This window comes from Streptomyces xanthochromogenes (genome assembly GCF_014650455.1).
GTDB classification, from domain to species: Bacteria; Actinomycetota; Actinomycetes; order Streptomycetales; family Streptomycetaceae; genus Streptomyces; species Streptomyces xanthochromogenes.
Genome location: NZ_BMUZ01000007.1, coordinates 109,942 through 165,975, shown reverse-complemented (window position 1 = coordinate 165,975; position 56,034 = coordinate 109,942). Strand labels below are relative to the sequence as shown.

General features: G+C 71.0%; 55 protein-coding genes and 1 pseudogene. 44 read left to right on the top strand and 12 right to left on the bottom strand.

What is annotated here, in order from left to right:
* Positions 1-35 precede the first annotated feature (35 nt).
* Complete coding sequence (gene ndgR / locus IE267_RS19755; RefSeq protein ID WP_053644579.1) at positions 36-752, bottom strand: IclR family transcriptional regulator NdgR; 717 nt, start codon at positions 750-752, stop codon at positions 36-38.
* A gap of 172 nt (positions 753-924) precedes the next feature.
* Here ndgR and leuC point away from each other — a divergent pair, with 172 nt between their 5' ends.
* The 4 genes from leuC to IE267_RS19735 all read left to right on the top strand — a co-directional run bounded on the left by leuC (position 925) and on the right by IE267_RS19735 (position 4,219).
* The gene (gene leuC / locus IE267_RS19750; protein WP_189764121.1) at positions 925-2,349 is read left to right on the top strand and encodes a 3-isopropylmalate dehydratase large subunit; all 1,425 of its coding nucleotides are present in this window, start codon (positions 925-927) and stop codon (positions 2,347-2,349) included.
* A 5-nt stretch (positions 2,350-2,354) separates the two neighbouring features.
* A complete protein-coding gene (gene leuD / locus IE267_RS19745) occupies positions 2,355-2,948 on the top strand; it encodes a 3-isopropylmalate dehydratase small subunit (protein ID WP_161244485.1) in 594 nt (197 codons plus the stop codon).
* Positions 2,949-3,187: 239 nt separating this feature from the next.
* Positions 3,188-3,415 carry an SCO5555 family protein gene (locus IE267_RS19740; protein ID WP_161244486.1) on the top strand — a complete coding sequence of 76 codons (228 nt, stop codon included), beginning with the start codon at positions 3,188-3,190 and terminating at the stop codon, positions 3,413-3,415.
* Between the two features lie 144 nt (positions 3,416-3,559).
* Positions 3,560-4,219: an HU family DNA-binding protein gene (locus IE267_RS19735; RefSeq protein ID WP_161244487.1), complete on the top strand. Its 660-nt coding sequence runs from the start codon at positions 3,560-3,562 to the stop codon at positions 4,217-4,219.
* A gap of 135 nt (positions 4,220-4,354) precedes the next feature.
* On the opposite strand, the gene IE267_RS19730 is transcribed toward IE267_RS19735, so the two are convergent.
* Positions 4,355-4,558, bottom strand: a complete 204-nt coding sequence (locus tag IE267_RS19730; protein WP_161244488.1) for a hypothetical protein — start codon at positions 4,556-4,558, stop codon at positions 4,355-4,357.
* Between the two features lie 10 nt (positions 4,559-4,568).
* On the bottom strand, positions 4,569-5,192 hold the full coding sequence (cofC, locus tag IE267_RS19725; protein WP_229861349.1) for a 2-phospho-L-lactate guanylyltransferase: 624 nt from the start codon (positions 5,190-5,192) through the stop codon (positions 4,569-4,571).
* Between the two features lie 248 nt (positions 5,193-5,440).
* Between cofC and IE267_RS19720 the strand changes: the two genes are divergently transcribed.
* From IE267_RS19720 to IE267_RS19710, 3 genes are read left to right on the top strand one after another with little or no spacing between them, the layout of a single operon-like run.
* On the top strand, positions 5,441-6,193 hold the full coding sequence (locus IE267_RS19720) for a lysophospholipid acyltransferase family protein (protein ID WP_167156594.1): 753 nt from the start codon (positions 5,441-5,443) through the stop codon (positions 6,191-6,193).
* On the top strand, positions 6,190-7,203 hold the full coding sequence (locus IE267_RS19715; protein WP_100577923.1) for an NAD(P)H-dependent glycerol-3-phosphate dehydrogenase: 1,014 nt from the start codon (positions 6,190-6,192) through the stop codon (positions 7,201-7,203). The genes IE267_RS19720 and IE267_RS19715 overlap by 4 nt, the downstream gene beginning before the upstream one ends.
* 59 nt (positions 7,204-7,262) lie before the next feature.
* Positions 7,263-8,420, top strand: coding sequence for a D-alanine--D-alanine ligase family protein (locus IE267_RS19710; RefSeq protein WP_189764120.1), 1,158 nt, complete (start codon positions 7,263-7,265; stop codon positions 8,418-8,420).
* Here IE267_RS19710 and IE267_RS19705 read toward each other — a convergent pair.
* Positions 8,417-8,893, bottom strand: a complete 477-nt coding sequence (locus IE267_RS19705; protein ID WP_161250796.1) for a DUF3515 domain-containing protein — start codon at positions 8,891-8,893, stop codon at positions 8,417-8,419. The genes IE267_RS19710 and IE267_RS19705 overlap by 4 nt on opposite strands.
* Positions 8,894-8,913: 20 nt before the next feature.
* On the bottom strand, positions 8,914-9,147 hold the full coding sequence (locus IE267_RS19700; protein WP_100577926.1) for an Lrp/AsnC family transcriptional regulator: 234 nt from the start codon (positions 9,145-9,147) through the stop codon (positions 8,914-8,916).
* 224 nt (positions 9,148-9,371) lie between these two features.
* Here IE267_RS19700 and IE267_RS19695 point away from each other — a divergent pair, with 224 nt between their 5' ends.
* Together IE267_RS19695 and thiD are read left to right on the top strand one after the other, a co-directional pair.
* On the top strand, positions 9,372-10,337 hold the full coding sequence (locus IE267_RS19695) for a thiamine-phosphate kinase (protein ID WP_161250798.1): 966 nt from the start codon (positions 9,372-9,374) through the stop codon (positions 10,335-10,337).
* Positions 10,334-11,116 carry a bifunctional hydroxymethylpyrimidine kinase/phosphomethylpyrimidine kinase gene (thiD, locus tag IE267_RS19690; protein WP_189764119.1) on the top strand — a complete coding sequence of 261 codons (783 nt, stop codon included), beginning with the start codon at positions 10,334-10,336 and terminating at the stop codon, positions 11,114-11,116. The genes IE267_RS19695 and thiD overlap by 4 nt, the downstream gene beginning before the upstream one ends.
* A gap of 168 nt (positions 11,117-11,284) precedes the next feature.
* Here the strand turns inward: thiD and rpmB are convergent, their stop codons facing one another.
* Entirely contained in the window at positions 11,285-11,470 is a 186-nt protein-coding gene (gene rpmB, locus IE267_RS19685; protein ID WP_003951095.1) for a 50S ribosomal protein L28, read from the bottom strand.
* Between the two features lie 278 nt (positions 11,471-11,748).
* Here rpmB and fakA point away from each other — a divergent pair, with 278 nt between their 5' ends.
* From fakA to mutM, 9 genes are all read left to right on the top strand, one after another.
* Entirely contained in the window at positions 11,749-13,356 is a 1,608-nt protein-coding gene (gene fakA, locus IE267_RS19680; RefSeq protein ID WP_189764118.1) for a DAK2 domain-containing protein, read from the top strand.
* 130 nt (positions 13,357-13,486) lie between these two features.
* Positions 13,487-15,700, top strand: a complete 2,214-nt coding sequence (gene recG, locus IE267_RS19675) for an ATP-dependent DNA helicase RecG (protein WP_161250804.1) — start codon at positions 13,487-13,489, stop codon at positions 15,698-15,700.
* Positions 15,701-15,861: 161 nt separating this feature from the next.
* On the top strand, positions 15,862-16,458 hold the full coding sequence (gene rsmD, locus IE267_RS19670; protein ID WP_167156589.1) for a 16S rRNA (guanine(966)-N(2))-methyltransferase RsmD: 597 nt from the start codon (positions 15,862-15,864) through the stop codon (positions 16,456-16,458).
* Positions 16,459-16,484: 26 nt separating this feature from the next.
* A complete protein-coding gene (gene coaD / locus IE267_RS19665) occupies positions 16,485-16,964 on the top strand; it encodes a pantetheine-phosphate adenylyltransferase (RefSeq protein WP_189764226.1) in 480 nt (159 codons plus the stop codon).
* 119 nt (positions 16,965-17,083) lie between these two features.
* On the top strand, positions 17,084-18,175 hold the full coding sequence (locus IE267_RS19660; RefSeq protein ID WP_167156585.1) for a F0F1 ATP synthase subunit B: 1,092 nt from the start codon (positions 17,084-17,086) through the stop codon (positions 18,173-18,175).
* A gap of 166 nt (positions 18,176-18,341) precedes the next feature.
* Complete coding sequence (locus tag IE267_RS19655) at positions 18,342-18,989, top strand: YceD family protein (protein ID WP_161250822.1); 648 nt, start codon at positions 18,342-18,344, stop codon at positions 18,987-18,989.
* Between the two features lie 2 nt (positions 18,990-18,991).
* Complete coding sequence (gene rpmF / locus IE267_RS19650) at positions 18,992-19,165, top strand: 50S ribosomal protein L32 (RefSeq protein ID WP_007493396.1); 174 nt, start codon at positions 18,992-18,994, stop codon at positions 19,163-19,165.
* 19 nt (positions 19,166-19,184) lie between these two features.
* The gene (rnc, locus tag IE267_RS19645) at positions 19,185-19,997 is read left to right on the top strand and encodes a ribonuclease III (protein WP_161250812.1); all 813 of its coding nucleotides are present in this window, start codon (positions 19,185-19,187) and stop codon (positions 19,995-19,997) included.
* 108 nt (positions 19,998-20,105) lie between these two features.
* A complete protein-coding gene (gene mutM / locus IE267_RS19640) occupies positions 20,106-20,975 on the top strand; it encodes a bifunctional DNA-formamidopyrimidine glycosylase/DNA-(apurinic or apyrimidinic site) lyase (RefSeq protein ID WP_167156583.1) in 870 nt (289 codons plus the stop codon).
* Here mutM and IE267_RS19635 read toward each other — a convergent pair.
* Positions 20,948-21,382, bottom strand: a complete 435-nt coding sequence (locus IE267_RS19635; protein ID WP_189764117.1) for a winged helix-turn-helix transcriptional regulator — start codon at positions 21,380-21,382, stop codon at positions 20,948-20,950. The two genes, mutM and IE267_RS19635, sit on opposite strands and share 28 nt — an antisense overlap.
* 179 nt (positions 21,383-21,561) lie before the next feature.
* Here IE267_RS19635 and IE267_RS19630 point away from each other — a divergent pair, with 179 nt between their 5' ends.
* Positions 21,562-22,152 (top strand): flavodoxin family protein, encoded by a 591-nt coding sequence (locus tag IE267_RS19630; protein WP_189764116.1) that lies wholly within the window; start codon positions 21,562-21,564, stop codon positions 22,150-22,152.
* A 187-nt stretch (positions 22,153-22,339) separates the two neighbouring features.
* Here the strand turns inward: IE267_RS19630 and IE267_RS19625 are convergent, their stop codons facing one another.
* The gene (locus IE267_RS19625; protein WP_189764115.1) at positions 22,340-23,248 is read right to left on the bottom strand and encodes a CAP domain-containing protein; all 909 of its coding nucleotides are present in this window, start codon (positions 23,246-23,248) and stop codon (positions 22,340-22,342) included.
* Between the two features lie 180 nt (positions 23,249-23,428).
* On the opposite strand from IE267_RS19625, the gene IE267_RS19620 reads away from it, so the two are divergent.
* From IE267_RS19620 to IE267_RS19600, 5 genes are all read left to right on the top strand, one after another.
* Positions 23,429-23,722 carry an acylphosphatase gene (locus IE267_RS19620; protein ID WP_161250749.1) on the top strand — a complete coding sequence of 98 codons (294 nt, stop codon included), beginning with the start codon at positions 23,429-23,431 and terminating at the stop codon, positions 23,720-23,722.
* A 378-nt stretch (positions 23,723-24,100) separates the two neighbouring features.
* Entirely contained in the window at positions 24,101-24,319 is a 219-nt protein-coding gene (locus IE267_RS19615) for a hypothetical protein (protein ID WP_100578044.1), read from the top strand.
* A 200-nt stretch (positions 24,320-24,519) separates the two neighbouring features.
* Positions 24,520-28,071 carry a chromosome segregation protein SMC gene (gene smc / locus IE267_RS19610; RefSeq protein WP_189764114.1) on the top strand — a complete coding sequence of 1,184 codons (3,552 nt, stop codon included), beginning with the start codon at positions 24,520-24,522 and terminating at the stop codon, positions 28,069-28,071.
* Positions 28,072-28,325: 254 nt separating this feature from the next.
* On the top strand, positions 28,326-29,744 hold the full coding sequence (locus tag IE267_RS19605) for a sugar porter family MFS transporter (RefSeq protein WP_189764113.1): 1,419 nt from the start codon (positions 28,326-28,328) through the stop codon (positions 29,742-29,744).
* Between the two features lie 110 nt (positions 29,745-29,854).
* The gene (locus IE267_RS19600) at positions 29,855-30,247 is read left to right on the top strand and encodes a phage holin family protein (RefSeq protein WP_167156570.1); all 393 of its coding nucleotides are present in this window, start codon (positions 29,855-29,857) and stop codon (positions 30,245-30,247) included.
* Here the strand turns inward: IE267_RS19600 and IE267_RS19595 are convergent.
* Both IE267_RS19595 and IE267_RS19590 read right to left on the bottom strand, forming a co-directional pair.
* Positions 30,244-31,209 (bottom strand): LLM class flavin-dependent oxidoreductase, encoded by a 966-nt coding sequence (locus IE267_RS19595; protein ID WP_167156568.1) that lies wholly within the window; start codon positions 31,207-31,209, stop codon positions 30,244-30,246. The genes IE267_RS19600 and IE267_RS19595 overlap by 4 nt on opposite strands.
* A gap of 71 nt (positions 31,210-31,280) precedes the next feature.
* On the bottom strand, positions 31,281-32,747 hold the full coding sequence (locus IE267_RS19590; protein ID WP_189764112.1) for a cytosine permease: 1,467 nt from the start codon (positions 32,745-32,747) through the stop codon (positions 31,281-31,283).
* Between the two features lie 192 nt (positions 32,748-32,939).
* Here IE267_RS19590 and ftsY point away from each other — a divergent pair, with 192 nt between their 5' ends.
* The gene (gene ftsY, locus IE267_RS19585) at positions 32,940-34,148 is read left to right on the top strand and encodes a signal recognition particle-docking protein FtsY (protein WP_167156564.1); all 1,209 of its coding nucleotides are present in this window, start codon (positions 32,940-32,942) and stop codon (positions 34,146-34,148) included.
* A 78-nt stretch (positions 34,149-34,226) separates the two neighbouring features.
* Here ftsY and IE267_RS19580 read toward each other — a convergent pair whose 3' ends face one another.
* Positions 34,227-34,892: a bifunctional DNA primase/polymerase gene (locus IE267_RS19580; protein WP_161244986.1), complete on the bottom strand. Its 666-nt coding sequence runs from the start codon at positions 34,890-34,892 to the stop codon at positions 34,227-34,229.
* 461 nt (positions 34,893-35,353) lie between these two features.
* Between IE267_RS19580 and nsdA the strand changes: the two genes are divergently transcribed.
* The 6 genes from nsdA (at position 35,354) to ftsH (ending at position 45,053) form a co-directional block, all read left to right on the top strand.
* A complete protein-coding gene (gene nsdA, locus IE267_RS19575; protein ID WP_161244989.1) occupies positions 35,354-36,829 on the top strand; it encodes a transcriptional repressor NsdA in 1,476 nt (491 codons plus the stop codon).
* A 339-nt stretch (positions 36,830-37,168) separates the two neighbouring features.
* Positions 37,169-38,509, top strand: coding sequence for an ammonium transporter (locus tag IE267_RS19570; RefSeq protein ID WP_161244990.1), 1,341 nt, complete (start codon positions 37,169-37,171; stop codon positions 38,507-38,509).
* Positions 38,506-38,844 (top strand): P-II family nitrogen regulator, encoded by a 339-nt coding sequence (locus IE267_RS19565; RefSeq protein WP_161244991.1) that lies wholly within the window; start codon positions 38,506-38,508, stop codon positions 38,842-38,844. The genes IE267_RS19570 and IE267_RS19565 overlap by 4 nt, the downstream gene beginning before the upstream one ends.
* A gap of 21 nt (positions 38,845-38,865) precedes the next feature.
* Positions 38,866-41,322, top strand: a complete 2,457-nt coding sequence (locus IE267_RS19560; RefSeq protein ID WP_189764111.1) for a [protein-PII] uridylyltransferase — start codon at positions 38,866-38,868, stop codon at positions 41,320-41,322.
* Positions 41,323-41,434: 112 nt separating this feature from the next.
* Entirely contained in the window at positions 41,435-42,976 is a 1,542-nt protein-coding gene (ffh, locus tag IE267_RS19555; RefSeq protein WP_167156559.1) for a signal recognition particle protein, read from the top strand.
* A gap of 232 nt (positions 42,977-43,208) precedes the next feature.
* Positions 43,209-45,053, top strand: a complete 1,845-nt coding sequence (gene ftsH / locus IE267_RS19550; RefSeq protein ID WP_229861347.1) for an ATP-dependent zinc metalloprotease FtsH — start codon at positions 43,209-43,211, stop codon at positions 45,051-45,053.
* Positions 45,054-45,112: 59 nt separating this feature from the next.
* On the opposite strand, the gene IE267_RS19545 is transcribed toward ftsH, so the two are convergent.
* Positions 45,113-45,976 (bottom strand): SAM-dependent methyltransferase, encoded by an 864-nt coding sequence (locus IE267_RS19545; protein WP_189764109.1) that lies wholly within the window; start codon positions 45,974-45,976, stop codon positions 45,113-45,115.
* Positions 45,977-46,175: 199 nt separating this feature from the next.
* Here IE267_RS19545 and proS point away from each other — a divergent pair, with 199 nt between their 5' ends.
* The 13 genes and pseudogenes from proS (at position 46,176) to IE267_RS19480 (ending at position 55,990) form a co-directional block, all read left to right on the top strand.
* Entirely contained in the window at positions 46,176-47,588 is a 1,413-nt protein-coding gene (gene proS, locus IE267_RS19540) for a proline--tRNA ligase (protein WP_161244999.1), read from the top strand.
* A gap of 311 nt (positions 47,589-47,899) precedes the next feature.
* Positions 47,900-48,502 carry a hypothetical protein gene (locus IE267_RS19535; protein ID WP_100577957.1) on the top strand — a complete coding sequence of 201 codons (603 nt, stop codon included), beginning with the start codon at positions 47,900-47,902 and terminating at the stop codon, positions 48,500-48,502.
* A 236-nt stretch (positions 48,503-48,738) separates the two neighbouring features.
* Entirely contained in the window at positions 48,739-49,176 is a 438-nt protein-coding gene (rpsP, locus tag IE267_RS19530; RefSeq protein WP_161245001.1) for a 30S ribosomal protein S16, read from the top strand.
* A gap of 2 nt (positions 49,177-49,178) precedes the next feature.
* A complete protein-coding gene (locus IE267_RS19525; RefSeq protein ID WP_005311361.1) occupies positions 49,179-49,418 on the top strand; it encodes an RNA-binding protein in 240 nt (79 codons plus the stop codon).
* Positions 49,419-49,562: 144 nt separating this feature from the next.
* Complete coding sequence (gene rimM / locus IE267_RS19520; protein ID WP_189764108.1) at positions 49,563-50,159, top strand: ribosome maturation factor RimM; 597 nt, start codon at positions 49,563-49,565, stop codon at positions 50,157-50,159.
* Positions 50,159-50,980 (top strand): tRNA (guanosine(37)-N1)-methyltransferase TrmD, encoded by an 822-nt coding sequence (gene trmD / locus IE267_RS19515; protein WP_167156553.1) that lies wholly within the window; start codon positions 50,159-50,161, stop codon positions 50,978-50,980. The genes rimM and trmD overlap by 1 nt, the downstream gene beginning before the upstream one ends.
* 126 nt (positions 50,981-51,106) lie before the next feature.
* Positions 51,107-51,457, top strand: a complete 351-nt coding sequence (rplS, locus tag IE267_RS19510) for a 50S ribosomal protein L19 (protein WP_100577961.1) — start codon at positions 51,107-51,109, stop codon at positions 51,455-51,457.
* A 56-nt stretch (positions 51,458-51,513) separates the two neighbouring features.
* A complete protein-coding gene (gene lepB, locus IE267_RS19505; RefSeq protein WP_167156551.1) occupies positions 51,514-52,287 on the top strand; it encodes a signal peptidase I in 774 nt (257 codons plus the stop codon).
* Positions 52,280-53,392 (top strand): annotated as a pseudogene (gene lepB, locus IE267_RS40440) (signal peptidase I); the annotation flags it as partial. The gene lepB (IE267_RS19505) and the pseudogene lepB (IE267_RS40440), both read left to right, overlap by 8 nt.
* Entirely contained in the window at positions 53,298-54,290 is a 993-nt protein-coding gene (gene lepB, locus IE267_RS19495; protein ID WP_373300272.1) for a signal peptidase I, read from the top strand. The pseudogene lepB (IE267_RS40440) and the gene lepB (IE267_RS19495), both read left to right, overlap by 95 nt.
* Before the next feature lie 104 nt (positions 54,291-54,394).
* Entirely contained in the window at positions 54,395-55,135 is a 741-nt protein-coding gene (lepB, locus tag IE267_RS19490; protein ID WP_189764106.1) for a signal peptidase I, read from the top strand.
* 5 nt (positions 55,136-55,140) lie between these two features.
* On the top strand, positions 55,141-55,626 hold the full coding sequence (locus IE267_RS19485; RefSeq protein ID WP_189764105.1) for an NUDIX hydrolase: 486 nt from the start codon (positions 55,141-55,143) through the stop codon (positions 55,624-55,626).
* 55 nt (positions 55,627-55,681) lie between these two features.
* On the top strand, positions 55,682-55,990 hold the full coding sequence (locus IE267_RS19480) for a DUF2469 domain-containing protein (protein WP_003965949.1): 309 nt from the start codon (positions 55,682-55,684) through the stop codon (positions 55,988-55,990).
* The last annotated feature ends 44 nt before the right edge of the window (positions 55,991-56,034 follow it).

The window sequence follows — 56,034 nt, the reverse complement described above, 5'->3', positions numbered from 1 at the left end:
GTTGAAGCGGTGGGCCGGAAGGGGAAGCGGGGGACTCAGCCGTTGCGGCGCAGGGCCTCGGACAGGCGGGCGGCGGCGTCGATGATGGCCTGGGCGTGCATGCGGCCCGGGTGCCGGGTGAGGCGCTCGATGGGGCCGGAGACCGAGACGGCGGCCACCACTCGGTTCGACGGGCCGCGCACCGGCGCCGACACCGAGGCCACGCCCGGCTCGCGCTCGCCGATGGACTGGGCCCAGCCCCTGCGGCGCACCCCGGAGAGCGCCGTCGCGGTGAAGCGGGCGCCCTGGAGGCCGCGGTGCAGACGCTCCGGCTCCTCCCAGGCCATCAGGATCTGCGCGGAGGACCCGGCCTTCATGGTCAGCGTGGAGCCGACCGGCACGGTGTCGCGCAGGCCCGAAAGGCGCTCGGCGGCCGCGACGCAGATCCGCATGTCGCCCTGGCGGCGATAGAGCTGCGCGCTCTCGCCCGTGACGTCACGCAGATGCGTCAGGACCGGGCCGGCCGTGGCCAGCAGGCGGTCCTCGCCGGCCGCCGCGGCGAGCTCGGCGAGACGCGGGCCGAGAATGAAACGGCCCTGCATGTCCCGAGCCACCATCCGGTGGTGTTCCAGTGCCACGGCCAGTCGGTGTGCCGTGGGTCGTGCGAGCCCTGTGGCCGCGACCAGACCTGCGAGGGTGGCCGGACCGGACTCCAGAGCGCTCAGGACAAGGGCAGCCTTGTCCAGAACGCCTACGCCGCTAGAGTTGTCCATGCAACGATATTCGCGTCTCACTCTGTGAAACGCAAGTTCAATTTTCTCCGGAAGTCGTCAAGCTGTACTGGCGATCCGTACAACGGAACGCGGCCCTTGTCCGGGGCGTGCGCACGGGCAGGGCAACGGGTCTCTAGAAGTGCCGGTGAAGCCGCCGGCCGGAGGGAAGGCGATGGGTAGGACACTCGCGGAGAAGGTCTGGGACGACCATGTCGTCAGGCGAGTCGAGGGCGAGCCGGACCTGCTCTTCATCGATCTTCACCTGCTGCACGAGGTGACCAGCCCGCAGGCGTTCGACGGGCTGCGCAAGAACGGTCGCCCGGTGCGGCGCCTCGACCTCACCATCGCCACCGAGGACCACAACACCCCGACCATCGACATCGACAAGCCGATCGCGGACCCGGTCTCGCGGGTCCAGCTGGAGACGCTGCGCAAGAACTGCGCCGAGTTCGGCGTGCGGCTGCACCCGCTCGGCGATGTCGAGCAGGGCGTCGTCCACGTGGTGGGACCGCAGCTGGGCCTGACCCAGCCGGGCACCACCGTGGTCTGCGGCGACTCGCACACCTCCACCCACGGCGCCTTCGGCGCGCTGGCGTTCGGCATCGGCACCAGCCAGGTCGAGCACGTCCTGGCCACCCAGACGCTGCCGCTGGCGCCCTTCAGGACGATGGCCATCACCGTCGACGGCGAACTGCCCGACGGCGTCACCGCCAAGGACCTGATCCTCGCCATCATCGCGAAGATCGGCACCGGCGGCGGCCAGGGCTACGTCCTGGAATACCGCGGCTCCGCCATCGAGAAGCTGTCGATGGAAGCCCGCATGACCATCTGCAACATGTCCATCGAGGCCGGTGCCCGCGCGGGCATGATCGCCCCGGACAGGACCACGTTCGACTACCTGGAAGGGCGTGCGCACGCCCCCCAGGGCGAGGACTGGGACGCGGCGGTCGCCTACTGGAAGACCCTCAAGTCCGACGAGGACGCGGTCTTCGACGCCGAGGTCGTCATCAAGGCCGACGAACTCGCCCCGTTCGTCACCTGGGGCACCAACCCCGGCCAGGGCGCGCCCCTGTCGGCCAACGTCCCCGACCCGGCTTCGTACGAGGACGCTTCGGAGCGCCTGGCCGCCGAAAAGGCGCTGGAATACATGGGGTTGACCGCGGGCCAGCCGCTGCGCGAGATCGACGTCGACACCGTCTTCGTAGGTTCGTGCACCAACGGCCGCATCGAGGACCTGCGCAACGCGGCGGCCGTCATCGAGGGCCGCAAAGTCGCCGACGGCGTACGGATGCTGGTCGTCCCCGGTTCGGTCCGGGTCGCCCTGCAGGCCATGGACGAGGGCCTGGACAAGGTGTTCACGGCCGCCGGAGCCGAATGGCGGCACGCGGGCTGCTCGATGTGCCTCGGCATGAACCCGGACCAGCTGGCCCCCGGCGAGCGCTCCGCGTCCACCTCCAACCGCAACTTCGAGGGCAGGCAGGGCAAGGGCGGCCGCACCCACCTGGTGTCGCCCCAGGTCGCCGCCGCAACCGCGGTTCTCGGCCATCTGGGCTCGCCCGCCGACCTGTCCGACGCCCGCACCCCCGTGGAGGCCTGAGAACCATGGAAGCTTTCACCACGCACACCGGCCGGGCCGTTCCGCTGCGCCGCTCCAACGTCGACACCGACCAGATCATCCCGGCCCACTGGCTGAAGAAGGTCACCCGGGACGGCTTCGAGGACGGGCTCTTCGAGGCCTGGCGCAAGGACTCCGAGTTCGTCCTGAACAAGCCCGAGCGCAAGGGCGCCACGGTTTTGGTGGCCGGTCCCGACTTCGGCACCGGCTCCTCCCGGGAGCACGCGGTGTGGGCGCTGCAGAACTTCGGCTTCAAAACCGTGATCTCGTCCCGCTTCGCCGACATCTTCCGCGGCAACTCGCTGAAGAACGGACTGCTCACCGTTGTTCTCGACCAGAAAGTCGTGGACGCGCTGTGGGAGCTGACCGAGCGCGACCCCAACGCCGAAATCACCGTTGACCTGCAGGATCGCCAAGTTCGCGCGGAAGGCGTCACGGCCGACTTCGAACTCGACGAGAACGCCCGCTGGCGGCTCCTGAACGGCCTGGACGACATCTCCATCACGCTCCAGAACGAGCCCGACATCGCCGCCTACGAGGGTCGTCGCCCCGCCTTCAAGCCGAGCACGATCCAGGCCTGAACCGCCTATTGACCCCCCTTCGGCTGCATCGCGCCCCCTGATTTCCGGATTGATTTCCGGGCAGGGGGCGCGTCGCGTTTTGGGGTCCGGGGGTGACGTCAACTAGCCTTGCGCGCAGGGCAGATGGCCGGATAGTCGCTTGCGCGATCGAGGGGACGTTCCGACGTCCCCGAGTCGCCGGATTCGCTCAGTTGCCCCCGCCGGAGGTGACAACTCGCCTCAGATGGCACAATCGACGCATGGAACGCGACAGCCAACTCGAGCTCTACGGGGTGGTGGCGGACCAACTGAAAGAAGCGCACACAAGGGTGCGCGAACTGCAAGTCCCGGAGGGCGTACGGATGGCGCTGTCCCGGAAGCTGCTGGTCATAACAGCAGCTGCCAAACACGATCTCGCCGATGCGGCAAGGCGTCTGGACCGGTTGTTGAAGGACCTCGACGAGGGCCGATTCCCCGAAGGCGACTGAGCCGTAAGGAACTAGGCGAGAGCCGACTTCGTTGCGGCACTAGGGTGATTAGCCCGTTTCGTGTTTGATTTGCGGTATATATCTGCCTAACGTGCGAAAAGGCCTGGACACTTTCGCTCAGGCAATGTCTCCGAAGGGGAAGACGTGAACAAGGCGCAGCTCGTAGAAGCGATTGCCGACAAGGTCGGCGGCCGTCAGCAGGCCGCGGACGCGGTGGACGCGGTGCTGGACGCGGTCGTCCGCGCAGTCGTCGCCGGCGACCGCGTCTCGGTCACCGGTTTCGGCTCGTTCGAGAAGGTCGACCGCCCGGCCCGTTACGCCCGCAACCCGCAGACGGGTGAGCGCGTCCGGGTCAAGAAGACCTCGGTTCCGCGCTTCCGCGCGGGTCAGGGCTTCAAGGACCTCGTCGCGGGCTCGAAGAAGCTCCCGAAGAACGACGTGGCCGTCAAGAAGGCCCCCAAGGGCAGCCTCTCGGGCGGTACTTCCACCCGGACGACCGTCAAGAAGGCCGCGGCCAAGAAGGCCACGACCGCCAAGAAGGCCACCGCGAAGAAGACCGCGGCGGTGAAGAAGACCGCTGCCGCGAAGACCACGGCGGCGAAGAAGACCACCGCCAAGAAGGCGACCGCCAAGAAGACGACGGCGACCGCCAAGAAGGCCACGCCGGCGAAGACCGCGACCGCCAAGAAGGCCACCGCGAAGAAGACCGCGCCGGCCAAGAAGACCGTCGCGAAGAAGGCGCCCGCGAAGAAGACCACGGCGCGCAAGACCACCGCCAAGAAGGCGACCGCTCGCAAGAAGTAGTCACCAGCGGCAAGGCTCAAGCGCCGGGCCGGGCTCCCCTCGGGGAGACCCGGCCCGCGGCCGTTTTCCGGCCAAGTCGCTGTGCGCGGCAGCCCCCGCACGTCCGCCTGTGGGGTCGCCCTCCGGAGGGACGGCTCAGAACGTCTGCAGCGTCACCAGCGTGATGCGGAGGTCCGCCCCCGAGCCCTCGGTCTCGATACGGACCCGCTGGCCGGCCCGCAACAGCCGCAGCCCGCCCGCGTCGAAGGCCGGCGCCCCGAAGTCCACCGGGGTGCCGTCGTCGAGCAGCACACTGCCGCTGCGGGTCTCGGAGTCGTATGTGTACGCGGTCGCCTGCATACCGGTCAGCCTAGTGCCCCTGTACGGGGTCCAGGGCGCCCAGGAGGGCCGTGGTGGACGGGCCCAGGCCCAGGGTGAGGGCGGTGCGCAGGTCGGCGCCGGTGTCCACGTCGCGGCGTACCGAGTCCACGTCGGCGAGCAGGATCTCGGTGGCGCCCGATGCCGAATGGGCCGTTCGTGAGGGCCCGCCGAAGAACGGATTCAATTCCTCGCCCGGAAGCGCCGAAAGGAAAGTCGTGCCGATTCCGGCCGCGTCCGCGAGAAATGCCCGCGGAAATGCGCCGGCCGCGGCGAGCACCCGGCCCAGTTCGGCGGGGCGCAGTGCGGGCAGGTCCGCGTTGAGGGCGGCCACCGCGAGCGCCGTCCGTCGCGCGCGCACCCGGCGCACCCCGTGCGCGAGCGCCGCGTTGAGGCCGGCGCCGGGGGAGTCGGGCACGATGCGGGCGCCGAGCGCGGCCAGTTCGGCCCCGGCCAGGCGGTCGTCCGTGACGACCGACACATCGCGCACCGCGGGGCAGCCGAGGGCGGCCGCGACGGTGTCGCGCGCGAACGCCAGGGCGAGCCGCGGCCGCAGCTCGTCGCCGACGGCGGCGGCGAGTCTGCTCTTGGCCAGCGCCAAGGGCTTGAGGGGAATGACGAGGGACCAGCGGGCAGCTGTGGCGGTGTTCGTGGCGTCCCCTCCGTCCGGACGCCGCCCCGAGTCGGCCGGGCGGCGGCGGGCTTCATTGTCACCCGCCCGGACGGCCGCCGTGCGGACCGGGGCGTACGGTGTTCTCGACAGACCAGGGGCCTGGGGCGACACTTGCCCCCAGCAGCAACCCAGTGTCAGTTCCCCCGGGTCCCGCAGCGGCCCGGCCGGGGTCCACAGAGGAAGGTGTCCGAGTGTCCCGCCGCAGAATCGGCTTCTGGTACCGCCTGGCGGCGGTCATCGCAAAACCGCCGCTGGTCGTTCTGTTCAAGCGGGACTGGCGGGGAATGGAGAACATTCCGGCCGACGGCGGATTCATCACCGCCATCAATCACAACTCGTATCTGGACATGTTCTCGTACGGACATTTCCAATACAACACCGGACGCGTACCCCGATTCCTGGCGAAGGCCGCGCTTTTCAAGGCACCCGGTGTGGGCATCCTGCTGCGCGGCACCGGCCAGATTCCGGTCTACCGCGAGTCGACCAACGCCGTGGGCGCCTTCCGGGCCGCCGTGGACGCCGTGGAGCGCGGTGAATGCGTCGCGTTCTACCCCGAGGGCACCCTCACCCGCGACCCCGGGCAGTGGCCGATGACCGCGAAGACCGGCGTCGCGCGGGCCGCCATGATGACGCGGGCCCCCGTCATCCCGGTCGCCCAGTGGGGCGCCAACTTGGCGATGCCGCCGTACGCCAAGGAGAAGAAGGTCCGCTTCTTCCCGCGCAAGACCCTTCAGGTGAAGGCCGGCCCGCCGGTCGACCTCGACCGGTACTACGACAAGGAGCCGACGCCCGAGGTCCTCAAGGAGGTCACCGAGGTCATCATGGCCGCGATCACCTCCCTGCTGGAGGAGTTGCGGGGCGAGCAGGCCCCTGAGAAGCCGTACGATCTGCGCGAAGTCCGCGCGCGCCAGCGCCGCGAGGCCGCCGGGGAGGGCACCAAGTGACACACGGCACCACCAAGGCAGCGGTGTTCGGGACCGGTTCGTGGGGCACGGCGTTCGCCATGGTCCTCGCCGACGCGGGCTGCGAGGTCACCCTGTGGGCCCGCCGGCCCGACCTCGTCGAAGCGGTCAACTCCACCCGCACCAACCCCGACTACCTGCCGGGCATCGAACTTCCCGCGTCCGTACGGGCCACCACCGACCCGGCCGAGGCCGCGGCCGGCGCCGACTTCACCGTCCTCGCCGTCCCCTCGCAGACGCTCCGCGACAACCTCGCGGCCTGGGCGCCGCTGCTGGCCCCCGACACCGTCCTCGTCTCCCTGATGAAGGGCGTCGAACTCGGTACCGCCAAGCGGATGAGCGAGGTCGTCGCCGAGGTCGCCAAGGTCTCCGAGGACCGCGTCGCCGTGGTCACCGGGCCCAACCTGGCCAAGGAGATCGCCAAGCGGATGCCGGCCGCGGCCGTCGTCGCCTGCCGCGACGAGGCCGTCGCCCAGCGCCTCCAGGCCGCCTGCCACACCCCGTACTTCCGCCCGTACACCAACACCGACGTCGTCGGCTGCGAACTGGGCGGCGCCGTCAAGAACGTCATCGGGCTCGCCGTCGGCATCGCCGACGGGATGGGGCTCGGCGACAACGCCAAGGGCTCGCTCATCACCCGGGGCCTCGCCGAAACCACCCGGCTCGGCCTCGCGATGGGCGCCGACCCGCTGACGTTCTCCGGGCTCGCGGGCCTCGGTGACCTCGTCGCCACCTGCTCCTCGCCGCTCTCGCGCAACCACACCTTCGGCACCAACCTCGGCCGGGGCATGACCCTGCAGGAGACCATCGCGGTCACCAAGCAGACCGCCGAGGGCGTCAAGTCCTGTGAATCCGTGCTGGATCTGGCCCGCCGGCACGGGGTGGACATGCCCATCACGGAGACCGTCGTCGGCATCGTCCACGAGGGCAAGCCGCCGGTCGTCGCGCTCAAGGAGCTCATGTCCCGCAGCGCCAAGGCCGAGCGGCGCTGACCGCGCCGGGCCCCTGCGGCCGTGGATCCGGCGCTTCGAACGGGTACCCTCAACGCGATATGAGCAGCGAGAACCTCCCCCAGAGCCCTGAGAAGCAGCTCCGCAAGCCGCGGGTGGCCGTAGTGTTCGGCGGCCGCAGTTCGGAACACGGCATCTCGGTCGTGACCGCCGGCGCGGTGCTGCGCGCCATCGACCGTACGAAGTACGACGTGCTGCCCATCGGCATCACTACGGACGGCCGCTGGGCGCTCACCGCCGACGACCCGGAGCGCATGGCGATCAGCGACCGGCGCACCCCCAGCGTCGAGGAGCTCGCCGAGTCCCCCGAGGGCGGCGTGGTCCTGCCCGTCGACCCGGGCAACCGCGAAGTCGTCTACAGCGAGCCCGGCTCGGTGCCCAAGGCGCTCGGCGAGGTCGACGTCGTCTTCCCCGTGCTGCACGGCCCCTACGGCGAGGACGGCACGCTTCAGGGCCTCCTGGAACTGTCCGGCATCCCGTACGTCGGCGCGGGCGTCCTCGCCTCGGCCGTCGGCCAGGACAAGGAGTACATGAAGCGCGTCTTCACCTCCTTCGGGCTGCCCGTCGGGCCCTACCTGGTGGTGCGTCCGCGCGAGTGGGAGCAGGACGAGAAGAGCGCCCGCCAGCGCATCGCGGACTTCGCCGGTGAGCACGGCTGGCCGCTGTTCATCAAGCCGTCCCGGGCCGGGTCCTCGTTCGGCATCACCAAGGTCGACTCGTTCGATGGCCTGGACGAGGCGATCGCCGAGGCCCGCCGCCACGACCCCAAGTTCCTCGTCGAATCACTGCTGCGCGGCCGTGAGATCGAGTGCGGGGTGCTTGAGTTCGAGGACGGGCCGCGGGCGAGCGTGCCCGCCGAGATCCCCCCGGTGACCGCCCACGACTTCTACGACTTCGAGGCCAAGTACATCGACTCGGCGGCCGGCATCGTCCCCGCGCCGATCGGCGAGGAGGCCACCGCCGAGGTACAGCGCCTGGCCGTCGAGGCCTTCGAGGCCACCTCCTGCGAGGGTCTGGTCCGTGCGGACTTCTTCCTGCAGGACAACGGCGAGTTCGTCATCAACGAGATCAACACGATGCCGGGCTTCACCCCGATCTCGATGTACCCGCGGATGTGGCAGGAGAGCGGCGTCGAGTACGCGGACCTGGTCGACAAGCTGATCCAGGCGGCGCTGCGCCGCCGGACCGGGCTGCGCTAGACCGTCTTGCGGAGGGTCTTCGCGATGGGGGCCGCGAACGCCTGGAGTACGGACGCGTCGTTGGCGTACCGGGTCCCCGTCAGGAGTTCCACATAGGGGTCCCGGTACTGCGTGATGAAGCGGGGGCCCTGGTCACGCTTCTCGACGGTCCAGTCGACGCCGTCCACACCCACCCCGGGGAGCGTCGGATCCGACATCTCGTCGGGGCGCGGAATCCCGCAGCGCAGTACGATCTCCGCGTCCCCGTCCCCCCATCGGGCCGTCAGCGGCGAGTCCGGGGTGGGATCGTGCCGCTGCCGGCCGGCGACGGTGTCGGGCAGCAGCTTGTCCAGCGCCTCGCACGCCCGTGCCTCCTGCGCGGGGGGCGTCGGAACCGCCACCTTGTCGGTGGCGTCGGACGAAGAACAGCCCGCGGCCGCCAGGACGGCGACCGCGGACAGGACGAGAAGCGGCCGGTGGCGGAGATGAGTCACCGGCCCAGGGTATGCGGGGGCTACAGATGGACGACCGGGCAGGTCAGGGTTCTCGTGATGCCGTCCACCTGCTGGACCTTGGCGACCACCATGCGGCCGAGTTCGTCGACCGTCTCGGCCTGGGCCCGCACGATCACGTCGTAGGGACCGGTCACGTCTTCGGCCTGGATGACCCCCGGGAGCTTTGCGATGGCCTCGGCGACGGTCGACGCCTTGCCCACCTCGGTCTGAATGAGGATGTACGCCTGTACCACGGAACCTCCAGGGCGGCCACGAGGATCATGTGGGGGAGAGAAAGAGACGCCACGGTACCGCGTCGCCCCGGGCGACGGGGAGACCCGCGCGAGCGACCGCTCATGCCGAGCAGGGAGAGCGGCCCTGAAGTTGACGTATGTGTTGACGGTACCCATGCACGTGACCGCTCGCGACCGCAAGCGCACGGGGGCAGAAGAGGTACGACGATGAGAGGTGGGACACGGTGAAAGGCACTGTGGGCGAGTTGGGGGAGTTCGGGCTCATCAGGGAGCTGACCTCCCGGCTCACCTCCACCCCCGCGGTCCGGCTGGGGCCGGGCGACGACGCCGCGGTCGTGACCGCACCCGACCGCAGGGTGGTCGCCAGCACGGACATCCTCCTGGAGGGGCGGCACTTCCGCCGGGACTGGTCGACCGCGTACGACGTGGGCCGCAAGGCCGCCGCGCAGAACTTGGCCGACATCGCCGCCATGGGCGCGGTGCCGACCGCGGTGCTGCTCGGCCTGGTCGTGCCGGCCGAACTGCCGGTGACCTGGCCCACCGAGCTGATGGACGGCATCCGCGACGAGTGCCAGGTCGCCGGCGCGGCCGTGGTCGGCGGCGACGTGGTGCGCGGGGACACCATCACCGTCGCCATCACGGCGCTCGGTGACCTGCGCAACCACGAGCCGGTGACCCGGGCCGGCGCGCAGCCCGGCGACGTCGTCGCGGTGACGGGCTGGCTCGGCTGGTCGGCGGCGGGCTACGCGGTGCTCTCGCGCGGTTTCCGCTCGCCGCGCGCCTTCGTCGAGGCCCACCGCCGCCCCGAGCCCCCGTACCACGCGGGCCCCGCCGCGGCCGGGCTCGGCGCGACCGCCATGACCGACGTCAGCGACGGCCTCGTCGCCGACCTCGGGCACATCGCCGAGTCCAGCAAGGTCCGCATCGACCTGCGGTCCGGGCTCATCGACATCCCGACGCAGATGAGCGACATCGGACAGGCCGTCGGCGTCGACCCGCTGCAGTGGGTGCTGACCGGCGGCGAGGACCACGCGATCGTCGCGACGTTCCCGCCCGACGTGAAGCTGCCCGCCCGCTGGAAGGTCATCGGCGAGGTCCTCAACCCGTCCGCGCTGCCCACCGTCACCGTGGACGGCGCCCCCTGGACCAGCAAGGGCGGCTGGGACCACTTCGGGGACGATCCCGAATGATCCCCCGCGTGCTGACCGTCGCCGGTTCCGACTCCGGCGGCGGTGCCGGAATCCAGGCCGACCTCAAGACGATGCTGGCGCTCGGCGTGCACGGCATGAGCGTGCTCACCGCCGTCACCGCGCAGAACTCGCTGGGCGTCCGGGGTGCCTGGGAGCTTCCGGAGGAGGCGGTGCGGGCCCAGTACCGGGCCATCGTCGACGACATCGGCGTCCAGGCCGTGAAGACCGGGATGCTGTCGTCGGCGGCCCTCGTCGGGACGGTCGCCGAACTGCTGGCCGGGACCGACGCCCCCGTCGTCGTGGATCCCGTGGGCGTCTCCAAGCACGGCGACCCGCTCCTCGCGGCCGAGGCGCTCGACTCCGTACGCACCGAGCTGCTGCCCACCGCGACCGTCGCCACGCCCAACCTGGACGAGGTGGCCCAGCTCACCGGCGTGCACGTCGAGGACGAGGACGGGATGCGGCGGGCGGCCGGCGCGATCTTGGAGTTCGGGCCGCGCTGGGCGCTGATCAAGGGCGGACACTTCCCCGGCGACGCGCTCGACCTGCTCAGCGACGGCACCGAGGAGCACTGGCTGCGGGCCCCGCGCCTGGACAACCGGCACACCCACGGCACCGGCTGCACGCTCGCCTCCGCCATCGCGTCCGGGCTGGCCCGGGGCCTCGCGGTGCCGGAGGCGGTCCGGGCCGCCAAGGAGTACGTCACGGGCGCGATCGCGGCGGGCTTCGCGCTGGGCTCGGGCATAGGCCCGGTCGACCACGGCTGGCGCCTGCGTTAGGAGAGGCGTGCCCCGGGTCGGCCTCCGCGCGCGGCCTCGGGCACCGCCTCGCGCCCCGTCTCGCGCACCGTCTCGAGTACGGCCTCGGGCACGGCAAAAAGCCGGCCCACCGAGGTGGACCGGCTTCTCAAGGCAACCGCAGGGGCTGCGCTACGACAGACGTCGCAATTAGCGCGAGACCTTGCCGGCCTTGATGCACGAGGTGCAGACGTTGAGCCGCTTCGGCGTCCGACCGACCACGGCACGCACACGCTGGATGTTCGGGTTCCAGCGACGAGACGTACGGCGGTGCGAGTGCGAAATGTTGTTGCCGAAGCTCGGCCCCTTGCCGCAGACGTCGCAGTTGGCAGCCACGGGTCACTCCAAAAGCTTCAGATGCATTAAATGCACTTACAGTGAATCCGGCGCACCGGAATCAGAGATCTGAAGTGGCTTGCCGGGGGAATTGGCCCGACTCTCGCCGGGCAACCGAAGCAGCATACAACGCCTGCTCCTGAGATACGAAACTACCACGGTCGCGGACGCCCCCGCCCCGGCCCCCGGCCGCCCCGGGTCTACCCTGCGCTCAGAGCCTGTGTCCGCACCCCGACACGGGCTCTCATCCGCTCCCCGCCCACAAGGAGGACCACCAGGTGCCGCAGACCTTCGATGCCGTCGCGGTACGCGGCTGGTGCGCGCTGGCGCTGGACGCACTGGGCCGGGACCGCGAGGCGATCGACGCGATCAACGTGTATCCGGTCGCGGACGGGGACACCGGCACCAACCTCTATCTGACGATGGAGTCCGCGGCCCAGGCCGTCGAGGCCGTCTTCGCCGCCTACCCCGAGCCGCCCGTGTACGACGGGGTCCCGCCCACCGCCGACGTCGTACGGGCCATGGCGCACGGCGCCCTGATCGGCGCCCGGGGCAACTCCGGGACGATCCTGGCCCAGCTCCTGCGGGGCATGGCGGAGGTCGTCGCGGCGGGCGAGGGCGACCTGGCCGCGGCCCTCGACCGGGCCGCGTCCGCCGCCTACCTGGCGGTCGCCCACCCCGTCGAGGGCACCGTCCTCACCGTCGCCACCGCCGCCGCGAAGGCCGCCGCGGGCACGGACGGCACCCCGGCGGCGGTGGCACAGGCCGCCTACGCGGGAGCCCGCGACGCCCTGGACGCCACACCGTCGCAGCTGGCCGCCCTCGGCCGCGCGGGCGTCGTCGACGCGGGCGGGCGCGGCCTGGTCACGGTGCTCGGCGCCCTCGTCCAGGCCCTCTCCGGCGAGGCCCCCGTGGTGCGCCGGGAGGCGCCGGTGCCGGTACCGGCCGACGACTGCCCGGCCGAGGCGGACGAGGCGGGCCCGGCCTTCGAGGTGATCTACCTCCTGGAGGCCGACGACGCGGCCGTGGACCGGCTGCGCGCCCGGCTCGACCGGCTCGGCGAATCGCTCGTGGTCGTCGGCGGCGACGGCCTGTGGAACGTCCATGTGCACGTCGACGACGCGGGCGCCGCCGTCGAGGCCGGGGTCGAGGCGGGCCGGCCCTACCGCATCCGGATCACGCACTTCGAGCAGCGGGCCGCGGTCGAGCCCCCCAGGGAGCAGGTCCAGCGGGCCGTCGTCGCCGTCGTACCCGGTGAGGGGCTGGCCGGGCTGTGCTCCGAGGCCGGCGCGACGACGGTGCTCGCCCGCCCGGGCGAGGCCCCGGCGAGCGGCGAACTCGTCGAGGCGATCCGGCGGGCGCACGCCCGCGAGGTGGTGCTGCTTCCCAACGACGCCGAGCTGCGCCACACCGCCGCGGCCGCCGTGGAACAGGCCCGGGCCGAGGGCATCCGGGTCGCGCTCATCCCGACCAGGGCCGCCGTCCAGGGCATCGCGGCGCTCGCCGTGCACGCCCCCGAGCGGCGCTTCGACGAGGACGTCGTCGCGATGACGTCGGCGGCCGGCGCGACCCGGCACGCCGAACTGGCCGTCGCGGAACGGCAGTCGTGGACGATGGCCGGCGTCTGCCAGGCCGGGGACGTGCTCGGCCTCATCGACGGGGACGTGGTCGTCATCGGCCAGGACCTCGCCGACACCGCCCGTACCGTCCTCGACCGGATGCTGGCGGCGGGCGGCGAGCTGGTCACCCTCGTGCTGTCCGCCGACGCCCCGCCGGAACTGGCCGCACAGCTCGAATCCCATGTCAGCAAGGGCCACTTGGCGGTCGACACCGTCGTCTACGAGGGCGGCCGCCAAGGGGTGCCGCTGCTGATCGGCGTGGAGTAGCACCCCGGTCGCCCGGGTGCACATGACGCCCGGGTGCCCATGGCGGCGGGGGTTCCCGTGGCGCCCGCGGCACGGGTTTGACCTGCGGTTGTCCACAGGCTTTGGCGGGCTGTCAGTCCGGTGGTGTGCAATGGATCGCGTGCCTGCGCTCGAAGAACCACTGAAGAAGCTGCTCGGCGGACCCACCGCGAAGGTGATGGCCGAGCACCTCGACCTGCACACGGTCGGCGACCTCCTGCACCACTACCCGCGGCGCTACGAGGAGCGCGGCCAGCTCACCAAGCTGGCCGAGCTCCCCCTGGACGAGGACGTCACCGTCGTCGCCCAGGTCGCCGACGCCCGGGTGCACACCTTCAACGGCGGGCGCGGCCAGCGCCTGGAGATCACCATCACCGACGGCAGCGGCCGGCTCCAACTGGTGTTCTTCGGGCGGGGCATCCACAAGCCGCACAAGGAACTGCTGCCCGGCAGCCGGGCGATGTTCGCCGGCAAGGTGTCGATGTTCAACCGCCGCATGCAGCTCGCCCACCCCACCTACGCCAAGCTGGGCGCGGACGCCGCCGAGGGGGACGACACGGCGGACATCGACTCGTGGGCGGGCGCCCTCATCCCGATCTACCCGGCCTGCAAGGGCCTGGAGTCCTGGAAGATCGCCAAGGCGGTCGACGCGGTGCTGCCCAGCGCCCAGGAGGCCGTCGACCCGCTGCCCGAGTCGCTGCGCGAGGGGCGCGGGTTCGTCCCCCTGCCCGAGGCCCTCCTGAAGGTCCACCGGCCGCACACCAAGGCCGACATCGAGGACGCGCGCCAGCGCCTGAAGTGGGACGAGGCCTTCGTCCTCCAGGTGGCGCTCGCCCGCCGCCGCCACGCGGACGGTCAACTCCCCGCCGTGGCAAGGCGACCGGCCCCCGGCGGCCTGCTCGACGCCTTCGACGCCAAGCTGCCCTTCACGCTCACCGAGGGCCAGGAGAAGGTCTCCGCGGAGATCTTCGACGACCTGGCGACCGAGCACCCGATGCACCGCCTGCTCCAGGGCGAGGTCGGCTCCGGAAAGACGATGGTCGCGCTGCGCGCCATGCTCGCCGTGGTCGACTCGGGCGGCCAGGCCGCGATGCTCGCCCCCACCGAGGTCCTGGCCCAGCAGCACCACCGCTCGATCACCGAGATGATGGGCGAGCTCGCCGAGGGCGGCCTGCTCGGCGGGTCCGAGCAGGGCACCAAGGTGGTACTGCTCACCGGCTCGATGGGGATGCCCGCCCGGCGCCAGGCCCTGCTCGACCTGGTCACCGGCGAAGCGGGCCTGGTCATCGGCACCCACGCCCTCATCGAGGACAAGGTGCAGTTCCACGACCTGGGCCTGGTCGTCGTCGACGAGCAGCACCGCTTCGGCGTCGAGCAGCGCGACGCCCTGCGCGGCAAGGGCAAGCAGCCCCCGCACCTGCTCGTCATGACGGCCACGCCCATCCCGCGCACGGTCGCCATGACCGTCTTCGGCGACCTGGAGACCTCCGTCCTCGACCAGCTGCCCGCCGGCCGCTCGCCCATCGCCAGCCACGTCGTGCCCGCCCAGGACAAGCCGCACTTCCTGGCCCGCGCCTGGGAGCGGGTCCGCGAGGAGGTCGACAAGGGACACCAGGCGTACGTGGTCTGCCCGCGCATCGGGGACGACGAGGAGGAGGCGAAGACCGCCAAGGGCAAGAAGAAGGCGGAGGAGGCCGAGACCGCCGACAAGCGGCCGCCGCTCGCCGTGATCGAGACCGCCGGGCAGCTGGCGAAGGGCCCGCTGCAGGGGCTGCGCGTCGAGATCCTGCACGGCAGGATGCAGCCGGACGACAAGGACGCCGTGATGCGCCGGTTCGGCGCCGGCGAGGTGGACGTCCTGGTCGCCACCACCGTCATCGAGGTCGGGGTGAACGTGCCGAACGCCACCGCGATGGTGATCATGGATGCCGACCGCTTCGGCGTCTCCCAGCTCCACCAGCTGCGCGGCCGCGTCGGCCGTGGCTCCGCGCCCGGTCTGTGCCTGCTCGTGACCGACATGCCCGAGGCGAGCCCGGCCCGGGCCCGGCTCAACGCCGTGGCCGGCACGCTCGACGGCTTCGAGCTCTCCCGCATCGACCTCGAACAGCGCCGCGAGGGAGACGTGCTGGGCCAGGCCCAGTCCGGAGTGCGCTCCTCGCTGCGGATGCTCACCGTCATCGACGACGAGGAGGTCATCGCCGCGGCCCGCGAGGAGGCCGTCACGGTCGTCGCCGCCGACCCCGAGCTCGACCGGCTGCCGGGTCTGCGCACGGCTCTGGACGCCCTGCTCGACAAGGACCGCGAGCAGTACCTCGACAAGGGCTGAGAGACTGGGGGAGCACATCCGACGCAGGAACCGCAGGGACCGCAGGGACCGCACGGACCGCGGGGACCGCACGGGCAACCGCACGGACCGCACGGACCGGACGGCCAACCCCACGAACCGCACGGCCCGCAGGGACCGCATGGACACGGACAAGGACTGAGATGACCCGCGTGATCGCCGGCCGGGCCGGTGGACGCCGCCTGGCCGTACCGCCGGGCACCGGCACCCGCCCCACCTCCGACCGGGCGCGCGAGGGCCTCTTCTCCACCTGGGAGGCGCTGCTCGGCACGCTCGACGGCATCCGGATCGCCGATCTGTACGCCGGGTCGGGAGCCGTGGGCCTGGAGGCGCTCTCCCGGGGCGCCGCCCACGCCCTGCTCGTCGAGGCCGACACCCGCGCCGCCCGCACGGTCCGCGACAACGTGGCCGCGCTCAAGCTGCCGGGCGCCGAGGTGCGTACCGGCAAAGCGGAACAGATCGTGACAGGACCGGCGCCCGCCGCTCCCTACGACGTGGTCTTCCTCGATCCTCCGTACGTCGTCACCGATGACGATCTTCGGGAGATCCTGCTCACACTCGGCCGTGGGGGCTGGCTCGCGGAGGACTGTCTCGTCACCGTGGAGCGCAGCACCAGAGGCGGGGAATTCGGCTGGCCCGAAGGATTCGAAGCGCTGCGGGCCCGTCGTTACGGCGAGGGCACGCTTTGGTACGGTCGCGCCGCCTCCACGTGCGAAAACGCACCGCGAGACACCCCATGACCGGACCGGAGAGCGAGGGACATCAGATGCGCCGCGCCGTCTGTCCGGGGTCCTTTGACCCCATCACCAACGGACACCTCGACATCATCGCCCGTGCCTCCCGGCTGTACGACGTCGTACACGTCGCGGTGATGATCAATCAGTCGAAGAAGGGCCTGTTCGCCGTCGAGGAAAGGCTCGATCTGATCCGTGAGGTGACGGCCGACCTCGGCAACGTGGAGGTCGAGTCCTTCCACGGGCTGCTCGTCGACTTCTGCAAGCAGCGGGACATCCCCGCGATCGTCAAGGGCCTCCGCGCCGTCAGCGACTTCGACTACGAGTTGCAGATGGCCCAGATGAACAACGGGCTGTCCGGCGTCGAGACCTTGTTCGTGCCGACCAACCCGACGTACAGCTTCCTGTCGTCCTCGCTGGTCAAGGAGGTGGCGACCTGGGGCGGAGACGTCTCCCACCTGCTGCCGGCCGCCGTCCACGAGGCCCTGGTCGCCCGGCTCGCCCAGAAGTGAGCCGCTGAGCGGTCGGGGGACGGATCGCTGACAGTCCGTCATCCGGTGTCGGGCGGGCGCCGACTGGCCTTACAGTCGTCCCGTCCGTCTCCAATCCGTTAGAAGAGTGGCGATCACCGGTGGACGTGCAGAAGAAGCTCGACGAGATCGTCGAGGTGGTCGGCAGCGCCCGGTCCATGCCCATGTCGGCCTCGTGCGTGGTCAACCGCGCCGACCTCCTCGCGATGCTGGAAGAGGTGCGCCAGGCCCTGCCCGGCTCGCTCGCCCAGGCACAGGAGCTGATCGGCGGCCGGGAGCAGATGGTCGAGCAGGCCCGTCAGGAGGCCGAGCGGATCATCGAGTCCGCGCACGCCCAGCGCGGCACCCTGATCTCCGACACCGCCGTCGCCCGCCAGTCCCAGGACGAGGCCGACCGCATCCTCGACGAGGCCCGCCGGGACGCCGAGGAGATCCGCGCCGAGGCCGACGACTACGTCGACTCCAAGCTCGCCAACTTCGAGGTCGTCCTCACCAAGACCATCGGTTCGGTCGACCGCGGCCGCGAGAAGCTGCTCGGCCGCGGCCCCGGCCTGGACGACCAGGGCCGCACGGACGAGGACGCCCCCGAGTACAGCTCGGACCCGGGGACCCTGATCCACCGGGCCGACGAGTACGTCGACGCCAAGCTGGGCGCCTTCGAGGCCGTGCTCGCCAAGACCCTCGAAGCGGTCGGCCGCGGCCGGCTCAAGCTGCACGGCAGGACCGCCTCCGACGAGCTCGGTGCCCACATGGCCGCCCAGGACGCGGCGAGCGGCCTGCACCAGCACACCAGCGACGCCGACTACCTGGCAGGCCTCGCCGAACTCGCCGAGCCCGAGCCGGCCGCCGCCCACGCGGCCGCCGAGGCGCACATCCCGGCCCAGCAGCAGCCCCCGGCCTACGACCCGTACGGCTACCAGCAGCCGCAGCAGGACCCGTACGCCTATCAGCCCCAGGCCCAGCAGCAGGACCAGTACGCGCAGTACGGGTACGCCCAGCAGGATCCGTACGGCTACGACCAGGGCGGGCAGCAGTACACGGCTCCGGACGCCGGGCAGTACGGGATGCCACCGCAGCCGCAGCACCAGCCGCAGCAGGCGGCGCTCGACGAGACCAGCCTCTTCGACACCAGCATGATCGACCTGGACCAGCTGCGTGCCTACGAACAGGGGCACGGACAGAACCGCTCCTAGCGGTCCGCGGACGGCCCGAACGGGGGGAACCGGACCGGATTGGGTCTATCGCGGCCGGTCCAGTATCCTGGTTCTTCGGTCGCGCGTACGTCCGCGATCCAAGCTGCCCGATTCGCTCCGCGAAGCCGGTGGCAGCCACTCCACGACCCTGAAAGCGGGAAGAACCCTGAGCACGCGCCTCGACCACCGCAATCCCCTCGTGTTCGACACACACGAGCTGGGACGGCGTCCCGGTGCGCTCCAGCGTCTGACCCGCACCGTGGAGGCCCCGAAGGAACTCGGGATTCCCGAGGTGATCCACGTGCCCGAGGGCAGGCCCGTGGACATCGAGCTCCGCCTGGAGTCGGTCATGGAAGGGGTGCTTGTCACAGGCACCGCCCGTGCATCGGCCGAGGGTGAGTGCGTAAGGTGTCTGGAGCCGCTTCAGCAGGATGTTGAAGTGGACTTCCAGGAAATGTTCTCGTACCCCGACACCGACGACCGGGGCCGCCGCAAGGCAGCCGCGGACGACGATGCCGAGGACGACGAGGACATGATTCCGCTCGAGGACGGCCTGTTCGACCTCGAGCCCTTGCTGCGTGATGCGGTAGTGCTCGCACTGCCGATGCAGCCGGTGTGCCGGGAGGACTGCCCGGGTCTGTGTTCCGAATGCGGAGCGCGCCTGGCGGACGACCCGGACCACCACCATGACGCCGTCGACATTCGTTGGGCGGCATTGCAGGGACTCGCCGGGACCATCCAGGACGGCGAGAAGGACAACATGAGCGGCACTGCGTCTGACGTGCAGGATGCCGCCGAGAAGCAGGAGAAGTAGCCGTGGCTGTTCCGAAGCGGAAGATGTCGCGCAGCAACACGCGCCACCGCCGGTCGCAGTGGAAGGCTGCGGTCCCCACCCTGGTTGCGTGCGAGCGCTGCCATGAGCCGAAGCTCCAGCACATCGCGTGCCCGAGCTGCGGCACGTACAACAAGCGCCAGGTCCTCGAGGTCTGAGCGGCTGGTGAGAGGCCCGATGTCTGAGTCCAACGCCAAAAAGGCGGACAACAACACGGCCTCGTCCCACACGCTTCTGGAAGGGCGGCTCGGGTATCAGCTCGAGTCCGCCCTTCTGGTGCGTGCGCTCACCCACCGTTCGTACGCGTACGAGAACGGCGGTCTGCCGACCAATGAGCGGCTCGAGTTCCTCGGGGACTCGGTGCTCGGTCTGGTCGTCACCGACACGCTGTACCGCACCCACCCCGACCTTCCGGAAGGCCAACTGGCCAAGCTCCGGGCCGCGGTGGTCAATTCTCGTGCGCTCGCGGAGGTGGGCCGTGGGCTCGAACTCGGCTCCTTCATCCGGCTCGGCCGGGGTGAAGAGGGCACGGGCGGCCGGGACAAGGCTTCCATCCTCGCCGACACCCTTGAAGCGGTGATCGGCGCTGTCTACCTCGACCAGGGTCTTGAGGCGGCGTCCGCGCTCGTCCACAAGCTGTTCGACCCCCTGATCGAGAAGTCCTCGAACCTCGGAGCCGGCCTGGACTGGAAGACCAGTCTCCAGGAGCTGACGGCGGCCGAAGGGCTCGGCGTCCCCGAGTACCTGGTCTCCGAAACCGGTCCCGACCACGAGAAGACCTTCACTGCTGCCGCCCGCGTCGGTGGTGTCTCGTACGGCACCGGCACCGGCCGCAGCAAGAAGGAAGCGGAGCAGCAGGCCGCGGAGTCGGCATGGCGGGCCATTCAGGCCGCCGCCGACGAGCGGGCCAAGACGGCGGCCGAGGCCTCCGTCGCCGCCCCTGCCGATGGCGGGTCGCCGACCCCCGCCGCCGGTGGCTCGGCGGCCTGACCGTCGCTTCCTCGCGAACCCCCGTCCAGCGCCCCGGCGCCGGGCGGGGGTTTCGTTCTGTACGGGCCCGCCGCGACTCGACCGGCGCCACGGGGGTAATCTGCGGCCATGCCCGAGCTGCCTGAAGTCGAAGTGGTCCGGCGCGGTCTTGAGCGCTGGGTGGCCGGGCGCACCGTGGCGGACGTCGAGGTGCTGCATCCCCGCGCGGTACGCCGTCACCTCGCGGGCGGCGACGACTTCGCGGACCGGCTCAAGGGCCACCGGATCGGAGTCGCGCGTCGGCGCGGCAAGTACCTGTGGCTGCCGCTCGCCGACACCGATGCCTCCGTGCTCGGGCACCTCGGGATGAGCGGGCAGCTCCTGGTGCAGCCCGTGGACGCCCCGGACGAGAAACACCTGCGCATCCGGGTGCGGTTCCAGGACGACGCGGGCACCGAGCTGCGCTTCGTCGACCAGCGCACCTTCGGCGGGCTCTCACTGCACGACACCGCCGCCAACAGCACGGACGGCCTCCCGGACGTCATCGCGCACATCGCCCGGGATCCGCTGGACCCCGAGTTCGACGACGAGGCCTTCTTCGTGGCGCTGCGGCTCAAGCGCACCACGGTCAAACGGGCACTGCTCGATCAATCGCTCATCAGCGGCGTCGGCAACATCTACGCCGACGAGGCGCTCTGGCGCGCCAAACTGCACTACGACCGCCCGACGGCGACCCTGAACCGTCCCAAGGCGGCCGAACTCCTGGGCCACGCACGGGACGTGATGAACGCGGCGCTCGCCGTCGGCGGCACCAGCTTCGACAGCCTCTACGTCAACGTGAACGGCGAATCCGGCTACTTCGACCGCTCGCTCGACGCGTACGGCCGCGAGGGCGAGCCGTGCCGGCGCTGCGGAACGCCCATGCGCAGGCGCGCCTGGATGAACCGGTCCAGCTACTTCTGCCCGAAGTGTCAGCGGGTCCCGCGCGCCACGTCGTAGCTCTGCTGCGCGTCCAGCACCGACGGCATCCGGTCCTCCACGAAGTGGATGAGCGCGAGGAGCCGCTCGGCCACCTCGCGCCCCAGCGGGGTCAGTTCGTAGTCCACCCGCGGCGGGTTCGTCGGCTGGGCCTCCCGGTGGACGAGCCCGTCGCGCTCCAGCGCGTGCAGCGTCTGGGAGAGCATCTTCTCGCTGACGCCGTCGACCCGGCGCCGCAGCTCGTTGAAGCGCAGGCTGCCCTCGTGCAGCGCGCCCAGTGTCAGGCTGCCCCAGCGCCCCGTGACGTCCTCCAGCGTGCGCCGCGACGGACAGGTCTTGGCGAACACGTCGAACGCGAGGTCCGCGTCCGGGTCGCCCTCGACGGCGGTCCCGCCCTTGCGGGCGGACCGGGGAGAAGTCTCATCCATACCCTCACCATACGCCCCGACAGCGCGCACGCCCAGGTTGCGCTAACCAAAAGTTAGTGCTTACCTGAGTGCAGCGCCGCGACGGTCACCGCCGCTGCACCGGCTCCGGCCGTCGCGCCGCCTGCCGTTCCACGCCTTTGTTCCATGCCCTGTCGCATGCCCTTGAGGGGATAACCGCCGTGACCACTCCTGTCGTCTCGATCGCCTACCACTCCGGCCACGGCCACACCGCGGTCCTCGCCGAAGCCGTCCGGACCGCGGCCGCCGAGGCCGGGGCCACCGTGCACTTCATCAGGATCGACACCATCACCGACGCCGAGTGGGAGCTGCTCGACGGCTCGGACGCCATCGTCTTCGGCTCGCCCACCTACATGGGCACCGCCTCCGGGGCCTTCCACCAGTTCGCCGAGGCCAGCTCGAAGCGCTGGTTCACCGACGCCTGGCAGGACAAGCTGGCCGCGGGCTTCACCAACTCCGGCTCCAAGAGCGGCGACAAGGGCCACACCCTGCAGTTCTTCCAGACCCTCGCCGCGCAGCACGGCATGCACTGGGTCAACCTCGGCCTGAAGCCCGGCTGGAACGTCTCGACGGGCTCCGAGCACGACCTCAACCGGCTCGGCTTCTTCGCCGGGGCCGCCGCCCAGACCAACAACGACGAGGGTCCCGAGGCCGTCCACAAGGCCGACATCGCGACCGCCGAGCACCTGGGCCGCCGTATCGCCGAGACGGCCCGCGTCTTCGTCTCGGGCCGGGCGGCCGTCGGCGCCTGACGGGACACCGAGCCGCGGGGCGCGTATTCCGCACCGCACGAAGGGCCCCCTCCGTTCGTGACGGAGGGGGCCCTTTCGTTGTCCCGCGGGGACTTCATGCGCGTACGGTCGAATTACGCGACCGTGGTGACGCGTGAGCGATGGAATTGATCAATTGCCCGTATGCGCGGTGCGCCCGGCCGAATGATCAAAAGCCGAAGTCCTGGGTCCACCACGGGCCTCCGGGGCCGAAGTGCACACCGACGCCCAGGGACTTGTACTCGCAGTTGAGGATGTTCGCGCGGTGGCCCGGGCTGTTCATCCAGGCGTCCATCACGGCCTTGGCGTCGGCCTGGCCGCGGGCGATGTTCTCGCCGCCGAGGCCCTGCACGCCGGCCTTCGCGGCCCGGTCCCACGGGGTGTGGCCGTCCGGGTCGGTGTGGTCGAAGAAGCCGCGGGCCGCCATGTCGTCGCTGAAGGCGGTGGCGAGCGTACCCAGCGCCGGGTCCGCGGCCACGGGGCTGCAACCCGCCTGCGCCCGCTGCTGGTTGACGAGCGACATCACGGTCGCGGCGGCCGACACCTCGGCGCTCGGCAACTGCACCTGCTGCGAGGGCGCGGCGCTGGGCGGAGCGCTCGGGGGAGCCGCGGGCCCGGACGGCGCGGGGGCCGGGGCCTCGGACTTCTTCCGCGGGGCGGGTGGCGCCGAGGGCGTGGCGGAGGCGGGCGCCGACGGTGTGGCCGAGGCGCTGGGGGAGGAGGGCGCGGCCGACGGCGTCGGCGATGCGGCGCTGCTCGACCCGGCGGGGGCGGGCGCCGTGCCGGTCGGCTTCTCCGACACGCTGCCCTGCGGCCGCACGTCGGGGGTGCGGCTCGCCTGCACCCGGGGGCCGGTCATCGTGTCGCCGCTCACCTTGTACGTACCGCCGCCGGGCAGTAGGCCCGAGGCAACGGCCACGGCGCCCACGGCGACCGCCGCGGAGACGCCGAGCAGCCCGGTGCGTACGGGCGCGGCGGCCCGCTTCCTCCGGCGCGACCCACCCCGGGGCCGGCCGTCCGGGCCCGCCGCGGGTTCGGCGGGTGCGGGGTCGGCGGCGGAGCGACGATGGCGTCCCATCTGCGGTGCCTTCCTCAATGCCGGGGCAATGGCTGACGCATTGCCGCGCGGGCCGCGGTCGGCCCGAAATGATCAAATGGCCACTAACCCATACGGGTGAGGCTGATTGCGTCGCGACTGTACGCCATGGCGCATGGGGGCGAAGTGCCGCGTGAGCAATTGGCCGGTTAGCGTGCACGTATGAACGAAGATGCGCACGGAGATGTTCGACTCACGGCCTGGGTGCGCGGGCGAGTACAGCAAGTCGGCTTCCGCTGGTTCACCAGGGCAAATGCTCTGGAGATCGGCGGCCTCCGTGGTTTCGCCCTCAATCTGGACGACGGACGCGTCCAGGTCGTCGCCGAGGGGCCACGTGAGAATTGCCACCGTTTGCTGGAGTGGCTTCGCTCCGACGACACACCGGGCCGGGTCGACGGAGTGACCGAGATCTGGGACACAGCACGCGGCGGCTACGACGGCTTCGCGATCCGCTGAGCCGGGTGCCCCGCCGCGGGCGAGCCGGCCGCGGTGACGCGCCGCGTCCGGCTCGCAACCACGCGCTGACCTCGAACGATCTGCCTGTTGCCATCTCGCGCCCGGCGTGGAAAGCTGCGGCAGTAAGGATGATCTCCACGCCCCCGGGGCTCCGAGGAGAGGCAGCGCCGCACGGTTCGCGGCCGCGTGCCCCCGGATTGCCCATGGATACGGGGCGTGATCGTGTTGACCGTCAAACTTTTTGGTGAGACTCTGGAAGCCCCGCGCACCTTAGCTGTTTGGCATGAAGAACCGCAGTCAAGTCCAAGCACCGCGGGTGCGATTCCCTCACGACCCACACCGCTTCGGTCGGTCACTCAGTGTGGAGGACCATCCATCATGGCAAAGGCGCTTCTCGGTTACGTCGGCGGTTCCGATCCGCGACTCCTCGCCGAGATGCGACGGCTCCAGCAGCGCGTCCAGGACCTAGAGTCCGAGCTCAACCGGATTCAGTCCGAGAACGACGTGCTCGCCGCTGCCGCCGCTTCGCACCGCGGAGATTCGCTGCTCGAAGGCATCGACATCGACGTCCCCCAGGCGGAGCCCGCCCTCACCTGATCCACGGGTGGGAGAGGCTTCCGTTCTCTCGTCGAGATCGAGAGATCCGCAAGACCTGCAATGTATTGCAAGGGACGCTTCGGCGTCCCTTCTTTCTTTCCTCCGGTGCGAACCGGGGGCGATCGGCCTTTCCCTTCACGCTCTGATCTGCCCTGCACCTTCCTGGGCGAAACCGGGAGCGAAAGGTAGAGTCCGGCGGCGTGCACCTCAAGGCCCTCACCCTGCGCGGATTCAAATCCTTCGCCTCCGCGACCACGCTGAAGTTCGAGCCGGGCATCACCTGTGTGGTGGGCCCCAACGGATCAGGCAAGTCCAATGTCGTGGACGCGCTGAGCTGGGTCATGGGCGAGCAGGGCGCCAAGTCGTTGCGCGGCGGAAAGATGGAGGACGTCATCTTCGCCGGGACGACCGGCCGGCCGCCGCTCGGCCGGGCCGAGGTCTCCCTCACCATCGACAATTCCGACGGCGCGCTGCCCATCGAATACGCCGAAGTCACCATCACGCGGATCATGTTCCGCAACGGCGGCAGCGAATACCAGATCAACGGCGACACCTGCCGCCTCCTCGACATCCAGGAACTGCTCTCCGACTCCGGCATCGGGCGCGAGATGCACGTCATCGTCGGGCAGGGCCAGCTCGACTCCGTGCTGCACGCCGACCCGATGGGCCGGCGCGCCTTCATCGAGGAGGCGGCCGGTGTGCTGAAGCACCGCAAGCGCAAGGAGAAGGCGCTGCGCAAGCTGGACGCGATGAAGGCCAACCTGGCCCGCGTCCAGGACCTCACCGACGAGCTGCGCCGCCAGCTCAAGCCGCTCGGCCGGCAGGCCGCCGTGGCCCGCCGCGCCGCCGTCATCCAGGCCGACCTGCGCGACGCCCGCCTGCGGCTGCTCGCCGACGACCTCGTCCGCATGCGGGAAGCGCTCAGCGCCGAGATCGCCGACGAGGCCGAGCTGCTTCGACGCAAGGAGAGCGCCGCCGCCGACCTGAAGGCGGCCCTGGCCCGCGAAGCCCAACTGGAGGACCAGGTCCGCCAGTTGACGCCTCGACTCCAGCGCGCCCAGCAGACCTGGTACGAGCTGTCCCAGCTGGCCGAGCGGGTGCGCGGCACGATCTCGCTGGCCGACGCCCGGGTCAAGAGCGCGAGCGCCCAGCCCCCCGAGGAGCGGCGCGGCCGCGACCCGGAGGACATGGAACGCGAGGCCGCCCGCATCCGCGAACAGGAGGCCGAGCTGGAGGCCGCGCTCGAAGCGGCCGAGCACGCCCTGGAGGACACCGCCGCCCACCGCGCCGATCTGGAGCGCGAACTCGCCGCCGAGGAGCGCCGCCTGAAGGACGTGGCCCGCTCCATCGCGGACCGGCGCGAGGGCCTCGCACGGCTGCACGGCCAGGTGAACGCGGCGCGCGGCCGGGCGGGTTCCGCCCAGGCGGAGATCGACCGGCTTGCCGCCGCACGCGACGAGGCGGGGGAGCGGGCCGAGCTCGCCCAGGAGGAGTACGAGCGGCTCAAGGCCGAGGTGGACGGCCTCGAAGCCGACGACACCGGGTTCGCCGACGCCCATGACGCCGCCAGGCGGGAGCTGGCCGCGGCCGAGGCGGCGCTCGGCGCAGCCCGCGAGGAGGCCACCGCCGCCGAGCGTAAACGCGCCGCCGTCGCCGCCCGGCACGACGCCCTCGCGCTCGGCCTGCGCCGCAAGGACGGCACGGGCGCGCTGCTCGGCGCCCGCGACGCGCTGAGCGGACTGCTCGGGCCCGCCGCCGAACTGCTCACCGTGGCACCCGGCTACGAGGTGCCGCTCGCCGCGGCCCTCGGGGTCGCCGCCGACGCCATCGCGGTCAGCGGGCCCTCGGCGGCAGCCGAGGCCATCCGGCTGCTGCGCAAACAGGACGCCGGGCGCGCGGCCCTGCTCCTGAGCGGCGCCCCCGAGGACGCGCGGCCGACGCCCGGCGAGGGCCCGCCCCGCGCCGCCGACCTGGTGCGCGGACCCGCCGAACTGATGCCCGCGGTACGGCAGTTGCTGCGCGGGGTCGTGGTGGTCGCCACCCTGGAGGACGCCGAGGACCTGGTCTACGCGCGGCCCGCGCTGACCGCCGTCACCGCCGACGGCGATGTGCTCGGGGCCCACTTCGCGCACGGCGGCTCGGCCGGAGCCCCCAGCCTCCTGGAGGTCCAGGCCGCCGTCGACGAGGCCGCCGCCGAGCTCGCCGACCTGGCCGTGCGCTGCGAGGAGCTGGCCGGGGCCCAGCGGGCCGCGGAGGAGCGCCGCGGTCAACTGGCCGTAGAGGTGGAGGAGTTGGGGGAGCGGAGGCGGGCCGCCGAGAAGGCGCGCTCCTCCGTGGCGCAGCAGCTCGGACGGCTCGCCGGGCAGGCCCGCGGCGCGGCCGACGAGGCCGAGCGGACCGCGGCGGCCGCCGCCCGCGCCCAGGAGGCGCTGGAGCGGGCGACCGAGGAGGCCGAGGAGCTGGCCGAGCGGCTCTTGGTCGCCGAGGAGATGCCGGTCGAGGAGGAGCCCGACACCTCGGTGCGCGACCGGCTCGCGGCGGACGGCGCCAACGCCCGCCAGACCGAGATGGAGGCCCGCCTCCAGGCCCGTACCCACGAGGAACGCGTCAAGGCGCTCGCCGGGCGGGCCGAGGCGCTCGACCGCGGGGCCCGGGCCGAGCGCGAGGCGCGGGCCAGGGCCGAGCAGCGGCGCGCCCGGCTGCGCCACGAGGCGGCCGTCGCCGAGGCCGTCGCCTCGGGCGCGCGGACCCTGCTCGCCCACGTCGAGGTCTCCCTCGTGCGGGCCGACCGGGAGCGGGCCGGCGCGGAGGCCGCGAAGGGGGAGCGGGAGCAGGAGCTTGCCGCCGCCCGCGGAGCGGGCCGGGACCTGAAGGCGGAACTCGACAAACTCACTGATTCAGTTCACCGCGGCGAGGTACTAGGAGCTGAGAAGCGGCTGCGGATCGAGCAGCTGGAGACCAAGGCGCTGGAGGAGCTGGGGGTCGAGCCGGCCGGGCTCGTGGCCGAGTACGGGCCCGACCAGCCGGTGGCTCCCTCCCCGCCCGCCGAGGGAGAGGAGCTGCCCGATGACCCCATGCACCCGCGCAACCAGCCCGTCCCGTACGCGCGGGCCGAGCAGGAGAAGCGGCTCAAGGCAGCCGAACGGGCGTACCAGCAGCTCGGAAAGGTCAATCCACTCGCCCTGGAGGAGTTCGCGGCCCTGGAGGAGCGCCACAAGTTCCTTTCCGAGCAGTTGGAGGACCTCAAGAAGACCCGGGCCGACCTCCTTCAAGTCGTGAAGGAGGTGGACGAGCGCGTCGAGCAGGTCTTCACGGAGGCCTACCGGGACACGGCCAGGGAGTTCGAGGGCGTCTTCTCACGGCTCTTCCCGGGCGGCGAGGGCCGGCTGATCCTGACCGACCCGGGCAACATGCTGGCGACCGGGGTCGACGTGGAGGCGCGTCCGCCGGGCAAGAAGGTCAAGCGCCTGTCGCTGCTCTCGGGCGGCGAGCGGTCCCTGACCGCGGTGGCCCTGCTCGTCTCCATCTTCAAGGCCAGGCCCAGCCCGTTCTATGTGATGGACGAGGTCGAGGCCGCCCTCGACGACACCAACCTCCAGCGGCTGATCCGGATCATGCAGGAGCTCCAGGAGTCCTCCCAGCTGATCGTGATCACGCACCAGAAGCGGACGATGGAGGTCGCCGACGCGCTGTACGGCGTCTCGATGCAGGGCGACGGCGTCTCCAAGGTGATCAGCCAGCGGCTGCGCTGAGCCGGGCGGGGCGGCCGGAGTGCCCGGCCCGACTCGCGGCTGCACGGCCGGGCTTCGCGTGTTCAAGTCTTGAACAACCTGCGGCAAGTCGTCCCCGAAAATTCACAACCGAACAGGTATTGACTTCGAAACTTGAAGGCATAGTCTCTGCAACGTTGTCTTTACGTTCAAGTGGTGGGTGACCGGAAGTTGTGCCCCACTTGGAGGAGTCCCCTCACCCCCGGCGACGTTGCCGGGCGGCCCCAGGAGTACATGTGACCAGTACCGCGCAGTCGCAGGCGTCCGGAGGCGGCCACACCGCCCCGGACCACCTCGGCCATGTCATCTTCATCACGGCGGCGGCCGCGATGGGCGGCTTCCTCTTCGGCTACGACAGTTCCGTGATCAACGGCGCCGTAGAGGCGATCCGCGACCGGTACTCCATCGGCTCCGGGACGCTCGCCCAGGTCATCGCCATCGCCCTGATCGGCTGTGCGATCGGTGCCGCCACCGCGGGCCGGATCGCCGACCGCATCGGCCGCATCCGCTGCATGCAGATCGCGGCGGCCCTCTTCACCATCAGTGCCGTCGGTTCGGCGCTGCCGTTCGCGCTCTGGGACCTCGCCTTCTGGCGGATCATCGGCGGCTTCGCGATCGGCATGGCCTCGGTCATCGGCCCGGCCTACATCGCCGAGGTCGCCCCGCCCGCCTACCGCGGCCGTCTCGGCTCCTTCCAGCAGGCCGCCATCGTCATCGGCATCGCGATCTCCCAGCTCGTCAACTGGGGCATCCTCAACGCCGCCCACGGCGACCAGCGCGGCAAGCTCATGGGCATCGAGGCCTGGCAGGTCATGCTCGGCGTGATGGTCGTCCCGGCCGTCCTGTACGGGCTGCTCTCCTTCGCCATCCCCGAGTCGCCGCGCTTCCTCATCTCGGTCGGCCGTGACGCCGACGCCAAGAAGGTGCTGGCCGACGTCGAGGGCAAGGACGTCGACCTGGACGCCCGCGTCGCCGAGATCGAGCACGCGATGCGCTCCGAGCACAAGTCGAGCTTCAAGGACCTGCTCGGCTCCAGGATGGGCTTCCTGCCCATCGTCTGGGTCGGCATCGGCCTCTCGGTCTTCCAGCAGCTCGTCGGCATCAACGTCGCGTTCTACTACTCCTCGACGCTGTGGCAGTCCGTCGGCATCGACCCGTCGAGCTCGTTCTTCTACTCGTTCACCACGTCGATCATCAACATCATCGGCACCGTGATCGCGATGGTCCTGGTCGACCGGGTCGGCCGCAAGCCGCTCGCGCTCGTCGGCTCCATCGGCATGGCGATCGCCCTCGCGGTCGAGGCCTGGGCGTTCTCCGCCCACCTCGTCGACGGCAAGCTCCCCAACACCGAGGGCGTCGTGGCCCTGATCGCCGCCCACGTCTTCGTGCTCTTCTTCGCCCTGTCGTGGGGCGTGGTGGTCTGGGTCTTCCTCGGCGAGATGTTCCCGAACCGGATCCGCGCCGCGGCCCTCGGCGTGGCCGCGGCCGCCCAGTGGATCGCCAACTGGGCCATCACCGCGAGCTTCCCGAGCCTGTCGGACTGGAACCTGTCGGGCACGTACGTCATCTACGCGATCTTCGCCGCGCTCTCGATCCCCTTCGTGCTCCGGTACGTCAAGGAGACCAAGGGCAAGGCGTTGGAGGAGATGGGCTAATCCCCGCTGCCCCTCTCTCCTCTCACCCAACCGCCCCGGCCCGCCCGTCGAGCCGGGGCGGTTTGCTGCTGAATTCCTGATTCCGGGTCATCCGTGCCAGCCTTTTGATCATGGAAAAGAGAACCAACCCCGTCGCCGTCTTCAACTTCATCGGGGTCGGCGCGGCCGTGCTGCTCCCGGGCATATCGCTGCGCGAAGGCGCCTCGCCCGTTCTGGGCTTCGTGCTCACGGGCCTGCTGTTCCTCGTCGTCAACCAGGCGATCCGGTGCTACCCGACGGACATCCGCAGCGCCCCGCCCGTCATGCTCCTGCTCCTCGGGGCCGTCGGCGTCGTGCAGGACACGCTCTTGTGGCTGCTCGCCGGATGGGTCGGCGGCAAGCTGGACGGCTTCGAGGTCGACGGCTTCGGAACGGCCCTGCTCGGCGGCCTGATCGTACGGACCGTGGTCCTCGTGCTCATGGCCCTCTCGCCGCGCCGGGCGGAAGAGGCGGAGCCGGCCTAGAGCGCCGGAAGCACCCGGTCGCAGAACAGGTGGAGGCTGTTCCAGGCCTCGTCGATGGGCATGCCGCCGCACAGGGGGTGCAGGACCAGGCTGTCGGCCGCCAGTGATGCGCACTGTTCGGGGGTCAGCACGCGATAGACGCCCTCCGCGCGCAGCTCCGCCACCGTCGTCGCCGCGGACTTCACCGCCGAGCGGATGTCCTTGGACTGCCAGGACGCGTACATCCGCGCCTCGTGCAGGAAGTGCTCGCCGTACTCGGCCCAGGTCCGGTCCGGGTCCTCGCTGATGTGCAGCAGGGGCGTCGTCGCCGCCGGCATCATGCAGAAGCCCTCGGTGCCGTACTCGGCGCGTTTGTCGTTGTAGTACGCCTCAAGCTCCGGCAGATGCGCGCTCGGGAAGAACGGCAGGCCGAGCCGGGCGGCCCGGTTCGCGGCCGCCCTGGAGGAGCCGCCGACCAGGAGCATCGGATGCGGCTCGGTGAACGGGCGCGGTGTGACCCGCACTTGACGTCCCCGGAAGGTGAACTCCTCGCCGCTCCAGGCCTTCAGGAGCGTCTCCAGGAGCTCGTCCTGGAGCTTGCCGCGCCGGCCCCACTCGACGCCCTGCTGCTCGTACTCGGCGGGCCGGTAGCCGATCCCGGAGACCGTCACCAGACGGCCGCCGCTCACCAGGTCGAGCACCGCGATGTCCTCGGCGAGCCGCAGCGGGTCGTACAGCGGCCCGATGATCGCCGAGACCGTGACCGCGATGCGGCGGGTGGCGCCGAAGACCGCGCCCGCGAAGGCGAAGGGGGAGGGCAGCCAGTTGTTGTCCGTGCCGTGGTGCTCCTCGGTCTGGACGGTGTCGACGCCCCGGTCGTCGGCGAACGCCGCCATCTCCAGGGCCGCCCGGTAGCGGGCGGACAGCGACTGGGCGGTGGCGTCCGGGTCCACCAGGTTCATGCGTACGACCGTGAACGGCATGGAAAAGTCCCCCTCCACCGGGCGGGTTCCAGGGGAACCCCGGGCGAAGGGGGACGGTAGCTGACGAGGCGTCAGACAGCCAGAGTCTCGGCGGACTTGGCGGCGTCGGAGGTGTCGGGAGCCTCGGCGTCGACCACCGGCGGCTTGGGCAGCACGACGTACAGCAGGCCGGAGATCACGATGGTGGCGACCCAGCCGAGGCCGTACTCGCCGACCGGGTTGTTCGAGGACAGCGGCCCCGTGAACCAGTCGGACTTGGTGAACATGAGGCCGCCGAGCAGGCCCACCGCCCAGGCGATGACCGCGGCGGGGGAGAAGCCGCCCTTGTACCAGTAGGCGCTGGTGCGCGTCGTGTCGAGCAGCGCCTTCGCGTCGTACTCCGGGCGGCGCAGCATGTCCGCGCCGAACACGCCGACCCAGGCCGAGAACGCGACGGCGAGCAGCGAGAGGAAGGCGATGAAGGAGCCCATGAAGCTGGTGGCGACCAGCATCAGGATGCCGCCGAAGACCAGCGAGATGACCGCGTTGACGGAGACCGCCCAGTGGCGCGGGATCTTGAAGCCGAGGGTCTGCGCGGTGAAGCCCGCCGAGTACATCGACATCGAGTTGATGAGCAGCATGCCGACGAGCGCGATCAGCAGGTAGGGCACCGCGATCCACATCGGCAGGATCTCGCCGAGGAAGGACACCGGGTCGGCGGCCGAGGCGAGGTCCGGCGTGGAGACGGCCATGACCGCGCCCATCAGGACCATGGGAAGCACCACGATGCCGGCGCCGCCGATCGAGTTGCCGACGATCGCCCTGGAGGAGGCGGTGCGCGGCAGGTAGCGGGCGAAGTCGGGGGCGGACGGGATCCAGCTGACACCGCCCGCGGCGATCATGCCGATGCCCGCGACCATCAGCGAGGTCTTGCCGGCCGGCTGGTGGAGGACGGCGGACCAGTCGGTGTTCATCACGAGGTACACGAGCACCAGGACCGAGAACGCGCCGAACAGGAAGGTCGCGTACTTGTTGCACTTCTGGACGACGTGGATGCCGAGGCCCGAGATGGCGAACGTGATGACCACGAAGACGGCGAGCGTCACGATGATCAGGAACGTGTTGCTCTTGATCCCGAAGAGGATGTCCAGGACGGTCAGCACCGCGTAGGCGCCGGTCACCGCGTTGATGGTCTCCCAGCCCCAGCGCGCCACCCAGATCAGCGAACCGGGCAGCAGATTGCCGCGCTGGCCGAACACCGCGCGCGACAGCGCCATGCCGGGGGCGCCGCCGCGCTTGCCCGCGATCCCGATGAGCCCGACCAGGCCGTACGAGAGAATGGGCGCGCACACGGCGACCACGATCGCCTGCCAGAAGTTGAGCTTGTACGCGACGACGAGGCTGGCGCCCATCGTGAGCAGCAGCACGCTGATGTTCGCGGCGACCCAGGTGGGGAAGAGCTCGCGGGTTCTGGCGGTGCGCTCCGCGTCCGGCACGGGCTCCAAGCCACGTGTTTCCAGGGCGCTCTGCGCTTCGTCGGGGGAGCCGGTGTCGTTCATGGGGGTGGAGTTCCGTGCCTCTCGCTCGGCTCGACGCTGAGCCGGTGGGGGTAGTCGAAGGGGACTCTACGCGCGTTGATGCAGCTACCTCTATCGTACTTTAATCTGACACCTGCCCCATAATTCCCTTCCGTTCTCGGAGGAAGGTACAAACTGGGCCCTCGCGGACTCGTACCCGATACTGGGAGCGTTATGGAATTCGTCATCCTTGCTGTAGTCATCGCCCTGGTCGCGGTCGGCGCGATCAGCGGGCTCGTGGTCAGCAGCCGCAAGAAGAAGCAGCTGCCGCCCACCGCGCCGCCGAGCACGCCGACCATCACAGCCCCGCCCGCCGAGCCTCAGGTCGGTGAGGACGCCGCGGAGACGGCGGAGGAACCGCGCCGCACCATCGAGGAGGTCGGCCTTCCCGAGGCCCCCGCCACCCCGGTCGTCATCGAGGAGCCCGTTGCCCCCGAGGCGCCGGCGCTCGATGTGCCCGAGCCGACCGCCGGCCGGCTCGTCCGGCTGCGGGCCCGCCTCGCCCGCTCGCAGAACTCGCTCGGCAAGGGTCTGCTCACCCTGCTCTCCCGCGAACACCTCGACGAGGACACCTGGGAGGAGATCGAGGACACCCTGCTGACCGCCGACGTCGGCGTCGCGCCCACCCAGGAGCTGGTCGACCGGCTCCGCGAGCGCGTCAAGGTGCTCGGCACCCGCACCCCGCAGGACCTGCGCACGCTGCTGCGCGAGGAGCTCCTCGCGCTGCTCGGCACGGACTTCGACCGCGAGGTCAAGACCGAGGGCGGCGAGACCGTCCCCGGCGTCGTCATGGTCGTCGGCGTGAACGGCACCGGCAAGACCACCACCACCGGCAAGCTCGCCCGCGTCCTGGTCGCCGACGGCAAGTCCGTCGTGCTCGGCGCGGCCGACACCTTCCGGGCCGCCGCCGCCGACCAGCTCCAGACCTGGGGCGAGCGCGTCGGCGCCCGCACCGTGCGCGGCCCCGAGGGCGGCGACCCCGCCTCGATCGCGTTCGACGCCGTCAAGGAGGGCATCGCCGAGGGCGCGGACGTCGTGCTCATCGACACCGCGGGCCGCCTGCACACCAAGACCGGCCTCATGGACGAGCTCGGCAAGGTCAAGCGCGTCGTGGAGAAGCACGGCCCGCTCGACGAGGTGCTGCTCGTGCTCGACGCCACGACCGGACAGAACGGCCTGGTCCAGGCCCGGGTGTTCGCCGAGGTCGTCGACATCACCGGCATCGTCCTGACCAAGCTCGACGGCACCGCCAAGGGCGGCATCGTCATCGCCGTCCAGCGCGAACTGGGCGTCCCCGTCAAGCTCGTCGGGCTCGGCGAGGGCGCGGACGACCTGGCTCCGTTCGAGCCGGAGGCGTTCGTCGACGCGCTGATCGGCGACTGAGCCCCACCCCTGACACACCGGCACGCCGACGCCCCGCCGCAAGCAACAGATGCGGCGGGGCGTTCGCGCGTCCGTGGACTACGCCGCCGAGCGGTGGCAGATGTACGCCAGCGTGCCGAGCAGGAGGCGGGCCTGCGGGGGCCGGGTCGCGGTGTCCAGGGAGGGCGGGCGCAGCCAGTTCACGTCGCCGGACGGCGGCGCCGGCACGTAGCTGCCGCGCGGTGGGCAGCGCAGGTCGAGGACCGCGTCGTCCCAGCCCATCCGGTAGAGCAGCCGGGGGAGTTCGGCACAGGCGCCCGGGGCGACGTAGAAGTGGGTGCGCCCGGTGGGCGTCGAGGACACGGGGCCCAGTGGAAGGCCCATCCGCTCCAGGCGCACCAGCGCCCGCCGGCCGGCCGGCGCCGCCACGTCCAGGACGTCGAACGTGCGCCCGACCGGCAGCAGCACCGAAGCCCCCGGGCACTGCGACCAGGCCTCGGTGACATCGTCGAGGGTCGCGCCCGCCGGTACCTCGGGCGTGAAGGCGAGGGGGTGCGCGCCCGGCTCCGTGCAGGACGAACTGCCGCACGAGCACTCGCCGTTCAGGGCCCGGGCGCCCGGCGCGACGGACCACCCCCACAGGCCGGTGTACTCGGCCACGGCGGTGACCTCACTGGTGCGGGTCGTGCGTGTGGAGCGGCCGCGGCGCCAGGAGCCGGACCGGGTCTCCCTGATGCCCCGGCTGCCGCCGATCGTGAAGCCCATGCCCCCTCCAACGGGTCTGCCGCGTCGGTGGTTACGACGCTCATGGCGTAGTCGTGACGATCCGGAGTTTTCCCGTCACTTTCCGTCTCCGCCAGGGTGGACACGGTCGTGAAAGGGGTGGTGCGGGGTGCTTCGTGCGCCCCGGCTCACTCCGCTCCACCCGACGCTGATCGCCCTGTGTCAAGTGAATCGCGCCTGGCGGCAGGGGAGTTCATTCGAAGGGGTGGCGAATGGTGGCGTTTCTGGAATCGCCATGGCCGGACGGGTGATCGTAGGATTACCGTCGGTACACGGACCTGGGGGGTATGCGCACCCGCGGGTATGCCGGAGGCAAGGAGGTTTCCGGTCCGGGCGGGTGCAACCGCGGGACAGGGGGCCCAACTAGCGGCATTCTGATAGGGGTTCGCGCAATCGATGCACAACCGACGCACGTGAGGCTTCAGCAGATTGGGGGCGTTCCAGTGGGCGGCAGTGGGGCTAGCGGTACGAGCGCCGGAAAGCGCCCCAACGAACAGCTGGGTTCGTGGTTCGTACGGAGCGGCTGGTCGAAGGGCGAGCTGGCGCGCCAGGTGAACCGGCGGGCGCGCCAGATGGGCGCCCACCACATCAGTACCGACACCTCCAGAGTGCGGCGCTGGCTCGACGGCGAGATGCCGCGCGAGCCCATTCCCCGGATTCTCTCGGAGCTGTTCTCGGAGCGCTTCGGGAGCATCGTCGCGATCGAGGACCTCGGCCTGCGCCAGGCCCACCAGTCGCCCTCGGTGTCCGGAGTCGACCTGCCCTGGGCCGGACCCCAGACGGTGTCGCTGCTGAGCGAGTTCTCGCGCAGCGACCTCATGCTCGCCCGGCGCGGCTTCCTCGGCACCTCCCTGATGCTGGCCGCGGGCCCCTCCCTCATCGAGCCCATGCAGCGCTGGCTCGTGCCCTCGCTCACCAGCGACCCCGGGCCCCCGGAGACCGCGGCCAGCGCGCGGCGCCCCTCCCGGCTCTCCCGGCCCGAACTGGAACTGCTCGAATCCACCACCGCGATGTTCCGCCAGTGGGACGCCCAGTGCGGCGGCGGCCTGCGCCGCAAGGCGGTGGTGGGCCAGCTCCACGAGGTCACCGACCTGCTCCAGGAACCCCAGCCCGCCGCCACCTCCAAGCGGCTGTTCAAATGCGCGGCCGAACTCGCCGAGCTGGCCGGCTGGATGAGCTACGACGTCGGCCTCCAGCCCACCGCCCAGAAGTACTTCGTGCTGGCCCTGCACGCCTCCAAGGAGGCGGGCGACAAGCCCCTCGGCTCCTACATCCTGTCCTCCATGAGCCGCCAGATGATCCATCTCGGGCGCCCCGACGACGCCCTCGAACTCATCCACCTCGCCCAGTACGGCAGCCGCGACTGCGCGACCGCCCGCACCCAGGCGATGCTGTATGCGATGGAGGCCCGCGCCTACGCCAACATGGGCCAGCCCAGCAAGACCAAGCGCGCCGCCCGGATGGCCGAGGACACCTTCGGTGACGCCGGGCTCGACGGCGAGCCGGAGCCGGACTGGATCCGCTTCTTCTCCGAGGCGGAGCTCAACGGGGAGAACGCCCACTCCTTCCGCGACCTCGCCTACGTGGCAGGCCGCAGCCCCACCTACGCCTCGCTCGCCGAGCCCGTGATGGAACAGGCCGTCGCCCTGTTCGGCAAGGACGAGGAGCACCAGCGCAGCTACGCCCTGAACCTCATCGGGATGGCCACCGTGCACCTGCTCAAGCGGGAGCCCGAGCAGTCGACCGTCCTTGCCGAGCAGGCGCTCCGGGTCGCCAAGCGGGTCCGCTCCGAGCGGGTCAACACCCGGCTCCGCAAGACCGTCGACACCGCCGCGCGCGACTTCTCGGACGTCGCCGAGGTGGTGCGGATGACCGACCTGCTCACCCGGGAGCTGCCCGAGACGGCCGAGGCCGTCTGAGCCACCCGCCGTCGCCCGGCCCCGCGACGGCATACAAGACCCCGGCCGCGACACCCACCCCGTTCAGCCCGACTCGGCTCCCCCACGCCAGGTCAAACGGGTGGTGTCGCGGCCGGTCCGCCAGGTGCGGACGCCCCCCGGCGCCGGGGGGCGCACCCCTGCCGATCCGGCAGTTCACGGGCGCGTAACACGCACGCCTCCTTCGTCACTGCGGTGAAACATCGAGCGGCATCGACGGAAACCGCGCTGGGACAACCTCATGGCGCATAACCGGCCCCCAGCCAGTTCCCGCCCGAGTAACGCCCCCGCACGGGCCGTACCGACGACGAGGAGACGCCGATGCCTCCAGGCATCACGCTCGCAGCTGACGCTCCGCAGCTGTCCAGCGCCAACACCGGATTCATGCTGATCTGCTCAGCGCTGGTAATGATCATGACCCCCGGACTCGCCTTCTTCTACGGAGGCATGGTCCGCGTCAAGAGCACCCTCAACATGCTGATGATGAGCTTCATCAGCCTCGGCATCGTCACGATCCTGTGGGTGCTCTACGGGTTCAGCCTGACCTTCGGCGAGAGCAACGGCTTCATCGGCTGGTCCAAGGACTACTTCGGGCTCAGCGGCATCGGCCTGGTCCAGCTCTGGCCCGGATACACCATCCCGATCTACGTCTTCGCCGTCTTCCAGCTGATGTTCGCGGTCATCACGCCCGCGCTCATAAGCGGGGCGCTCGCCGACCGTGTCAAGTTCACCGCCTGGTCGCTGTTCACCGCCCTGTGGGTCACCGTCGTCTACTTCCCCGTCGCGCACTGGGTGTGGGCCTCGGACGGCTGGCTCTTCAAGAAGGGCGTCATCGACTTCGCCGGCGGCACCGCCGTGCACATCAACGCGGGTGCGGCCGCTCTCGGCGTGATCCTCGTCATCGGCAAGCGCGTCGGCTTCAAGAAGGACCCGATGCGGCCGCACAGCCTGCCGCTCGTCATGCTCGGCGCGGCTCTGCTGTGGTTCGGCTGGTTCGGCTTCAACGCCGGCTCCTGGCTCGGCAACGATGACGGCGTGGGCGCCGTGATGTTCGTCAACACCCAGGTCGCCACGGCCGCCGCCATGCTCGCCTGGCTGCTGTACGAGAAGCTGCGCCACGGCTCCTTCACCACCCTGGGCGCCGCCTCCGGCGCGGTCGCCGGCCTCGTCGCGATCACCCCCGCCGGCGGCTGCGTCAGCCCGCTGGGCGCGATCGCGGTCGGCGCCATCGCGGGCGTCCTGTGCGCCATGGCCGTCGGCCTCAAGTACCGCTTCGGATTCGACGACTCGCTCGACGTCGTCGGTGTCCACATGGTCGGCGGCATCACCGGCTCGCTGCTCATCGGGCTCTTCGCCACCGGCGGCGTACAGTCCACCGCCAAGGGCCTCTTCTACGGCGGCGGCCTGGACCAGCTCGGCAAGCAGGCCATCGGGGTCGGCGCGGTCCTCGGCTACTCGCTCGTGGTCTCCGCGGTCCTCGCCTTCGCCCTCGACAAGACGATCGGGATGCGGGTACCGGAGGACGACGAGGTCTCCGGCATCGACCAGGTCGAGCACGCCGAGACGGCGTACGACTTCAGCGGCGCGGGCGGCGGCACCGTGCCCCGCAAGGCCGTGCCGGCCCCGGGCGACGTGGCAGCGAACAAGAAGGTGGACGCATGAAGCTCATCACCGCGGTCGTCAAGCCGCACCGGCTCGACGAGATCAAGGAAGCCCTCCAGGCCTTCGGCGTCCAGGGCCTGACCGTCACCGAGGCCAGCGGCTACGGCCGCCAGCGCGGCCACACCGAGGTCTACCGCGGCGCCGAGTACACCGTCGACCTCGTCCCCAAGATCCGCATCGAGGTCCTGGTCGAGGACGAGGACGCCGAGGAACTCATCGACGTCGTGGTCAAGGCCGCCCGCACCGGAAAGATCGGCGACGGCAAGGTGTGGAGCGTGCCCGTCGAGACGGCGGTCCGGGTACGGACCGGCGAACGCGGACCTGACGCACTGTAGGCACGGGCAAGGAGCTGCTGGGTGACGAGCGTTGAAGTGAGTACCGGAGCCAACGACGGCGACTCGGAGCCCGGCGGTTACGCGGCGGCCCGGCTGCGCCTTCTCACCGAGAAGGGGCGGTCCGGGCCGCCGCGCCGCGCGGCCCTGTCCGAGCTGACCGACGGCTGGCTGGCCACCCTGTTCGCCGGCGCCGCGGAAGGGTCGGGGGTGGGCGGCGCCTCCTTGGTCGCGGTCGGCGGCTACGGGCGCGGCGAACTCTCCCCGCGCAGCGACCTCGACCTGCTGCTCCTGCACGACGGGCGGGCCGACGCCGGCGCCCTCGCCCTGCTCGCCGACCGGATCTGGTACCCGGTGTGGGACCTCGGCCTCGCCCTCGACCACTCGGTGCGCACCCCTGCCCAGGCCCGCAAGACCGCGGGCGAGGACCTCAAGGCGCAGCTCGGCCTCCTGGACGCCCGCCATGTGGCGGGAGACCTCGCCCTCACCACCGCGCTGCGCACCACCGTCCTCGCCGACTGGCGCAACACCGCGCCGAAGCGCCTGCCCGAGCTGGACGAGCTGAGCCGTGAACGGGCCCAGCGCCAGGGGGAGTTGCAGTACCTCCTCGAAGGCGACCTGAAGGAGGCCAGGGGCGGTCTGCGGGACGCGACCGCCCTGCGCGCGGTCGCCGCGTCCTGGGTCGCCGACGCCCCCCGGGAGGGCCTCGCCGAGGCCAGGCGCCGCCTGCTCGACGTCCGCGACGCGCTCCATCTGTGCACCGGCCGCGCCACCGACCGCCTGGCCCTCCAGGAACAGGACGCGGTGGCGGCCGAACTGGGGCTCCTGGACGCCGATGTGATGCTTCGTCAGGTGTCGGAGTCGGCCCGTGTCATCTCCTACGCCGGTGACGTCACCTGGCGTGAGGTCGGCCGGGTGCTGCGCGCCCGTTCCGCCCGGCCGCGACTACGCCAGCTGTTCGGCGGCCGCCCCGGCGGCCCCGAACGCACCCCGCTCGCCGAAGGCGTCGTCGAGCAGGACGGCGAGGTCGGGCTCGCGCTCGCCGCCCGCCCCGAGAAGGACCCCGTCCTCGTGCTGCGCGCCGCCGCGGCGGCCGCAGAGGCGGGCCTGCCCATCTCGCTGCACGCCGTGCGCCACCTCGCGAGCACCGCCAAACCGCTCCCCACGCCCTGGCCCGCCGAAGCCCGCGACCGGCTCGTCTCGCTGCTCGGCGCGGGCGAGTCCACCGTCCCCGTGTGGGAGGCCCTCGAAGCGGAAGGGCTGATCACCGCGCTGCTCCCCGACTGGGAACGGGTGCGCTGCCGGCCTCAGCGCAACGCCGTGCACACCTGGACCGTGGACCGCCACCTCGTCGAGACCGCGGTCCGCGCCTCCCACCTCACCCGCCGGGTGCACCGCCCCGACCTGCTCCTGGTCGCCGCCCTGCTGCACGACATCGGCAAGGGCTGGCCCGGCGACCACGCGGTGGCCGGCGAGACCATCGCCCGCGACGTCGCCACCCGGATCGGCTTCGACACCGCCGACGTGGCCGTCATCGCCACCCTCGTACGCCATCACCTCCTGCTCATCGAGACCGCCACCCGGCGCGACCTCGACGACCCGGTCACCGTGCGCTCGGTCGCCGACGCGGTCGGCTCGACGGGCACCCTGGAACTGCTGCACGCCCTCACCGAGGCCGACGCGCTGGCCACCGGGCCGGCCGCCTGGTCCTCCTGGCGCGGCTCCCTCGTCGCCGACCTGGTGAAACGGGCCTCGGCGGTTCTCGCGGGCAAGCCCGTCGACCCCGAACCCGCGGCGGTCACCGCCGAACAGGAACGCCTCGCCGTGGAGGCCCACCGCACGGGCGGCCCGGTCCTCGCGCTGCGGGCCCGTACCGACGGATCGGACGAACACGAACCCCTGGGCGTGGAACTCCTCGTCGCCGTCCCCGACCAGCCCGGCGTACTGCCCGTGACGGCCGGGGTGCTCGCCCTGCACCGCCTCACCGTCCGTGCCGCCGATCTGCGCGCGGTCGAACTCCCGGACCCGGTCGGCGGCTCGGTGCTGCTCCTGGACTGGCGGGTGGCCGCGGCCTACGGCTCGCTGCCGCAGGCCGCACGGCTGCGGGCCGACCTGGTGCGGGCCCTCGAAGGCTCCCTCGACATCGAGGCCCGCCTCGCCGAGCGCGAGGCCGCCTACCCGCGCCGCCGCGGCGCCCAGGCCCCGCCGGCCCGGGTGACGGTGGCGCCCTCGGCCTCCCGGCACGCCACCGTCATCGAGGTCCGCGCCCAGGACGTCCCCGGCCTCCTGCACCGCATCGGCCACGCCCTGGAGAGCGCGGGCGTACGGGTGCGCTCCGCGCACGTCTCGACGCTCGGCTCCAACGCCGTGGACGCCTTCTACGTGACGGACGCGCGGGGCGCGGCCCTCGACCCGGGGGAGGCGGCGCGGCTGACGGGGCAGTTGGAGTCGGCCCTGGGAGAGGTGCCCGGGCCCGCGTGAGCACGTCCGGCGGGGGAAGGGCTGTGCAGGCACCCCCTCGTACCCCCACCCGCCGGGATACCCTGGGGGTCGTTCACCCGACCGCCCCACGAGCCGAGGACCCGCGACCACCGTGTTCGATACCCTTTCCGACCGCCTGAGTGCGACGTTCAAGAACCTCCGGGGCAAAGGACGCTTGAGCGAGGCGGACATCGACGCCACGGCGCGCGAGATCCGCATCGCTCTGCTCGAGGCCGACGTCGCGCTGCCCGTAGTCCGCGCCTTCATCAAGCAGGTCAAGGAGCGCGCGTCCGGCATCGAGGTCTCCCAGGCCCTCAACCCCGCCCAGCAGGTCATCAAGATCGTCAACGAGGAGCTCATCGGCATCCTCGGCGGCGAGACCCGGCGCCTGCGGTTCGCCAAGACCGCGCCGACCGTGATCATGCTCGCGGGTCTCCAGGGTGCCGGTAAGACCACCCTCGCCGGAAAGCTCGGCAAGTGGCTGAAGGGTCAGGGCCACTCCCCGCTCCTGGTCGCCTGTGACCTCCAGCGCCCCAACGCCGTCAACCAGCTGAGCGTCGTCGCCGAGCGCGCCGGTGTCGCGGTCTACGCGCCGGAGCCGGGCAACGGCGTCGGCGACCCGGTCAAGGTCGCGCAGGACTCCATCGAGTACGCCCGGTCCAAGCAGTACGACGTGGTCGTGGTCGACACCGCCGGACGTCTCGGCATCGACCAGGAGCTGATGCAGCAGGCCGCGGACATCCGCGACGCCGTCAGCCCCGACGAGGTCCTCTTCGTCGTCGACGCGATGATCGGCCAGGACGCGGTCAACACGGCCGAGGCCTTCCGCGACGGCGTCGGCTTCGACGGCGTGGTGCTCTCCAAGCTCGACGGCGACGCCCGCGGCGGCGCGGCGCTCTCCATCGCCCACGTCACGGGCAAGCAGATCATGTTCGCCTCCAACGGCGAGAAGCTGGAGGACTTCGACGCCTTCCACCCGGACCGGATGGCGTCCCGCATCCTCGACATGGGTGACCTGCTCACCCTGATCGAGCAGGCGGAGAAGACGTTCAGCCAGGCCGAGGCCGAGAAGATGGCCTCCAAGCTGGCGTCCAGCAAGGGCAAGGACTTCACGCTCGACGACTTCCTGGCCCAGATGGAGCAGGTCCGCAAGATGGGCTCCATCTCCAAGCTGCTCGGCATGCTGCCCGGCATGGGGCAGATCAAGGACCAGATCAACAACATCGACGAGCGTGACGTGGACCGCACCGCGGCCATCATCAAGTCGATGACCCCCGGCGAGCGCCACGACCCGACGATCATCAACGGCTCGCGCCGCGCCCGTATCGCCAAGGGCTCCGGCGTCGAGGTCAGCGCGGTGAAGAACCTCGTCGAGCGGTTCTTCGACGCCCGCAAGATGATGTCCCGGATGGCCCAGGGCGGCGGCATGCCGGGCATGCCGGGGATGCCGGGCATGGGCGGCGGCCCCGGTCGGCAGAAGAAGCAGGTCAAGCAGGGCAAGGGCAAGCGCAAGAGCGGCAACCCGATGAAGCGCAAGGCCGAGGAGGCCGCGGCCGCCGAGCGCAAGGCGCAGGGCGGCGCGCTCGGCCTGCCGTCCGCCGAGGAGCAGAAGAACTTCGAGCTGCCCGACGAGTTCAAGAAGTTCATGGGCTGACCGCCCGCGACCGTACGTGTGGGGCGCCTCCCGATCGACCGGGGAGGCGCCCCACACGCATTCCGGCACCTCGTCAGGACCCGCCCGGAATGCCTTATTTGTACGGGTCTCCAATAATGGCGCGTACCGGCCATGAGGAGAGCACGTGCCCACATCCGTACCCCCGCGCGAACGCCCCGACCAGCCGTGGCGCTCGGAAGGGGCGCCCCCGCCGCCCGCGCCGAAGAAGAAGATGCCCGGCGGCTGGGGGCGGCTGATCCTCACCGCCCTGATCGTCTACCTGATCACCAATCTGATCCTGTCGTTCTTCAACGACGGCGACGAGCCGACCGTCTCGTACACCGAGTTCAGCAAGCAGGTCACGGCCGGCAACGTCTCCAAGATCTACGCCAAGGGCGACGCCATCCAGGGCCAGCTCAAGAACAAGGCACCCGTCCCCTCCGGCGAGGGCAGCGGCGACTACACGAAGTTCACCACCCAGCGCCCCACCTTCGCCGACGACGACCTGTGGGCCCAGCTGACCAAGCAGAACGTCACCGTCACCGCCGAGCCCGTCGTCGAACACCGCAGCTTCCTCGCCAACCTGCTGATCTCGCTCGCCCCGATGCTGCTGCTCGTCGTCCTGTGGCTGTTCATCGCCCGGCGCATGAGCGCGGGGCTCGGCGGCGGCGCCGGCGGGATGCTCGGCCGCAAGACGCCGCCCAAACCGGTCGAGATGGCCGACGACAAGCGCACCACCTTCAAGGACGTGGCCGGCATCGACGAGGTCGAGGGCGAGCTCAACGACGTCGTCGACTTCCTCAAGAACCCGGGCGCCTACCACGAGATGGGCGCCCGCATGCCCGGCGGCGTCCTCCTCGCGGGCCCGCCCGGCACCGGCAAGACGCTGCTCGCGCGGGCCGTCGCGGGGGAGGCCGGGGTGCCGTTCTTCTCGGCGTCGGCCTCCGAGTTCATCGAGATGATCGTGGGCGTCGGCGCCTCCCGGGTACGCGAACTGTTCGCCGAGGCCCGCAAGGTCGCCCCCGCGATCGTCTTCATCGACGAGATCGACACCATCGGCCGGGCCCGCGGCTCCGGCTCCGGCATGGGCGGCCACGACGAGCGCGAACAGACCCTGAACCAGATCCTCACCGAGATGGACGGCTTCACCGGCTCCGAAGGCGTCATCGTGCTCGCCGCCACCAACCGGGCCGACGTCCTCGACCCGGCGCTCACCCGCCCCGGCCGCTTCGACCGCATCGTCCACGTCAGCCCGCCCGACCGGGGCGGCCGCGAGGCCATCCTGAAGATCCACACCCGTGAGATCCCGATGGCGGACAACGTCGACCTGGAGCAGGTCGCCCGCACCACACCGGGCATGACCGGCGCCGATCTCGCCAACCTCGCCAACGAGGCGGCCCTGCTCGCCGTCAAGCGCCAGCAGCGCGAGGTCACCCAGTCCGACCTCTCCGACGCCCTCGAAAAGGTCCAACTCGGCGCCGAGCGGCCCCTGGTGATGCCGTACGAGGAGCGCCGGCGCACCGCCTACCACGAGAGCGGCCACGCACTGCTCGGCATGCTCCAGCCCGGCGCCGACCCGGTCCGCAAGGTCACCATCGTGCCGCGCGGCCGCGCGCTCGGCGTCACCCTGTCGACCCCGGACGCCGACAAGTACGCCTACACCGAGGAATACCTGCGCGGCCGCGTCATCGGTGCGCTCGGCGGCATGGCGGCCGAACACATCGTCTTCGACGTGATCACCACCGGTGCCGAGAACGACCTGGAACAGGTCACCAACATCGTCCGCGGCATGGTCGGCCGCTGGGGCATGAGCGAGAAGATCGGCCCGCTGTCCGCGCTGCCGGGCGACGCCCAGCAGGCGTACGGGCTCTCGGCGGCGCCCGGCACCCTGGACGCCATCGCCGTCGAAATGCGCCGCATCGTCGACGAGTGCTACGACAAGGCGTGCCGGCTCCTGCGCGACAACCGCGACAAGCTGGACGCCCTCGCGGAGGCCCTCCTCGCCAACGAGACCCTGGAGGAGGAGGCGGCCTACCGCGCCGCCGGCATCCCCCGCCTGTCGAAGGCGGGGACGTAGCCGGGACGCAGCCCGAGGCAGCCCCAACTCCCGTGCAGGACAAGGCGGTTACGGGTGGCTCACGGCGTGCGGGCGATCAGATAGCGGAAGACGTTCGGCATCCACACCGTGCCGTCGCGGCGCACATGACCGTGCAGCGCCTCGACGATCTCCTTCTCCACCTGCGCCTGATCGGTGGCGCGGGCCGCCGCGTCGAAGGCGCCGGTCGACATCAGACCCCGTATCGCACTGTCCAGATCCGCATAGCCGAAGGGGCACGCCACCCGGCCCGAACCGTCCGGCCTGAGCCCGGCGCGCGCCGCCACGTCCTCCAGGTCGTCGCGCAGGCTCGGCCGCCAGCGCGGGGCGTCGCTCACGCGGGTCGTCAGACGGGTCGCCACCCGCAGCACCGCCGAGGTGGCACACCGCTCCGGCGGTCCCCAGCCGGCGAGCACCACGGGGCTGCCGTGCTCCGCGAGCCCCACGGCCGCCCGCAAGGCGGGCACCAGGTCTTCCGTATCGCCCGCCGCACAGCCGATGGGCTCAAAAGCGGTGATCACGTTGAACGGGGGCAGATCCGGCTCCGCCGCGTCGGCGGGTCCGCCCGTGACCAGCCGGACCGGGCCCCTTCCCGCGGCGCCCGGGCGCCCGGAATCCGGAGCCAGCCGTTCGCGGGCGAGGGCCAGGCGCGCGGCCCGGTCCGGACCGTCCACGCCGGTCACCGCAGCGCCACGGGACGCGGCGATCAGCAGCGCGAGGCCCGAGCCGCAGCCGAGCCCGAGCAGCCGGGTGGGCGGGCCCACATCGAGCCGTTCGTAGGCCGCCTCGAACAGGGGGAAGAGCATCCGTTCCTGGATCTCCGCCCAGTCCCGCGCGCGCCCGGTCGTGCCCGCCGAGGGGGCGGTGGCCGTGCGGGAGTGATGCCGGACGAGCGTTGGTGTCATGGAAAGCGCCCCAATCCGCCGAGAGGTCAGCTGTGCCCTGATTGACAGCCCCCCGTGAATGTCCGTACGCACTTCCCCCGTATGCCAGGGAACTCCGCATCCCGGCCCGCGTCCAGAGGGCGGAGCCATCAACCGCACTCCGGCCCGCGTCCGGAACGCGATTCACGCTCCGCGACCCCGGAGCCGTACCATTCGCGCCATGGCAAAGGCACCCGTTCTCACGCCCCGGGCGGAAGACTTTCCGCGCTGGTACCAGGATCTGATCAACAAGGCCGAGCTCGCGGACAACGGCCCGGTGCGCGGCACCATGGTGATCCGACCGTACGGCTACGGCCTCTGGGAGCGGATGCAGCAGGAGATGGACGCACGCATCAAGGACGCAGGCGCCCAGAACGCCTACTTCCCGCTCTTCATCCCCCAGTCTTACCTGACTCGCGAGGCTGAGCACGTCGAGGGCTTCGCGCCCGAGCTCGCGGTGGTCACGCACGGTGGCGGCAAGGAGCTCGACGAGCCCGTCGTGGTCCGGCCCACCTCCGAGACGATCATCAACGACTACTTCTCGAAGTGGGTCCAGAGCTACCGCGACCTGCCCCTGCTCATCAACCAGTGGGCGAACGTGGTCCGTTGGGAGATGCGCCCGCGCGTCTTCCTCCGTACGAGCGAATTCCTGTGGCAGGAAGGGCACACCGCCCACGCCACCTACGAGGACGCCCGCGACTACGCCGCGCGCATCCACCGGGACGTCTACGCCGACTTCATGATCAATGTCCTCGGCATCGACGTCGTCCTCGGCCGCAAGACCGCCAAGGAGCGCTTCGCCGGAGCCATCAACACCCTCACCCTGGAAGGGATGATGGGCGACGGCAAGGCCCTGCAGATGGGTACCAGCCACGAACTGGGCACCAACTTCGCCAAGGCCTTCAACACCCAGTACCTGTCCAAGGAAGGCAAGCAGGAACTGGTCTGGCAGACCTCCTGGGGCGTCTCCACCCGCATGGTCGGCGGCCTGATCATGTCGCACGGCGACGACAGCGGACTGCGGGTGCCGCCGCGGCTCGCCGCCGTCCAGGTCGTCGTCGTGGCGATCAAGGGCGACGAGGCCGTCGCCAAGGCCCGCGAGGTCGGCGACCGGCTCAAGGCCGCAGGCCTGCGCGTCCAGGTCGACGACCGGATCGACACCCCCTTCGGCCGCCGCGCCGTCGACTGGGAGCTCAAGGGCGTCCCCGTACGCGTCGAGATCGGCCCGCGCGACCTGGAGGCGGGCACCGCGATGCTGGCCCGCCGCATCCCCGGCGGCAAGGAGCCCGTCTCCCTCGACGCCCTCGCCGGACTGCTGCCCGCCCTCCTCGAAGAGGACCAGGCGCTGCTCCTGAAGCAGTCCCGCGAGCGCCGCGAGTCCCGCACGAGCGACGTCGCCACCCTCGCCGAGGCGGCCGAGGCCGCCGTCGCCGGCGGCTGGGCGCGCATCCCGTGGGCCGACCTCGGCCCCGAGGGCGAGGCCAAGCTCGCCGAACAGGCCGTGTCCGTACGGTGCCTGGTCGCCGAGGACGGGTCCGTGCCCGACGCCGACGACGCACCCGGTACGGTCGCCATCGTGGCCCGCGCCTACTGAGGCCGCGCCCGCGCCCGGCCGAAGGGGCCCGGCCGGCACCGGTGGCGCACAGGCCACGGACAGTCGGCCGAAACCCCTCTTGCGCACCGCTCGGCAACGGCCGACAACAGTCGTCCCGGCGTGGGGAGTTCACCTACACGCCGGGGCGTACACGCCACTACGTCATACCTTGGTGCGAGCTGTGAGCCTTCTCCGCAGATCAGCGCACCCGCCCTCGTCCGCACGCATCAATGCCAACTGACGGGTACGAGCAAATTATTTGGGATGCCCCGGAATAGGAACACAGCGGCCCTGCGGCTCGTTGTCACGACGTGAGCACGACACCACCTGTTCTCGCCGCAGAGCTGGCACAGGCGTGGGCCGACATTCAGCGGTACCACTCCGAGCTGCCGGACCTAGCCGCGCCCGAGTCCCTGATCGGAGAGTCGTCGTCCGCCTGCGGCGCCGAGCTCTCCTTCGAGCGACTGCTCCATGAGGCAGTCCACGGCATTGCCGCCGCCCGCGGTGTACGCGACACCTCCCGCGCCGGCCGCTATCACAACCGGAGGTTCCTGGCGATCGCCGAGGAGCTCGGCCTCGACCACCCGGAGGAACCGCACCCCAGCAGCGGCTTCTCCCTGGTCACGCTGAACGCCGAGGCAAGGCGCCGCTACCGGCCCACCATCGAACGGCTGCAGCGCGCACTCAAGGCGCACACCGTCGCCACCGCCGCCGACACCAAGCGCTCCTTCCGCGGACCGGCCGCCCGGCACGGCTCCTCCGGTGGGGGCGTCCGGGTCAAGGCGGTCTGCGACTGCGGGCGCAACGTACGCGTCGTCCCGTCCGTGCTCGCCCAGGCGCCGATCGTCTGCGGCGGCTGCGGCAAGCCGTTCCGCATCCCGGAAGGGGCCGAGGTGGTCGCCGCGGCCGGCTGACCCCGGGCCCGCCCGCCGGCAGGGGCGGCAGGTCCGGGGGAGCGGGCCGCCCGGGGGTGCCCCACGGACCCCCGGCGTGCGCACTCCAGGCGTGTGGCACAATGGCTAGCTGTACTCGACAGCCGCACAGGAACCCTCTCGCCTCCGGCTGACGCGTCCATCGGGCACCCGAGTACCGCAACCCCACGTGGCATCTCATGTGCCCAACCACGTCAAGACCAGGAGACACCACTCCAGTGGCAGTCAAGATCAAGCTCAAGCGCCTCGGCAAGATTCGCCAGCCGCACTACCGCATCGTCGTCGCCGACGCCCGCACTCGCCGTGACGGTCGCGCGATCGAGGAAATCGGTCTGTACCACCCGACGTACAACCCCTCGCGCATCGAGGTCGACGCCGAGCGTGCGCAGTACTGGCTCTCCGTCGGCGCCCAGCCGACCGAGGCCGTCCTCGCCATCCTGAAGCTCACCGGCGACTGGCAGGCGCACAAGGGCCTCCCGGCCCCCGCGCCGCTGCTGCAGCCGGAGGCGAAGGAAGACAAGCGCGCTTCCTTCGAGGCCTTCGCCAAGACCCTCGAGGGCGACGACGCCAAGGGTGAGGCCATCACCCAGAAGGCGAAGAAGACCGAGAAGAAGGCGGACGAGGCCGAGGCCGCCGCCGAGTCGACCGAGGCCTGAGCATGCTCGAGGAGGCTCTCGAGCACCTCGTGAAAGGCATCGTCGACAACCCCGACGACGTGCAGGTCGCCTCGCGCAACCTGCGCCGGGGGCGCGTGCTGGAGGTCCGGGTCCACCCCGACGACCTCGGCAAGGTGATCGGCCGCAACGGCCGCACCGCTCGCGCCCTGCGCACCGTCGTGGGTGCAATCGGCGGTCGTGGCATCCGTGTCGACCTCGTCGACGTGGACCAGGTCCGCTGACCAGTAGGGTCGCTTTACCTAGATACGCCGGCTCGGGCCGGGGAGGGCTTCTCGCCCTCCCCGGCCCGTAGTCGTGTTCCGGGCCATAGTGGTACGAAGGCCGCGGCCGTCACGAGGCCGCAGTTGTCCGAAGGAGAAGCAAGCGTGCAGTTGGTAGTCGCGCGGATCGGCCGCGCCCACGGCATCAAGGGCGAGGTCACCGTCGAGGTGCGCACCGACGAGCCCGAGCTGAGGCTCGGACCCGGCGCCGTCCTCACCACCGACCCGGCGTCGGCGGGCCCGCTCACCATCGAGACCGGCCGGGTGCACAGCGGCCGGCTGCTGCTGCGCTTCGAGGGCGTGCGCGACCGCACCGCCGCCGAGGCCCTGCGCAACACCCTGCTCATCGCCGACGTCGACCCGGCCGAGCTGCCGGAAGAGCCCGACGAGTACTACGACCACCAGCTCATGGACCTGGACGTGGTCCTCGCCGACGGCACCGAGGTCGGCCGCATCACCGAGATCACCCACCTGCCCTCGCAGGACCTCTTCATCGTGGAGCGGCCCGACGGCAGCGAGGTCATGATCCCGTTCGTCGAGCAGATCGTCACCGAGATCGACCTCCAGGAACAGCGCGCGGTCATCGACCCGCCGCCCGGCCTGATCGACGACCGCGCCGAGATCGCCTCCGCACGCGACGAGGAGACCGACGCGTCCGAAGAACCCGGCACGGGTTCCCGGAGCACCGGGGACGCCGGCTGATGCGGCTCGACGTCGTCACGATCTTCCCCGAGTACCTCGAACCGCTGAACGTCTCCCTGGTCGGCAAGGCCAGGGCCCGCGGCCGGCTCGACGTCCACGTCCACGACCTGCGGGACTGGACGTACGACCGGCACAACACCGTCGACGACACCCCCTACGGCGGCGGCCCCGGCATGGTCATGAAGACCGAGCCCTGGGGCGACTGCCTGGACGAGGCGCTCGCGAACGGCTACGAGTCCGGCGCGGGGAGCCCGGTCCTGGTCGTGCCCACGCCCAGCGGCCGCCCCTTCACCCAGGAACTCGCCGTCGAACTCTCCGAACGGCCCTGGCTGATCTTCACGCCGGCCCGCTACGAAGGCATCGACCGCCGCGTCATGGACGAGTACGCCACCCGGCTGCCCGTGTACGAGGTGTCCATCGGCGACTACGTCCTGGCCGGTGGCGAGGCCGCGGTCCTCGTGATCACCGAGGCGGTGGCCCGGCTGCTGCCCGGCGTCCTCGGCAACGCCGAGTCCCACCGCGACGACTCCTTCGCGCCCGGCGCCATGGCCAACCTCCTCGAAGGGCCCGTCTACACCAAGCCCCCCGAGTGGCGCGGCCACGGCATCCCCGAGGTCCTGCTCAGCGGCCACCACGGCAAGATCGCGCGCTGGCGCCGGGACGAGGCGTTCAAGCGCACCGCCCAGCACCGGCCCGACCTCATCGAACGCTGCGAGGCCACGGCCTTCGACAAGAAGGACCGCGAAACCCTCTCCATCCTCGGCTGGGCCCCCGAGCCCGGCGGCCGATTTTGGCGCAGGCCGCAGGCCGTGGAAGAATAGGCCGCTGCCGTACGCTCAGCCGGCGCCCCTGCCACAGGGGGAACGACGCCCGCCCTTCGCGCACAGCACCCCATTCATCTCGAATTCCGCTGATGACCTGTGGCATCAGTGAGGAAGTAGTCAGTCATGGCAAGCCTGCTCGACTCCGTCAACGCCGCCACGCTGCGCAGCGACGTCCCGTCGTTCCGCCCGGGTGACACCGTCAACGTCCACGTCCGCGTGATCGAGGGCAACCGCTCCCGTATCCAGCAGTTCAAGGGCGTAGTCATCCGCCGCCAGGGCGCCGGTGTCTCCGAGACCTTCACGGTCCGCAAGGTCTCCTTCTCCGTCGGCGTCGAGCGCACCTTCCCGGTGAACTCCCCGATCTTCGAGAAGATCGAGGTCGTGACCCGCGGTGACGTCCGTCGCGCCAAGCTCTACTACCTCCGTGAGCTGCGCGGCAAGGCCGCGAAGATCAAGGAGAAGCGCGACCGCTGAGCCCCGGCTCACACCCGCGCACGGGTCCGACGGCGGCCGGATAAGCTCTGGCCCCGATGGACACCGAAGCACAGCACACGGAGCGCGACCCTTCCGCGGCCCCCGACCCGGGGCCTGCGGAGCGGTCGCGCTCCGCGCGTTTCACCACCCTGGCCGGCCACCTCGAAGGGCCCTGGCGCAAGGCCGGAGCACTGTTCGCACTCTGCGTCGTCCTCCTGCTGCTGCTCAGCCACTTCGTGGTGCAGCCCTTCCTCATCCCCAGCGGCTCGATGGAACCCACCCTCAAGGTCGGCGACCGGGTCCTGGTCGACAAGCTCGCCTACCGCTTCGGCGACACACCCCGACGCGGTGACGTCGTCGTCTTCGACGGGCGGGGTTCCTTCGTACGAGAAGGCGACGAGGGGAACCCGGTGGGCCGTGCGATGCGTTCAGCAGGAGCGGCCCTCGGTCTGACCGAGCCCGCCGAGACCGACTACGTCAAGCGCGTCATCGGCGTGGGAGGCGACCACGTGGTGTGCTGCGACCGGCGGGGGAGGATCCAGGTGAACGGCACGGCCGTCGACGAGCCCTATCTGCACCCCGGCGACAGCCCGTCCCAGGTGCCCTTCGACATCGTCGTGCCCGATGGCACCCTGTGGGTCCTCGGCGACCACCGCTCCCGCTCCAGCGACTCCCGCGACCACCTCGGCGACCCCGGCGGCGGCATGGTGCCGGTCGACCGGGTCATCGGACGGGCCGACTGGATCGGCTGGCCGTTCGGGCGCTGGACCTCGCTGGGCGGCTCCGGCGCCTTCACCGACGTACCGGGCCCCGGCGGCGGCCATGGGTAGCCGCGGGCGCTCGCGCCCCACCGCCCCCGCCGGCGGAGACGACCAGCCCCTGCCCACCGGCACCCGGCCCACCTCCACGCCCCCCGCCCCCGGCCGACGCGGCCACAGCGGCCGCGCCGAGCGGCGCAGGCTCGCCCGCAAGGTCAAGCGGCGCAGACGCCGCTCCGCGGTGCGCGAGATACCGCTCCTCATCACCGTCGCGCTGCTCATCGCGCTGGTCCTGAAGACCTTCCTCGTCCAGGCGTTCGTGATCCCGTCCGGCTCGATGCAGCAGACCATCACCATCGGCGACCGCGTCCTCGTCGACAAGCTCACTCCCTGGTTCGGCTCCAAGCCCGAACGGGGCGACGTCGTCGTCTTCAAGGACCCCGGCGGCTGGCTCAAGGACGAGAAGAAGACGTCCTCGGGGCAGGACCCCGTCGTCGTCAAACAGGTCAAGGAGGGCCTGACCTTCATCGGTCTGCTGCCCTCCGACAACGAGCAGGACCTCATCAAGCGCGTCATCGGAGTCGGCGGCGACACCGTCAAATGCTGCGACAAGGACGGCAGGGTCACCGTCAACGGGCGTCCCCTCGACGAGCCGTACGTCTTCACACCCCCCGATGATCCGCCCGCGCTCATCCAATTCGAGGTAAAGGTTCCCCAGGGCCGGATCTTCGTCATGGGCGACCACCGGTCCAACTCCGCGGACTCCCGCTACCACCTCGACGACGGCCGGCACGGCACCGTCCCGGTGAGCGGTGTGGTGGGCCGCGCAGTGGTCGTGGCCTGGCCTTTCTCGCACTGGCGCAGACTCGAAGTGCCGCCCACGTTCGGCTCGGTGCCCGCCGCGCCCGGCGGTTTTGCACTCGGTACGTCGCATAGGGTGGCGTCCCGGGATCCGGCGGTACGACCGGACCAAGCGGCCCAGCCCCCGACCCCTGCGGAACTCCCGCTCGTTATGGGAGTGGTGGGCCTGAGCCTCGTACGGGCCAGGCGGTGGCACAGAGTGAGGAGTGGATGTGGGGGATTTGGCGGTCGGCGCACGATCCGGACGCGAAGAGCCGGAGGAGCGGCCGGAGCAGCAGCTCGCCGATTCCTCCCCGGGCCCCGTCGCGGGCCACGGCTCCGCGGAACCGGCGAACAACCCCCCGGCCGAGCACCTGGTGCCGGCGCAGGACAGCGGCCGGGGCGACGGCGGACCGGGTGGCGAAGGACCCGGTGAGGGCGAGGGGCGCACCCCCAAGAAGCCGCGTTCCTTCTGGAAGGAACTGCCGCTCCTCATCGGCATCGCACTGGTCCTCGCCCTGCTGATCAAGACGTTCCTCGTCCAGGCCTTCTCCATCCCGTCCGACTCGATGCAGGACACCCTGCAGCGCGGCGACCGGGTCCTGGTCGACAAGCTCACGCCGTGGTTCGGCGCCGAGCCGCAGCGCGGCGAGGTCGTCGTCTTCCACGACCCGGGCGGCTGGCTCGACGGCGAGCCCACGCCGAACCCGAACGCCGCGCAGAAGTTCCTCTCCTTCATCGGCCTGATGCCGTCCGCCGAGGAGAAGGACCTGATCAAGCGGGTCATCGCGGTCGGCGGCGACACCGTCGAGTGCAAGAAGGGCGGCCCGGTCACGGTCAACGGCAAGACCCTGAAGGAGCCGTACATCTTCCCGGGCGACAGTGCCTGCGACGACATGCCGTTCGGGCCGATCAAGGTCCCCAAGGGCCGGATCTGGGTGATGGGCGACCACCGCCAGAACTCGCTCGACTCCCGCTACCACCAGGAACTGACCGGTGGCGGCACGGTCTCCACCGACGAGGTCGTCGGCCGCGCCTTCACCATCGCCTGGCCGCTCAACCGCATCGACTGGCTCGGCGTCCCCGACACCTTCGACCAGCCGGGCCTGAGCGCGATGGGCACCGCGGCGCCCGCCGCCGTCGGCCTCGCGGGCGCGGTACCGATGGTGCTGTGGCGTCGGCGCAAGCTCGTTCAAGCGCAGGTCAAGGCGGAAACCCCGGCGGCCAAGGGCTGACCCGCGGGCATACCGCCGGGTAGGGTGCGGTCCCGGAATGTCGATCTCCGGGGTCCCGGGATGCCACACGCGTCCCGGGGCGCTGCCGGTAAGGGAGCGCTGCGATGAGCGGTAACGGACAGGACCACGACGGCCACGGCCGCAGTCTCGGCAGTGTGCTGTCGGGGGTGGCCGTGGCCGTCGGCTGTGTCCTCTTCCTCGGCGGCTTCGTCTGGGGCGCGGTGCAGTACAAGCCGTACACCGTGCCCACCCAATCCATGTCGCCCACCGTGAAGGCGGGCGACCGGGTGCTGGCCCAGCGCATATCCGGCGGCGACGTACGACGCGGTGACGTCGTGGTGTTCAACGACCCCAAGTGGGCCAACGTGCCCATGCTCAAGCGCGTCGTCGGCATCGGCGGCGACCACGTCGCCTGCTGCGGCACGGACGGCCGCCTCACCATCAACGGCAAGCCGCTGGACGAACCGTATCTGCACGGCGCGAAGGCCTCCGGCACCCCCTTTGACGCCAAGGTCCCGGCGGGCCAGGTCTTCCTCCTCGGCGACGACCGCCTCGTCTCGCTCGACTCCCGCGTCCACCTCGACGACGCCGCCAACGGCTCCGTCCCGCTGAGCACGGTGACGGCCCGCGTGGACGCCATCGCCTGGCCCATGGACGGCATGCTGGTGCGGCCCACGGGCTTCGCGGACCTGCCCGGCGGCATCTCCTCGCCCGGGCCCGTGAAACTGGTCCTGGGCGCCATCGTGGCCGGCGCGGTCCTGATCGTCGTCGGCGCCGCCCACGGGCCCGTCGCCGGGCTCGCCCGCCGCCGCAGGGCCCGCACCACAGCGCCCGCCGGAAGGTGAACCCCGTGCCCGAACTGCGCAAGGTCGCCCGGGTCGTTCTGCTCGACCCCGACGACCGCATCCTGCTCATGCACGGCTACGAGCCCGAAGACCCCGCCGACACCTGGTGGTTCACCCCCGGCGGCGGTCTGGAGGGCGACGAGACCCGCGCCGACGCGGCCCTGCGCGAACTCGCGGAGGAGACCGGGATCACAGACGTCCAACTCGGTCCCGTCCTGTGGCAGCGCGTCTGCTCGTTCCCCTTCGACGGGCGCCGCTGGGACCAGGACGAGTGGTACTACCTGGCCCGCACCACCCAGACCGAGGCCGCCCCGACCGGCCTCACGGAACTGGAGCGACGCAGCACCTCGGGGCTGAGGTGGTGGACCTCCGCCGAACTGTCAGCGGCGCGTGAGACGGTGTACCCGACCAGGCTCGCCGAGCTGCTGCGCACGCTGCTCGACGAGGGTCCTCCGCACGCGCCGGTGGTCCTGGCCCCGGAAATCGTCTAGGGGCCCAGGGGACTGACGCACAATAGGGGGACGCACGGCTGAAGGGGAACATGCCATGAGCGCCGAGGACCTCGAAAAGTACGAGACCGAGATGGAGCTGAAGCTCTACCGGGAGTACCGCGACGTCGTCGGTCTGTTCAAATACGTGATCGAGACCGAGCGGCGTTTCTACCTCACCAACGACTACGAGATGCAGGTGCACTCGGTCCAGGGCGAGGTGTTCTTCGAGGTGTCGATGGCGGACGCCTGGGTGTGGGACATGTACCGGCCGGCCCGATTCGTGAAGCAGGTCCGGGTCCTCACCTTCAAGGACGTGAACATCGAGGAGCTGAACAAGAGCGACCTCGAACTCCCCGGAGGCTGACTCGGACTCCCCGGAGGCTGAGCGGACCTCGGCACCGGGGGGGG

What these genes read in the sequence shown, in the direction of transcription:
- ndgR (WP_053644579.1), bottom strand. Translation starts at nt 752, where the DNA reads ATGGACAACTCTAGCGGCGTAGGCGTTCTGGACAAGGCTGCCCTTGTC.
- leuC (WP_189764121.1), top strand. Translation starts at nt 925, where the DNA reads ATGGGTAGGACACTCGCGGAGAAGGTCTGGGACGACCATGTCGTCAGG.
- leuD (WP_161244485.1), top strand. Translation starts at nt 2,355, where the DNA reads ATGGAAGCTTTCACCACGCACACCGGCCGGGCCGTTCCGCTGCGCCGC.
- IE267_RS19740 (WP_161244486.1), top strand. Translation starts at nt 3,188, where the DNA reads ATGGAACGCGACAGCCAACTCGAGCTCTACGGGGTGGTGGCGGACCAA.
- IE267_RS19730 (WP_161244488.1), bottom strand. Translation starts at nt 4,558, where the DNA reads ATGCAGGCGACCGCGTACACATACGACTCCGAGACCCGCAGCGGCAGT.
- IE267_RS19710 (WP_189764120.1), top strand. Translation starts at nt 7,263, where the DNA reads ATGAGCAGCGAGAACCTCCCCCAGAGCCCTGAGAAGCAGCTCCGCAAG.
- thiD (WP_189764119.1), top strand. Translation starts at nt 10,334, where the DNA reads ATGATCCCCCGCGTGCTGACCGTCGCCGGTTCCGACTCCGGCGGCGGT.
- recG (WP_161250804.1), top strand. Translation starts at nt 13,487, where the DNA reads ATGGATCGCGTGCCTGCGCTCGAAGAACCACTGAAGAAGCTGCTCGGC.
- rsmD (WP_167156589.1), top strand. Translation starts at nt 15,862, where the DNA reads ATGACCCGCGTGATCGCCGGCCGGGCCGGTGGACGCCGCCTGGCCGTA.
- coaD (WP_189764226.1), top strand. Translation starts at nt 16,485, where the DNA reads ATGCGCCGCGCCGTCTGTCCGGGGTCCTTTGACCCCATCACCAACGGA.
- rnc (WP_161250812.1), top strand. Translation starts at nt 19,185, where the DNA reads ATGTCTGAGTCCAACGCCAAAAAGGCGGACAACAACACGGCCTCGTCC.
- mutM (WP_167156583.1), top strand. Translation starts at nt 20,106, where the DNA reads ATGCCCGAGCTGCCTGAAGTCGAAGTGGTCCGGCGCGGTCTTGAGCGC.
- IE267_RS19635 (WP_189764117.1), bottom strand. Translation starts at nt 21,382, where the DNA reads ATGGATGAGACTTCTCCCCGGTCCGCCCGCAAGGGCGGGACCGCCGTC.
- IE267_RS19625 (WP_189764115.1), bottom strand. Translation starts at nt 23,248, where the DNA reads ATGGGACGCCATCGTCGCTCCGCCGCCGACCCCGCACCCGCCGAACCC.
- IE267_RS19620 (WP_161250749.1), top strand. Translation starts at nt 23,429, where the DNA reads ATGAACGAAGATGCGCACGGAGATGTTCGACTCACGGCCTGGGTGCGC.
- IE267_RS19615 (WP_100578044.1), top strand. Translation starts at nt 24,101, where the DNA reads ATGGCAAAGGCGCTTCTCGGTTACGTCGGCGGTTCCGATCCGCGACTC.
- IE267_RS19600 (WP_167156570.1), top strand. Translation starts at nt 29,855, where the DNA reads ATGGAAAAGAGAACCAACCCCGTCGCCGTCTTCAACTTCATCGGGGTC.
- IE267_RS19595 (WP_167156568.1), bottom strand. Translation starts at nt 31,209, where the DNA reads ATGCCGTTCACGGTCGTACGCATGAACCTGGTGGACCCGGACGCCACC.
- IE267_RS19590 (WP_189764112.1), bottom strand. Translation starts at nt 32,747, where the DNA reads ATGAACGACACCGGCTCCCCCGACGAAGCGCAGAGCGCCCTGGAAACA.
- ftsY (WP_167156564.1), top strand. Translation starts at nt 32,940, where the DNA reads ATGGAATTCGTCATCCTTGCTGTAGTCATCGCCCTGGTCGCGGTCGGC.
- IE267_RS19580 (WP_161244986.1), bottom strand. Translation starts at nt 34,892, where the DNA reads ATGGGCTTCACGATCGGCGGCAGCCGGGGCATCAGGGAGACCCGGTCC.
- IE267_RS19570 (WP_161244990.1), top strand. Translation starts at nt 37,169, where the DNA reads ATGCCTCCAGGCATCACGCTCGCAGCTGACGCTCCGCAGCTGTCCAGC.
- IE267_RS19565 (WP_161244991.1), top strand. Translation starts at nt 38,506, where the DNA reads ATGAAGCTCATCACCGCGGTCGTCAAGCCGCACCGGCTCGACGAGATC.
- ftsH (WP_229861347.1), top strand. Translation starts at nt 43,209, where the DNA reads ATGCCCGGCGGCTGGGGGCGGCTGATCCTCACCGCCCTGATCGTCTAC.
- IE267_RS19545 (WP_189764109.1), bottom strand. Translation starts at nt 45,976, where the DNA reads ATGACACCAACGCTCGTCCGGCATCACTCCCGCACGGCCACCGCCCCC.
- proS (WP_161244999.1), top strand. Translation starts at nt 46,176, where the DNA reads ATGGCAAAGGCACCCGTTCTCACGCCCCGGGCGGAAGACTTTCCGCGC.
- IE267_RS19525 (WP_005311361.1), top strand. Translation starts at nt 49,179, where the DNA reads ATGCTCGAGGAGGCTCTCGAGCACCTCGTGAAAGGCATCGTCGACAAC.
- trmD (WP_167156553.1), top strand. Translation starts at nt 50,159, where the DNA reads ATGCGGCTCGACGTCGTCACGATCTTCCCCGAGTACCTCGAACCGCTG.
- rplS (WP_100577961.1), top strand. Translation starts at nt 51,107, where the DNA reads ATGGCAAGCCTGCTCGACTCCGTCAACGCCGCCACGCTGCGCAGCGAC.
- lepB (WP_167156551.1), top strand. Translation starts at nt 51,514, where the DNA reads ATGGACACCGAAGCACAGCACACGGAGCGCGACCCTTCCGCGGCCCCC.
- lepB (WP_189764106.1), top strand. Translation starts at nt 54,395, where the DNA reads ATGAGCGGTAACGGACAGGACCACGACGGCCACGGCCGCAGTCTCGGC.
- IE267_RS19480 (WP_003965949.1), top strand. Translation starts at nt 55,682, where the DNA reads ATGAGCGCCGAGGACCTCGAAAAGTACGAGACCGAGATGGAGCTGAAG.